The organism is Streptomyces thermocarboxydovorans, from assembly GCF_039524635.1.
GTDB classification, from domain to species: Bacteria; Actinomycetota; Actinomycetes; order Streptomycetales; family Streptomycetaceae; genus Streptomyces; species Streptomyces thermocarboxydovorans.
Genome location: NZ_BAAAGU010000015.1, coordinates 57,672 through 107,035 on the forward strand (window position 1 = coordinate 57,672; position 49,364 = coordinate 107,035).

54 protein-coding genes and 1 pseudogene are annotated in these 49,364 nt (G+C 70.0%); 29 read left to right on the forward strand and 26 right to left on the reverse strand.

The window, feature by feature from the left end; genetic code table 11:
* The first annotated feature begins 115 nt into the window (after positions 1-115).
* The 3 genes from ABD198_RS09375 to ABD198_RS09385 all read left to right on the forward strand — a co-directional run bounded on the left by ABD198_RS09375 (position 116) and on the right by ABD198_RS09385 (position 2,873).
* Positions 116-298, forward strand: coding sequence for a hypothetical protein (locus ABD198_RS09375; RefSeq protein WP_285511753.1), 183 nt, complete (start codon positions 116-118; stop codon positions 296-298).
* A 140-nt stretch (positions 299-438) separates the two neighbouring features.
* Complete coding sequence (locus tag ABD198_RS09380) at positions 439-1,575, forward strand: PLP-dependent cysteine synthase family protein (RefSeq protein WP_343999344.1); 1,137 nt, start codon at positions 439-441, stop codon at positions 1,573-1,575.
* A gap of 5 nt (positions 1,576-1,580) precedes the next feature.
* The gene (locus tag ABD198_RS09385) at positions 1,581-2,873 is read left to right on the forward strand and encodes an MFS transporter (protein ID WP_425580444.1); all 1,293 of its coding nucleotides are present in this window, start codon (positions 1,581-1,583) and stop codon (positions 2,871-2,873) included.
* 86 nt (positions 2,874-2,959) lie between these two features.
* Here ABD198_RS09385 and ABD198_RS09390 read toward each other — a convergent pair whose 3' ends face one another.
* Positions 2,960-3,610, reverse strand: a complete 651-nt coding sequence (locus ABD198_RS09390) for a methyltransferase domain-containing protein (RefSeq protein ID WP_285511756.1) — start codon at positions 3,608-3,610, stop codon at positions 2,960-2,962.
* A 111-nt stretch (positions 3,611-3,721) separates the two neighbouring features.
* Positions 3,722-4,369 (reverse strand): TetR/AcrR family transcriptional regulator, encoded by a 648-nt coding sequence (locus tag ABD198_RS09395; protein WP_285511757.1) that lies wholly within the window; start codon positions 4,367-4,369, stop codon positions 3,722-3,724.
* A 188-nt stretch (positions 4,370-4,557) separates the two neighbouring features.
* Here ABD198_RS09395 and ABD198_RS09400 point away from each other — a divergent pair, with 188 nt between their 5' ends.
* Together ABD198_RS09400 and ABD198_RS09405 are read left to right on the forward strand one after the other, a co-directional pair.
* Positions 4,558-6,051: a DHA2 family efflux MFS transporter permease subunit gene (locus ABD198_RS09400; protein WP_285511758.1), complete on the forward strand. Its 1,494-nt coding sequence runs from the start codon at positions 4,558-4,560 to the stop codon at positions 6,049-6,051.
* A pseudogene (locus ABD198_RS09405) lies at positions 6,048-7,483 on the forward strand (MFS transporter). Before ABD198_RS09400 ends, ABD198_RS09405 begins: the two are co-directional and overlap by 4 nt.
* Positions 7,484-7,584: 101 nt before the next feature.
* On the opposite strand, the gene ABD198_RS09410 reads toward ABD198_RS09405, so the two are convergent.
* Positions 7,585-8,256 carry a hypothetical protein gene (locus tag ABD198_RS09410; RefSeq protein ID WP_285511760.1) on the reverse strand — a complete coding sequence of 224 codons (672 nt, stop codon included), beginning with the start codon at positions 8,254-8,256 and terminating at the stop codon, positions 7,585-7,587.
* Between the two features lie 708 nt (positions 8,257-8,964).
* Between ABD198_RS09410 and ABD198_RS09415 the strand changes: the two genes are divergently transcribed.
* A complete protein-coding gene (locus ABD198_RS09415) occupies positions 8,965-9,216 on the forward strand; it encodes a hypothetical protein (RefSeq protein ID WP_285511761.1) in 252 nt (83 codons plus the stop codon).
* Between the two features lie 267 nt (positions 9,217-9,483).
* Here ABD198_RS09415 and ABD198_RS09420 read toward each other — a convergent pair whose 3' ends face one another.
* On the reverse strand, positions 9,484-9,702 hold the full coding sequence (locus ABD198_RS09420; protein ID WP_285511762.1) for a heavy-metal-associated domain-containing protein: 219 nt from the start codon (positions 9,700-9,702) through the stop codon (positions 9,484-9,486).
* Between the two features lie 228 nt (positions 9,703-9,930).
* On the opposite strand from ABD198_RS09420, the gene ABD198_RS09425 reads away from it, so the two are divergent.
* The 13 genes from ABD198_RS09425 (at position 9,931) to ABD198_RS09485 (ending at position 22,205) form a co-directional block, all read left to right on the forward strand.
* Positions 9,931-10,281, forward strand: a complete 351-nt coding sequence (locus tag ABD198_RS09425; protein ID WP_285511763.1) for an NADH-quinone oxidoreductase subunit A — start codon at positions 9,931-9,933, stop codon at positions 10,279-10,281.
* A complete protein-coding gene (locus tag ABD198_RS09430; RefSeq protein WP_285511764.1) occupies positions 10,272-11,687 on the forward strand; it encodes a hypothetical protein in 1,416 nt (471 codons plus the stop codon). The genes ABD198_RS09425 and ABD198_RS09430 overlap by 10 nt, the downstream gene beginning before the upstream one ends.
* Positions 11,680-12,624, forward strand: a complete 945-nt coding sequence (locus ABD198_RS09435; RefSeq protein ID WP_285511765.1) for an NADH-quinone oxidoreductase subunit H — start codon at positions 11,680-11,682, stop codon at positions 12,622-12,624. Before ABD198_RS09430 ends, ABD198_RS09435 begins: the two co-directional genes overlap by 8 nt.
* 13 nt (positions 12,625-12,637) lie before the next feature.
* Entirely contained in the window at positions 12,638-13,201 is a 564-nt protein-coding gene (locus ABD198_RS09440; protein ID WP_285511766.1) for an NADH-quinone oxidoreductase subunit J, read from the forward strand.
* Positions 13,198-13,503: an NADH-quinone oxidoreductase subunit NuoK gene (gene nuoK / locus ABD198_RS09445; protein WP_285511767.1), complete on the forward strand. Its 306-nt coding sequence runs from the start codon at positions 13,198-13,200 to the stop codon at positions 13,501-13,503. Before ABD198_RS09440 ends, nuoK begins: the two co-directional genes overlap by 4 nt.
* Positions 13,500-15,350, forward strand: a complete 1,851-nt coding sequence (locus ABD198_RS09450; protein WP_343999352.1) for an NADH-quinone oxidoreductase subunit 5 family protein — start codon at positions 13,500-13,502, stop codon at positions 15,348-15,350. Before nuoK ends, ABD198_RS09450 begins: the two co-directional genes overlap by 4 nt.
* A gap of 5 nt (positions 15,351-15,355) precedes the next feature.
* Positions 15,356-16,864 (forward strand): complex I subunit 4 family protein, encoded by a 1,509-nt coding sequence (locus ABD198_RS09455; RefSeq protein ID WP_285511769.1) that lies wholly within the window; start codon positions 15,356-15,358, stop codon positions 16,862-16,864.
* Between the two features lie 5 nt (positions 16,865-16,869).
* Positions 16,870-18,291: an NADH-quinone oxidoreductase subunit N gene (locus ABD198_RS09460; RefSeq protein ID WP_285512083.1), complete on the forward strand. Its 1,422-nt coding sequence runs from the start codon at positions 16,870-16,872 to the stop codon at positions 18,289-18,291.
* Positions 18,292-18,361: 70 nt separating this feature from the next.
* A complete protein-coding gene (locus ABD198_RS09465) occupies positions 18,362-18,625 on the forward strand; it encodes a hypothetical protein (protein ID WP_285511770.1) in 264 nt (87 codons plus the stop codon).
* 105 nt (positions 18,626-18,730) lie between these two features.
* Positions 18,731-19,195, forward strand: coding sequence for a hypothetical protein (locus ABD198_RS09470; RefSeq protein WP_285511771.1), 465 nt, complete (start codon positions 18,731-18,733; stop codon positions 19,193-19,195).
* A gap of 91 nt (positions 19,196-19,286) precedes the next feature.
* On the forward strand, positions 19,287-19,964 hold the full coding sequence (locus ABD198_RS09475) for a DUF305 domain-containing protein (protein WP_285511772.1): 678 nt from the start codon (positions 19,287-19,289) through the stop codon (positions 19,962-19,964).
* A 130-nt stretch (positions 19,965-20,094) separates the two neighbouring features.
* On the forward strand, positions 20,095-20,961 hold the full coding sequence (locus ABD198_RS09480) for a F510_1955 family glycosylhydrolase (RefSeq protein WP_285511773.1): 867 nt from the start codon (positions 20,095-20,097) through the stop codon (positions 20,959-20,961).
* 116 nt (positions 20,962-21,077) lie between these two features.
* Positions 21,078-22,205 (forward strand): HoxN/HupN/NixA family nickel/cobalt transporter, encoded by a 1,128-nt coding sequence (locus ABD198_RS09485; RefSeq protein WP_285511774.1) that lies wholly within the window; start codon positions 21,078-21,080, stop codon positions 22,203-22,205.
* A gap of 51 nt (positions 22,206-22,256) precedes the next feature.
* Here the strand turns inward: ABD198_RS09485 and ABD198_RS09490 are convergent, their stop codons facing one another.
* From ABD198_RS09490 to ABD198_RS09500, 3 genes are all read right to left on the reverse strand, one after another.
* Complete coding sequence (locus ABD198_RS09490; RefSeq protein ID WP_285511775.1) at positions 22,257-22,565, reverse strand: DF family (seleno)protein; 309 nt, start codon at positions 22,563-22,565, stop codon at positions 22,257-22,259.
* Positions 22,566-22,603: 38 nt separating this feature from the next.
* Positions 22,604-23,512: a DUF5134 domain-containing protein gene (locus tag ABD198_RS09495; RefSeq protein ID WP_285511776.1), complete on the reverse strand. Its 909-nt coding sequence runs from the start codon at positions 23,510-23,512 to the stop codon at positions 22,604-22,606.
* A gap of 149 nt (positions 23,513-23,661) precedes the next feature.
* A complete protein-coding gene (locus ABD198_RS09500; protein WP_285511777.1) occupies positions 23,662-24,240 on the reverse strand; it encodes a TetR/AcrR family transcriptional regulator in 579 nt (192 codons plus the stop codon).
* Positions 24,241-24,354: 114 nt separating this feature from the next.
* On the opposite strand from ABD198_RS09500, the gene ABD198_RS09505 reads away from it, so the two are divergent.
* From ABD198_RS09505 to ABD198_RS09525, 5 genes are all read left to right on the forward strand, one after another.
* Positions 24,355-24,522, forward strand: a complete 168-nt coding sequence (locus tag ABD198_RS09505; RefSeq protein WP_285511778.1) for a hypothetical protein — start codon at positions 24,355-24,357, stop codon at positions 24,520-24,522.
* A complete protein-coding gene (locus ABD198_RS09510) occupies positions 24,522-25,070 on the forward strand; it encodes a hypothetical protein (protein ID WP_285511779.1) in 549 nt (182 codons plus the stop codon). The genes ABD198_RS09505 and ABD198_RS09510 overlap by 1 nt, the downstream gene beginning before the upstream one ends.
* A 399-nt stretch (positions 25,071-25,469) precedes the next feature.
* Positions 25,470-25,643: a hypothetical protein gene (locus ABD198_RS09515; RefSeq protein ID WP_285511780.1), complete on the forward strand. Its 174-nt coding sequence runs from the start codon at positions 25,470-25,472 to the stop codon at positions 25,641-25,643.
* A gap of 95 nt (positions 25,644-25,738) precedes the next feature.
* Positions 25,739-27,349, forward strand: coding sequence for a multicopper oxidase family protein (locus ABD198_RS09520; RefSeq protein WP_285511781.1), 1,611 nt, complete (start codon positions 25,739-25,741; stop codon positions 27,347-27,349).
* Positions 27,350-27,467: 118 nt separating this feature from the next.
* Positions 27,468-28,799, forward strand: coding sequence for an AlbA family DNA-binding domain-containing protein (locus ABD198_RS09525; protein ID WP_343999358.1), 1,332 nt, complete (start codon positions 27,468-27,470; stop codon positions 28,797-28,799).
* Between the two features lie 41 nt (positions 28,800-28,840).
* Here the strand turns inward: ABD198_RS09525 and ABD198_RS09530 are convergent, their stop codons facing one another.
* Positions 28,841-29,269, reverse strand: coding sequence for a heavy metal-responsive transcriptional regulator (locus ABD198_RS09530; RefSeq protein WP_343999360.1), 429 nt, complete (start codon positions 29,267-29,269; stop codon positions 28,841-28,843).
* A 69-nt stretch (positions 29,270-29,338) separates the two neighbouring features.
* On the opposite strand from ABD198_RS09530, the gene ABD198_RS09535 reads away from it, so the two are divergent.
* A complete protein-coding gene (locus ABD198_RS09535; RefSeq protein WP_285511784.1) occupies positions 29,339-30,031 on the forward strand; it encodes a tRNA-dependent cyclodipeptide synthase in 693 nt (230 codons plus the stop codon).
* A 19-nt stretch (positions 30,032-30,050) separates the two neighbouring features.
* On the opposite strand, the gene ABD198_RS09540 is transcribed toward ABD198_RS09535, so the two are convergent.
* Together ABD198_RS09540 and ABD198_RS09545 are read right to left on the reverse strand one after the other, a co-directional pair.
* Entirely contained in the window at positions 30,051-30,914 is an 864-nt protein-coding gene (locus tag ABD198_RS09540; protein WP_285511785.1) for a F510_1955 family glycosylhydrolase, read from the reverse strand.
* A 32-nt stretch (positions 30,915-30,946) separates the two neighbouring features.
* Positions 30,947-31,711, reverse strand: coding sequence for a cytochrome c biogenesis CcdA family protein (locus tag ABD198_RS09545; protein ID WP_285511786.1), 765 nt, complete (start codon positions 31,709-31,711; stop codon positions 30,947-30,949).
* Positions 31,712-31,897: 186 nt separating this feature from the next.
* Here ABD198_RS09545 and ABD198_RS09550 point away from each other — a divergent pair, with 186 nt between their 5' ends.
* The 3 genes from ABD198_RS09550 to ABD198_RS09560 all read left to right on the forward strand — a co-directional run bounded on the left by ABD198_RS09550 (position 31,898) and on the right by ABD198_RS09560 (position 33,154).
* On the forward strand, positions 31,898-32,140 hold the full coding sequence (locus ABD198_RS09550) for a hypothetical protein (protein WP_285511787.1): 243 nt from the start codon (positions 31,898-31,900) through the stop codon (positions 32,138-32,140).
* Positions 32,137-32,364, forward strand: coding sequence for a hypothetical protein (locus ABD198_RS09555; RefSeq protein WP_285511788.1), 228 nt, complete (start codon positions 32,137-32,139; stop codon positions 32,362-32,364). The genes ABD198_RS09550 and ABD198_RS09555 overlap by 4 nt, the downstream gene beginning before the upstream one ends.
* Positions 32,365-32,509: 145 nt before the next feature.
* Positions 32,510-33,154 (forward strand): class I SAM-dependent methyltransferase, encoded by a 645-nt coding sequence (locus ABD198_RS09560; RefSeq protein WP_285511789.1) that lies wholly within the window; start codon positions 32,510-32,512, stop codon positions 33,152-33,154.
* A 7-nt stretch (positions 33,155-33,161) separates the two neighbouring features.
* Here ABD198_RS09560 and ABD198_RS09565 read toward each other — a convergent pair whose 3' ends face one another.
* The 5 genes from ABD198_RS09565 to ABD198_RS09585 all read right to left on the reverse strand — a co-directional run bounded on the left by ABD198_RS09565 (position 33,162) and on the right by ABD198_RS09585 (position 37,759).
* Complete coding sequence (locus tag ABD198_RS09565; RefSeq protein WP_285511790.1) at positions 33,162-33,833, reverse strand: thioredoxin-like domain-containing protein; 672 nt, start codon at positions 33,831-33,833, stop codon at positions 33,162-33,164.
* Between the two features lie 64 nt (positions 33,834-33,897).
* Positions 33,898-34,170 (reverse strand): hypothetical protein, encoded by a 273-nt coding sequence (locus tag ABD198_RS09570; RefSeq protein WP_285511791.1) that lies wholly within the window; start codon positions 34,168-34,170, stop codon positions 33,898-33,900.
* 95 nt (positions 34,171-34,265) lie between these two features.
* Positions 34,266-36,236 carry a copper resistance CopC/CopD family protein gene (locus tag ABD198_RS09575; RefSeq protein ID WP_285511792.1) on the reverse strand — a complete coding sequence of 657 codons (1,971 nt, stop codon included), beginning with the start codon at positions 36,234-36,236 and terminating at the stop codon, positions 34,266-34,268.
* A gap of 42 nt (positions 36,237-36,278) precedes the next feature.
* Positions 36,279-37,256, reverse strand: coding sequence for a M56 family metallopeptidase (locus ABD198_RS09580; protein WP_285511793.1), 978 nt, complete (start codon positions 37,254-37,256; stop codon positions 36,279-36,281).
* Positions 37,253-37,759: a BlaI/MecI/CopY family transcriptional regulator gene (locus tag ABD198_RS09585; protein ID WP_343999366.1), complete on the reverse strand. Its 507-nt coding sequence runs from the start codon at positions 37,757-37,759 to the stop codon at positions 37,253-37,255. The genes ABD198_RS09580 and ABD198_RS09585 overlap by 4 nt, the downstream gene beginning before the upstream one ends.
* A 198-nt stretch (positions 37,760-37,957) precedes the next feature.
* Between ABD198_RS09585 and ABD198_RS09590 the strand changes: the two genes are divergently transcribed.
* A complete protein-coding gene (locus ABD198_RS09590) occupies positions 37,958-38,848 on the forward strand; it encodes a DUF5655 domain-containing protein (RefSeq protein WP_343999373.1) in 891 nt (296 codons plus the stop codon).
* Positions 38,849-39,017: 169 nt separating this feature from the next.
* Here ABD198_RS09590 and ABD198_RS09595 read toward each other — a convergent pair whose 3' ends face one another.
* The 11 genes from ABD198_RS09595 to ABD198_RS09645 all read right to left on the reverse strand — a co-directional run bounded on the left by ABD198_RS09595 (position 39,018) and on the right by ABD198_RS09645 (position 49,020).
* The gene (locus tag ABD198_RS09595; RefSeq protein WP_343999368.1) at positions 39,018-40,193 is read right to left on the reverse strand and encodes a DnaB-like helicase N-terminal domain-containing protein; all 1,176 of its coding nucleotides are present in this window, start codon (positions 40,191-40,193) and stop codon (positions 39,018-39,020) included.
* Positions 40,193-41,437 carry a DNA cytosine methyltransferase gene (locus ABD198_RS09600; protein WP_285512085.1) on the reverse strand — a complete coding sequence of 415 codons (1,245 nt, stop codon included), beginning with the start codon at positions 41,435-41,437 and terminating at the stop codon, positions 40,193-40,195. The genes ABD198_RS09595 and ABD198_RS09600 overlap by 1 nt, the downstream gene beginning before the upstream one ends.
* A 5-nt stretch (positions 41,438-41,442) precedes the next feature.
* On the reverse strand, positions 41,443-42,315 hold the full coding sequence (locus ABD198_RS09605; RefSeq protein ID WP_285511796.1) for an adenine nucleotide alpha hydrolase family protein: 873 nt from the start codon (positions 42,313-42,315) through the stop codon (positions 41,443-41,445).
* A 126-nt stretch (positions 42,316-42,441) separates the two neighbouring features.
* Positions 42,442-43,239, reverse strand: a complete 798-nt coding sequence (locus tag ABD198_RS09610; RefSeq protein WP_285511797.1) for a hypothetical protein — start codon at positions 43,237-43,239, stop codon at positions 42,442-42,444.
* Positions 43,240-43,280: 41 nt separating this feature from the next.
* Positions 43,281-43,457: a hypothetical protein gene (locus ABD198_RS09615; protein ID WP_285511798.1), complete on the reverse strand. Its 177-nt coding sequence runs from the start codon at positions 43,455-43,457 to the stop codon at positions 43,281-43,283.
* Positions 43,454-45,244: a type IV secretory system conjugative DNA transfer family protein gene (locus ABD198_RS09620; protein ID WP_285511799.1), complete on the reverse strand. Its 1,791-nt coding sequence runs from the start codon at positions 45,242-45,244 to the stop codon at positions 43,454-43,456. The genes ABD198_RS09615 and ABD198_RS09620 overlap by 4 nt, the downstream gene beginning before the upstream one ends.
* A gap of 33 nt (positions 45,245-45,277) precedes the next feature.
* On the reverse strand, positions 45,278-46,054 hold the full coding sequence (locus ABD198_RS09625) for an SPDY domain-containing protein (RefSeq protein ID WP_425580443.1): 777 nt from the start codon (positions 46,052-46,054) through the stop codon (positions 45,278-45,280).
* Positions 46,055-46,646: 592 nt separating this feature from the next.
* Positions 46,647-47,450 (reverse strand): SPDY domain-containing protein, encoded by an 804-nt coding sequence (locus ABD198_RS09630; RefSeq protein ID WP_343999369.1) that lies wholly within the window; start codon positions 47,448-47,450, stop codon positions 46,647-46,649.
* Positions 47,447-47,809: a hypothetical protein gene (locus ABD198_RS09635; RefSeq protein WP_285511802.1), complete on the reverse strand. Its 363-nt coding sequence runs from the start codon at positions 47,807-47,809 to the stop codon at positions 47,447-47,449. The genes ABD198_RS09630 and ABD198_RS09635 overlap by 4 nt, the downstream gene beginning before the upstream one ends.
* A 21-nt stretch (positions 47,810-47,830) precedes the next feature.
* Complete coding sequence (locus ABD198_RS09640; RefSeq protein ID WP_285511803.1) at positions 47,831-48,640, reverse strand: SPDY domain-containing protein; 810 nt, start codon at positions 48,638-48,640, stop codon at positions 47,831-47,833.
* Complete coding sequence (locus ABD198_RS09645; RefSeq protein ID WP_285511804.1) at positions 48,637-49,020, reverse strand: hypothetical protein; 384 nt, start codon at positions 49,018-49,020, stop codon at positions 48,637-48,639. Before ABD198_RS09645 ends, ABD198_RS09640 begins: the two co-directional genes overlap by 4 nt.
* Positions 49,021-49,364: the final 344 nt, after the last annotated feature.

Here is a 49,364-nt window from a genome sequence, read left to right on the forward strand (position 1 = left end):
GACACACCGATCGGTGTCCCTCCCTGCCGCTGCCTCGGTGCTCCCGGCGGACGGAGATCCTCACGGGCCTCACGGCCCTCACGGCCCTCACGGAGGTGAGGACTGTGCGTCGGACATGATCGTCCGCACGACGGCCCAGTCGGCGGAGGAGCTTCCTCTCGTCGCGATGGCCGTCGTCGTCCTCGTCGCCGTGACACTGGTGGTGGGCAGCCCCCTCGCACGGCGTGAAGTCCGCAGACGTCACGGCACCCGAACCGGCCGAATGGCGCTCGTCCATACCTCGCGGTGGCGGATCTAGACCACTCGCTCGCAGCCGACCGACCTCGCCGGCTGCCGCGCGCCCATGGCCTGACCGTGGACCCACGGTCCGCCCTGTCGCCATGGGGCGCGAGATGAATCCGCACCCTGCACTCATCGAGCGAGAGCGACAACACAGACATGCAGTCATTGACCAAGACCGCGGTCGGCCCCGGCCAGTCCGCCCTGTCCGGACTGGTCGGCAACACCCCGCTGCTGCGGGTGTCGGAACCCCTGGCTCCGGCCGGGCGCGGCTTCTGGGCGAAGCTTGAGGGATTCAACCCTGGGGGTATCAAGGACCGGCCGGCGCTGCACATGGTGGAGCGGGCCAGGGCCCGCGGCGACCTCCGGCCCGGTGGACGGATCATCGAGTCCACCAGCGGCACCCTGGGCCTCGGGCTGGCCCTGGCCGGGATGGTCTACGGCCACCCGGTCACCCTGGTCACCGATCCAGGGCTGGAGCTGTCCATGACCCGGCTGCTGACCGCGTACGGCGCCCAGGTCAACGTCGTCTCCGAGCCACACCCCACGGGCGGCTGGCAGCAGGCCCGCCGAGAACGCGTTCAGCGGCTACTGGAGCAGCACCCCGACTCCTGGTGCCCGGACCAGTACAACAACCCGGACAACGTCGCCGCCTACACCCCGCTGGCCCTCGAACTCGCGTCCGAGATCGGCCACATCGACGTGCTGGTGTGCAGCGTCGGCACCGGCGGCCACTCGGCGGGTGTCTCGCGAGTCCTGCGGCAGCTCTACCCGGAGCTGACCGTCGTCGGTGTGGACACCACCGGTTCGACGATCTTCGGACAGCCCGCCCGACCCCGTCTGATGCGCGGACTCGGTTCCAGCATCTACCCCCGCAACGTCGCCTACGAGCAGTTCTCCGAGGTGCACTGGGTCGCCCCGCACGAGGCCGTGTGGACGTGCCGCCAGCTGGCCGCCTCGCACTACGCCACCGGGGGATGGAGCGTGGGCGCGGTCGCGCTGGTGGCCGGCTGGCTGGCCCGGACGATGCCGGCGGACGCACGGATCGTCGCAGTTTTTCCCGACGGCCCGCAGCGTTACCTGGGGACTGTCTACGACGACGGCTACTGCGCCGCCCACGGCCTGCTGGACACTCCGCCCGCGCCCGAACCGGAAGTGATCGGCCGCTTGGACGAGAAGGAGGTCACCCGCTGGACCCGGTGCACCAGCGTGGTCGATCCCCTCACCCTGCAAGGCGCACACCACGACGTCACCGAGGTCGTACCGGGTGCCGACTGCGCGGAGGAGGGCCGGTGAAGGGGATGCTCACCCAGGTACGGTCGTACGAGCGCAGTGTCCAGCTGTTGATGGTGAACCAGTTCACCATCAACCTCGGCTTCTACATGCTGATGCCGTATCTGGCCGCCCACCTGTCCGGGACGCTCGGGCTGGCCGGCTGGCTCGTCGGGCTCGTCCTGGGCGTACGGAACTTCAGCCAGCAGGGCATGTTCCTGGTCGGGGGCACGCTCGCCGACCGGATCGGCTACAAGCCGATGATCATCGCCGGGTGCGTGCTGCGCACCCTCGGCTTCGCGACGCTCGGTCTGGTGGACTCGCTGCCCGCGCTGCTCGCCGCCTCGGCAGCCACGGGCCTGGCGGGGGCGTTGTTCAACCCGGCCGTACGGGCGTACCTCGCGGCCGACGCCGGCGAGCGCAGGGTCGAGGCGTTCGCACTGTTCAACGTCTTCTATCAGGCCGGAATTCTGCTGGGCCCCCTGGTCGGCATGGTGCTGACCGGGGTGGACTTCCGCATCACCTGCCTGGTCGCCGCAGGGATCTTCGCCCTGCTGAGCGTCGTACAGATCCGCGCACTGCCCGCCCGGCGAGCCGACGACACCAAGAAACAGGACAGCGACGACGCTCAGGGTGTGCTCGCCCAGTGGCGCGGCATCCTCGCGAACCGGCCCTTTCTGCTCTTCTCCGTCGCCATGATCGGTTCGTACGTCCTGTCCTTCCAGGTCTATCTGGCCCTGCCTCTGGAGGTGCGCCGACTTGGCGGCGACGGGGAGTTCGGCACGGCCGCGGTGGCGGTCCTCTTCGCGGTCTCCGGTCTGAGCACGATCGTCGGGCAGACGCGGGTGACAGCGTGGTGCAAGGCGCGATACGAGCCCGGGCAGGCGCTCGTGCGCGGGCTGGCGGCGATGGGCCTGGCCTTCGTGCCCCTGCTGCTGGCCACCGCCGTGCCCGTGCCGGAGTCCGGGATCCGACTGTGGCTCCTCGCGGCGGTTCCGCCGACGCTCGCCGCACTGCTGCTGGCCATCGGCACGATGATCGCCTACCCGTTCGAGATGGACACCATCGTCCGTCTCTCCGGTGATCGCCTCGTCGCCACCCACTACGGGCTGTACAACACGATCTGCGGTATCGGCATCACTGTCGGGAACCTCGGCACGGGCGCCGCGCTCGACGCCGCCCGCGCGGCCGGGATGCCGGCGCTGCCGTGGGTCACGCTGTTCGCCCTCGGCCTGGCGTGCGCGGTCGCCCTGTACGGCCTGCACCGCTCAGGCCGACTGGCGGCGCCGTCCGCTGCCGAGCGGTTGCCCGCGACCGTCTGACCCACCGGCTCTCCGGCCAAGGGCGGGGCACCGCCAGGTGTCCCGCCCCCACCGAGCGGCAGCTGAACGAAGCCCGCTGAGCTGGTTCAACAGGCGCGGCGCAGTACGGCCCAGCTGCCCCAGCCGGCTTCGGCCTCGATGGCCTGCCACTGCCCTGGCAGAGCCGCGGCGACTTCATCGGCGGGCAGGTACAGCGGCCCGTCCTCACCGAGCTGGTTGATCCACAGCAGCACACCGTCCGGGGCTAGGACGCGGGCGGTCTCGGCGGGGAAGAGGAGCATGTCGATGGCTGCGATGGCCGCGACCCGGGCATCGGCCACCGGAAGAATGCTGGCGTCGCCACGCACACGCAGCGGTGAGCGCCCCGCGGCCTGGCGCAGCATCTGCTCCGACAGATCCACGCTGATCACCTGCGGAAAGAAACGGCCGAGCAATGGGGTGAATAGGCCGGTGCCGGAACCTACCTCCAGACAGGGGCCGTTGGGGAGCGGCCCGCCACGCTCCAGGGCATCGCGCAGCGGATCGTCACGACCGGTGGCTTGGGAGGTGTCCCACTCGGCTGCCAGTCGGTCGAACAGCTCGGCGATGAAGCGCGCGGTCTCGGCATCCCAATGTCGACGGCCTGCGGCCAGATCACGGGCGAAGGTACGGAAGACCTCGGCCGCCTCGGCGGGCGGAAGTGGTTTGCCGTCAGGGCTGGGCCATACGCGGGGCAGCGCGGTAGTTACAGCGGTCACACCGTCTATCTCACCAAAGTGGTCGCGAGGATGGATCGGCCCTGGGGTGGATACATCTTGCCCACCCCTGGGTGGAGTTCCGGCGCAAGCGCCGACGCCGATGGCGGATCGCTACCGACTGCGTGGGCCGTAGTGATCGAGGAACATGTCGACGCCGCTGGTGACGAGGCGGTCCGTCAGGTCCTCGTCGATGTGCGTGCCGTAGGAGCTGAAGACCATGTGGGGGAAGACCAGAAGCCCGTAGAACTGGATGATCGCCACCTGCAGGTCGGAAATCTCCAGCCGGCCTTGCTCGGCGAGGGCGCGCAGAGCGTTCGCGACGGCGGGGTGGTGGCTCTCCGTGCCGCGGTGTCTCCAGGCTTCGCCCAGCTCGGGGAAGCGGTGTAGTTCGGCGGCGACGAGGTTGCGCAGAGCGGTCACCTCGTGGTTGGTGCGCACGGCGTGGACCCAGGTTCGGGCCGCCTCGACGAGGGCGGCCCGCAGGTCCTCGGCCTCAGTCAGACCCTCAAGCGCGGCCGACGACTCCCCGGCCAGCGGTTCGTCGAGTGCGTCCGTGATGACCGCTGTGAAGAGGGCTTCCTTGCTGCCGAAGTGGTTGTAGACGGTCACCTTCGACACACCTGCCTCGGCGGCGATGGTGTCCATTCCCACCCCGAAGCCGTCGCGCAGGAACAGCTCGCGGGCGGCCCGCACGATGGCCTGCCGCTTCAGCTCCGCGCGGGGTCCGCTCGGAGGCCGCCTGACGCTGTCCACGCTCATGGCACCGACCATAGCACCACCTGAACTGTACGGTTGAGTACATGTGAACTGAACAGTATGGTTCAGTTGCGTGGTCGAGCGAGACCGTGCAGGAGAGAGGGGACCTCGTGCCTTCCGTGACTCATCCGATAACCGCCGCACGGCCTATCGCGGCCCCGCCGGCCCGGCGGTGGCTCACCCTCGCCGTCGTGAGCGTGAGCCTGCTGGTCGTCGGGCTGGACACCACCGTGCTGAACGTCGCCCTGCCGACTCTCGTCGGTGAACTCGGCGCATCCACACGCCAGTTGCAATGGATTGTCGACAGTTACGCCTTGATGTCGGGCAGCTTGGTGCTGTTCTGCGGCAGTCTCGCGGACCGGCTCGGCCGCAAGTGGGTCTTCATGGCGGGCCTGGCGCTGTTCACGGGTGCCTCGGTGGCTGCCGCGTACGCCGGTTCCGTGACCGCCCTCGTCCTGGCGCGCGGGGTCATGGGCGTGGGTGAGGCGTTGATCATGCCGGCCACGCTCGCGGTCATCGGGAACATCTTCCCGTGCGGTGCCGAACGCACGAAGGCGATAGGCATCTGGTCGGCGGCCGTCGGCGTCGGGACGGTGATCGGGCCGATGGTCGGCGGCTGGCTGCTCAGCCACTACTGGTGGGGATCGGTGTTCCTGATCAACCTCCCCATAGGTGTCGCGGGGCTCGTCGCCGCCGCCCTGTTCGTGCCCGACTCCCGGGCCCCCGAGACCGGGCGGCCGGACCCGGCCGGAGCCCTGCTCTCCGTCCTGGCCGTGGCGAGCGTGCTGTGGGCGGTCATCGAAGGACCCGACCGCGGTTGGACCAGTGCCGCCGTGCTGGTCGCCTTCGCGGCGGGTGTCCTGCTGCTCGCCGCCTTCGTCGGTTGGCAGCGCCGGGCCGCGTCCCCGATGCTGCCGCTGCGGATCTTCCGGCACCGCGCTCTCGCGGCCGGTGACCTGCTGGTTCTGCTGGGTGCCTTCGCGCTGATCGGCACGCTCTTCGTGGTCGTGCAGTACTTCCAGTTCGTTCTCGGCTACAGCGCCGGGCAGACCGGACTTCGGCTCGGCCCCGCCGCCCTGGCCCTGCTGGTCGCGGGACCGCTGGCGGGCGTCCTCGTGCCCCGTCTCGGCATGCGCGCGGTATCAGCCGCCGGGCTCGCGCTGCTGGGCGCATCCTCGGCGGTGCTCGCCACCACCGAGACCGCGGACGGCTACGGCCGGGCTTTGGTGGCGATGCTGCTGCTGGGCGCGGGCGCCGGGTTCGTCATCACCGCGACCAGCGACGCCATCGTCGGTTCGCTGCCCGAAACGGACCTCGGCGTCGGCTCGGCCACCAACAGCGCCGCCATCCAGCTCGGCGCGGCGACCGGAGTCGCCGTCATGGGCAGCCTGCTCTCCGACCGTTACCGCAGCGGCCTCGACGCCATCCCCGCTCCTGTTCCCGGGAGTCTTCTCGACTCCGCCAAGGAATCCCTGGGTACGGCGCTCGCCCTCGCCGAGCGACTGCCCGGTGAGGCCGGAACCACCTTCGCCAAGGCCGCCCGCCACGCGTTCGTCGACGGCATGGGCCCGGCGATGTTCGCTGGGGCCGGTGTGACCGTGACGGGCGTGGTCCTCGCTCTCCTCCTCGCGCCCACCCGCGGCGCGGATCCGACCGGAACGACGCACCCGAAGGACCCGTCATGACCCACTCAGCGGCCGATGCACCCCACACCGCCGAACACGCCCACCACCCGCCCGCAGACCCGCGCCGCTGGGCAGCACTGGCACTGATCTGTCTCGCCCAGTTCATGCTGATCCTCGACGTCACTGTCGTGAACGTCGCCCTGCCCGACATGGCGGCCGACCTCGACCTCGACCGGGAGACGTTGACCTGGGTGGTCACCGCTTACACCCTCTGCTTCGGCGGGCTGATGCTGCTCGGCGGCCGACTCGCAGACGCACTCGGCGCACGCCGCACCCTGCTCGCCGGACTCGTCCTCTTCACCACCGCGTCACTGGTCACCGGGCTGGCCGAGAACGCCCGACGCTGCTCGGCGGGCGCATCGGCCAGGGCGTAGGCGCCGCTCTGATGTCCCCCGCCGCGCTCTCCATCGTCACCACCACCTTCCACGGAACCGAACGCAACAAGGCGCTCGGCGTCTGGGCGGCGATCGGCGGCACCGGCTCGGCAGCGGGTGTACTGCTCGGTGGAGCCCTGACCGGTGGACCCGGCTGGCAGTGGGTGTTCTACATCAACGTCCCCGTCGGGCTGCTCCTGCTGATCGCCCTGCCCGCCGTCGTGCCGAGCCGCGCTCCACAACCCGCGCGCCTCGACGCCCCTGGCGCGCTGCTCGTAACGGCAGGCACCGCCGCTCTCATCTACGGTCTGGTCAAGGCCGGGGACGCCGGCTGGGCGGACGCCTCGACCCTGCTGCCGCTGGCCGGTGGGGTGCTCGCCTACGCGGCCTTCGCGGCGGTCGAACGAGCCAGCCGGGCCCCGCTGATGGACTTGCGGATGTTCACCCGGCGGCCGGTGCTCGCCGGGGCCTTCCTGATGCTGATCGCCACGGCATTGCTGATCGCGTTCTTTTTTCTGGGGTCCGTGTATCTGCAGCATGTCCGGGGGTTCAGCCCGCTGCGGACCGGACTGGTGTTCCTGCCCGTCGCCGTTGCCACCGGTGCCGGTGCCCATCTCGGATCCCGGCTCGTCGGCCGGATCGGCAGCCGGCCGACGGCTGTCGCCGGCATGATCGTCGCGGCCGCCGGAACCATCCCGCTGACCCAGCTCTCGGAGAACGGCAGCGTGTACGGACGTCTCCTGCCGGGCTTCGTGATCGCCTCCCTCGGCATCGGCGCCGTGTTCGTCACCGCTACGACGACCGCGCTGGCCATGGTGGAGCACCAGGAGGCAGGACTCGCCTCCGGGGTCGTCAACACCTTCCACGAGGTGGGCGGCTCGATAGGCGTCGCCGTCGTCTCGACCGTCGCCGCGTCCGGCTTCGAGCGAGGTTCTGCGAGTGGCTTCGCCGATGCGTTCAGGGTGTGTGCGGTGGCGGCGGCGGCCACCGCGCTGGTGGCCTTGGCGCTCGTGCCGCGTGGCAAACCGCAGTCGAGCGGGGGCCCGCACGTGCACTGACCGAGGATGACCGCCGAACCCAGGAGCAACGAGCCCGAACGCACAGCTGGGTGCCGGGAGCCGCAGCAACTCCAGCGCGCCGCGGCTCCCGGTGCCGCGACTCAGTGGGTGTGCCCGTCCTCTGCGTGGCCGGCTTCTTCCTTGCCCGCACCCGTCTCGGTGCTTTCGGCGCTCGGCGAGGCATCAGGTGCCTTCGTTCCGGCGTCCTCGGAGTGGCCCTCGTGCGTCTCCGCTTCGCCGGTGCTCTCCCCGGTGTTGTCCTCGTGAGTCTCAGCCTCGCCGGTGCTCTCCTCGCCGTGGCTGTGGCCGCCTCCGCCGGACTCCGCAGCCATGTCGGCGGCGATACCGCGCAGCCCGACGAACGCGACCGCCGCGGTGACCAGCACCAGCAGCCCGGTCGGACCGATGATGCTGCGCCAGCGCGCGGCGTCGTAACGCAGCACATAGGCCACGAAGGACAGAGCCAGACCGAACGGAATCAGCATCGCCGCTCGCTCGGGGAAGTCCTCGAAGTGCTGGAGTCCGCCGCTCAGCATGCCGATGCCGAACGACAACGCCAGCGAGGCCAGCACGATCGCGACCACCTTGGAGGCACTGGGCCGCTGCCGCTTGAGGATGAACTCGTTCAGCACGGTCGCACAGAGGAAGACGCCCGCTCCGACCAGCGCGATCACCGTGTACCGGTCCGGGTCCAGCGGATGGTGCACTACCGCGCCGCTGATCAGGCCCGCACCGACGAACGTCGTGGCGTATCCCAGGTAGTCGCCGATCACCGGCGTCCGCTTCTGCGCCCGTCGGCGGGCCCGGCGCCCACCGGTCCGGGGAGGAGCGTCCGGATCAGGAGTCTGGCGGGGAGCTTGCCCCAATTCCGGAACCCCGGCGGCCGGGTCCTGGGCCGGCCGGACATCCGGGTCGGCGTGGAGAGGCGGCTGCTGCTGACGTGGCGGGCGGGGCGGCTGTGCGGGATGACGCTGGTACTGCTGCGGGAACGGGGCGTGTGCCTGCGGCTGGGTGGGCACACCGGCACGGGGGGCGAGGTAGGGCTGAGTCACGAATATGACCTTTCGCGGGTGGGCCGGCACGCGGGAAAGGCGTGTCCGGTCCGCCGGGGCGTACGTGGCAGGGATGCGTCGGATCGGCGACAGCGGTGCAGGCGTTTTCCGCCCCGGTCGGGCCGCGATGGTCCCGCACTCTGGGGCTGCCAAATCTCGTCGTACGAGGTCGCACGGCGAGGACTACTGCCTGCGCGCCGTGGCGACGACCTAAATCCGCAGAACTGCCAGCTGCGCGATATCTACGCCCTGCAAACGAGTCGGACCCGATGGTCGGCACAGGCCGGGCCACGCTGGCCGCTTGTGCCTCCTGAGCAGGAGGAGCAAGGCGGCGCGGCGCCCGCGAAGTCGCCAACTGCCGGCCGCCAGGAGAGCGCAGCAGCCGATGACGGCGGCACACACACCGAACTCCGTCGCACCCTCGGTGCCATGATGATCGTGCTGGTCGGATGCCGTTGCGACAGCCTTGGCTGCCTCACCCGGTGTCGGCTCATGCTGAACGGCGTGGGCATGAGCGGCGGTCTCGGGTGCGCGGCTCCTGCCGGCGTCACCCGTGTGGGCGAGGAGATGCATCAGGCCGAGGGCGAGGAGCAGCAGGAGCATCAGACGCCCCACCGCGCCTCGCCCTGTCCCGGCCCTGTAGCTCATTCGCTCCGTCATCTCGCCGTGGCGTCGACATGACGCCCCTGCAACCCATCGCGGCGCATCAGCGTACCGGTCGTGGATGACCGGGCGGCAAGCGGCGTGTGTCTCACGGTGGAGGACGGTCCGCAAAGTGCGACGCGGCTCAGCCCTGTGGGGAGCGAGTGGGGCCGCACGCGCAGGACTTCCGCGCCGGTGCCGCGGCGGGATCCGTCAGCCGGGAGGCCGCGGCTTGGAGCAGCGCCGCCGCAGTCAGCCTGACGACAGGGTGACCGGCAGCCCGGCGCAGCAGTTCCACCCGCCGGTTCACTGTCCCTCGCCGCCCACGAGCTCGTAGCCGGCCTCGTCGACCGCGGCCGCGACGGCGGCCGTGTCCAGCGGCTCCTCGCTGATCACCGTGACCTTGCCCGAAGGCAGATCCACCTGGACATCCTTCACGCCGGGGAGACCGCTGATTTCGGAGCTGACGGCCTGCACGCAGTGCGCGCAGGTCATGCCCTTGACGTCGTACACCTTCTGAGCCATGTGCTTGCTCCTTCCCAAGAGAGGTACCCCAGCATACCCCCTGGGGGTAATGTTCGCTGAGGGTGGGCTCTGTGCCTCAGGCCGCGCCTGCTGGGTCCGAAGGGGCTGACGGCGCACCATGGTTTTTCGCGATGGAGCAGGCGCTGCGTCATCGAATCCACGCCCTCGGGTACGAGGAGTGGGCTGTGACCCTGGGCAGGCGGGTGGGCAGAACGGAGGCCGGGCGCGATGGACGCATGGAAGCCGATGCTGGTCCTTCTCGGTGTGGTCGGGGCCGGTCTGGCTGGCCTTTACGGACTGGGCCTGTGGCTGGCGGCAGCGCGGACTCCCCTGGAAGCGGGCCCGTTCGCCGGGGGCCTCAAGCCGGGCGAGCATGCCGTGTCCAGATTCCATGTGCGGTGGTACGCGGTCACCATGATCTTTCTGGCCTTCGACATGGAGATGCTGTTCATGTACCCGTGGGTGAAGGTCGTCTCAAAGGTGGGCGCCACGGCCGTCGTGGAGATGTTCCTCTTCCTGGGCATTCTGTTCGCGGCCGTGGCGTACGCCTGGCGTGAGGGGGCCCTGCGATGGACCTGAGGGGCTTTCTGCGCCGTACGGCGATGCAGCGCCCGGCGGTGCTGACGGTCGCGTTGCCGGGCGCCACGCAGCTCCGGCTGGCGGTGGAGGCGGAAGTGCGTGGGCGGGAGTGGCCCACCGCGAGCGCACCGGCGGCGGCCGACCTGCTGGTTGTCTGCGGTGCCCCCGAGCCGGAGGACCGAGAGTGGCTCGACTGCATCAAGCGGTCGATGCCCGAGCCGGCCGTACGGATCATGGTGGAGGAGACCGGCCACGTCGCGCACGCGCTCGACCGGGCGCGGAGGGAGCTGACCGGCAGGGCTGCGACTCCGCGCGAGCATGAGGCAGACCGTCAGTGGGACCCCACAGCGGGCGGCTCTGGCGCTCATGCGCACGGCGACGATCACGACCACCGCGCACACCACGGCAGCTCGCCGTCCCAAGCGCCCGACGACCACGGCCGTCGCCACCAGTCCGCGGACCAAGGCCACGACGGTCATGCGACTCACCTTGGACAGGAGGGCCATGAGCGCCATGACCCTGACGACCATGACGGGCACATGGACCACATGGATCAGGAAGGCCATGCCGGCCATATGGATCACATGGGCCACGACATGCACGCCATGGGAGAGGTCGCGGGGCTGGCGATGGCGGAACGGGGCGACGACCGGGACGAGCTGAGGCTGGATCAGCTGCATGTGCCGATCGGGCCCGGTCTGCCCGACTGGCCGACGGGGCTCATCCTCCGCCTCACCCTGCAAGGAGACGTCGTGCAGGGCGTGGAGGTGGACCATCTCCCGGCGCCGCCCGGACATCGGATGCCCTTCTGGGACGAGCCGTGGCTGCGGGCCGCGCAGGGCGAGGAGGTCAGCAGCGGCAGCGCGGCACGCCAGCGCTGCGCCGCCCATCTGGACAGTGTGGGGCGACTTCTTGCCGTCGTGGGCTGGCACGACGTCGCCGCGCGATGCCGTCGCTTGCGGGACGAGGTGCTGTCGGGGGCGTCACGCCTGGGGATCAGCCGCGAACTGGGCGGTGTACTGCGCGGGGTGGAACGGTCGCGCGTCCTGCGGTGGTCGATCGCCGGGCTGGGGGAGTTGCCGTCCTCCAGAGCGGGCGAGTCCGGAGTGACCGGGCCGGCCCTCGCCGCGAACGGGGACTCCTACGACCGACTGCGAATGTGGGTTGACGAGATCGAGCGCGCCCTGGAAGTGCTCGACGACGAACGACCGTTGACGCCGGGCGAGCTCACCGGCCCGCGCGGACGCCTGGACGGAGAGCAGCCGCCGTCGCGGGCGCTCCTCGACATCCTTCCGGAGTTGCTGACCGGCGCGGAGTTCGCCTGCGCGCGGATCATCGTGGCCAGCCTGGACCCCGACATCGACGAACTCGCGCTCACGCCCGTGTCAGGAGCGGCCCATGCCTGATGCCGCGCCACTGTGGGCGACCGTCATCCTTCCCGTCGCCCTGGCGGTGGCCGCCGTGATCACGGCCGGGCTCGACGCGGTGGTGTCCGGGGTGGCCGAGCGGGGTCACGCCGGGAGCGTCGGGGAGGCCGGGCGTCGCGCGATGGCTCCGTTACGCGAAGCCCTACGGCTGCTCGTCCAGCAGCCGCGCCGTACGACAGCCGCCGACAGGCTGCTCGAAAGGCTGGGCGTGGTGCTGGTCCCGGTGGCCGCGGTGCTCGCGGGTGCCGTACTGCCGTGGGGCTTCCGCTCCGTGAGCGATCCGTCCGTCGGCGTCGTGTGGTTCAACACGATGGAGGCGCTGGCCTGGGCGGCGGTGTGGCTGGCGGGCTGGGGGCCGAACTCGGCGCTGTCGTTGATCGGCGGATACCGGTTCCTGGCGCAGGGCCTGGCGTACGAACTGCCGCACATGTTCGCGATCACCACGGCCGCGCTGGGGGCCGAGTCCCTGCGGGTCGGGGACGTGGTCGCGGCCCAGGACGGTCTGTGGTTCGTGGTGTGGATGCCGGTCGCGTTCGTGGTCTATCTGCTGAGTGCGCTCGCGATGGCGTTCTGGGGGCCCTTCGAGTACCCGCTCGCACGGGATGCGGCTGGGGGCGCCGCCGTCGAACTGACCGGCGTGGACCGGCTGGTGTTGCTGGGCGGCCGGTGGATGCTGCTCGTGGTGACCGCCGGCTTCAGCGTGCCGCTGTTCCTCGGCGGCGGGCACGGCCCACTGCTGCCGGGCTGGGCGTGGACGCTGCTCAAGACGGCAGCGGTGCTGGCGCTGCTGGTGGCCGGGCGCCGGCTGCTGCCCACGCTGCGGATGGAGCGCTACACGGAGCTGGCGTGGATGGTGCTCGTGCCGCTGACGCTGCTTCAGGCCCTGGTCGTGGCCATAGTCGTCCTGAACCGATGAGGAGAGGGTGGCCGTGCTCGATGACGTGATCTTCTGGGTGCTGGCCCTGCTGGCTGTGGCCAGTGGGGTCATGGTGTTCCGGTTCGACTCCATGGCCCGGGCCACATACGCGCTGCTGACCTCGCTGCTGTGCGTGGGCGGCGAGGTGCTGCTCCTCGGGCTGGACTACCTCGGGGTCGTGATCGTGCTGATGATGACCATCGAGATGGCCATCATGGCCGTGTTCATGGTGATGTACATGATGAACCCGGCCGGGCTCATGCCCATGACCATGGTCCACAACAAGAAGGGCGCGGCCGTGATCTGCGCGGCGGTCTTCGCCGCACTCGCCGCCGGGATCCTGCTCGCCCCGTGGCTGTCCCGGCGCGGCAGGCCGTCGGCCGATCCGACCATGGACCTGGGCCTGTCGCTGATGGGTCCTCAGATGCTCACCATGATGACCTTGGGCCTCGCCCTCTTCGCCACCATCGTCGCAACCGTGGTCCTGGCCACGCGGAGGGGCCGCTACGACCGCTTCGGCGACGACCTCAAGGCGCGTACCGCCGACGACCCGGTACGGGGAGGGATGGGCCGATGAGCCTGGAGCTCTTTCTGCTGCTCGCAGCGGCCCTGTTCAGCATCGGCCTGTTCGGCACGCTCACTCAGCAGTCGATCGTGATGCTGATGATGGGGCTGGAACTGATGCTGGGCGGCATCATCGCCGGCGCGGCGGCCGTCTGGCACTACATCGCCCCGGAGGCGGCCGACGGACAGGTACTGGTCGTCCTGGCGGTCACGGTCATGGCGGTGGAGATGGCCATCGGATTCGCCGTCGTCACCGCACTGTTCCGATCCCGCGAGGTCGACATGACCGACATGGCAGCGGAGCTGAAAGAGTGAGCGCCCTGCTGTGGACGCTCGTTGCGCTGCCGCTGACCGTGGGGACGCTGCTCGCGGTCGTCGGTCGCCCGGCGGATCGGTACGCCCCCACGGTCGCGGTCGGGACAGCCGTCGCCGCTCTCGGCCTCGCCGTCGCGGTGGCCTTCGAGCACCCTCGGGTCGAGGCGCCGCTGCTCGAAGGGCTTCCCGCCGGGCTCGCGGTCGACGGGCTCTCCCGCCTCATGGTCGTGACCGTTACGGCGGTGACCGCGGCCGTCCTCCTCTTCAGCGTCGCGGACATCGGACCGGACGAGGCACGTGCCCGCTTCTTCGGGCTGATGCTGCTGTTCGGCGGCGCGATGCTGACGACGGTCACCGCGACCACGTTGCAGGTCCTGCTGATGGCCTGGGAGGCGATGGGCGCCACCTCGTGGGCGTTGATCGGCTACTGGTGGCGGGATCCCGAGCGCGGTCATGCCGCCAACACGGCCTTCCTCACCACCCGGGCCGCCGACCTCGGCCTCTACCTCGCCGCCGGGGCGGCACTGGCGAGCGGGCAGGTCGGCTCCCTTGCCCTCGACGAGCTCGCGGACGCGACCGGCGCGTGGTCGGCGGTCATCACCGCCGGCGTCATCGTGGCCGCGTTCGGCAAGTCGGCCCAGCTGCCGTTCAGCTTCTGGCTGTCCCGGGCCATGCAGGGCCCGAGTCCGGTCTCCGCTTTGCTGCATTCGGCGACCATGGTGGTGGCGGGGGCGTATCTGCTGCTGCGACTGGAGCCGCTGCTCGCGCAGTCCGGCTGGGGCGGGCCCGTCGTGGCGTGGACGGGTGCGGTGACGGCGGTGGTGCTCGGCCTGGTCGCCGTGGCGCAGACCGACCTCAAGCAGCTGCTCGCTGCTTCGACCTGCGCACAGATCGGTTTCATGGTGCTCGCCGCCGGGGCCGGTGCGGTGACTGGCGGAACTCTGCAGCTCATGGCCCATGCCGCCGCGAAGAGCCTGGCCTTTCTGGTCGCGGGGGCCTGGCTGACCACCCTGGGCACCAAGTCGCTGCCCGCCTTGCGCGGTGCGGCCCGGAGGCACCGTACGGCTGGGATCACCTTCAGCGTCGCAGCCCTGGCTCTGGCTGGGGTCCCGCCCCTGGCGCTGTGGGCGGCCAAGGACGTCCTTCTCGTCGGCGCCTTGGAGGACAACACGGCGTTGTACCTCGTCGGGCTGGCCGGCACGGTGATCTCCGCGGTCTACAGCGCCAAGGCCCTCTGGTTCGTCTGGCAACCCGCTCCCGTACCGGAGGAGCGTGAGGAGCCGCTGCCGTACGCGACGCGGCTGCCGTTGGTGACCCTGGCCGTCGCCTGCGCCGCCCTGACTGTCATGTCATTCCCACCCGTACGGGACGCGGTCGAGCGGGTGCTCGGCGGCGGAGGACAACCGGAACCCCATGCCTGGGAACTGTATTTATCCGGTGCGCTCGCCATAGCCGTCGTTGCTTTCGTCTGGATGCGCGGACCCCAACTCCTCGCTCCTCCGGGTCGGATCACTGCCTGGGCGTCCGACTGGTTGCGCCTGGAGAGCGCCGCGCGAGCCCTCCTCGTAGACCCGGTCATGCGCCTCGCCGGCGCCCTCGCCGCCTTCGACGACCGGGTGCTGGACCGGGCTGTCGAGGGCACGGCCCGCAGCTCGGTCCGACTGGCGCGGTGGGCCGATGCCCGAGCGGAGCAGCTGGTCGACGGCGCGGTGGAGGGCGTGGCGGGCGGTGCGCGGGCGCTCGGGCGCTGGGCGCGCAGGCCGCAGACCGGGCAGCTGCACCAGTACCTCGCTCAGGCGGTCGCCGCCTTCACCGTCCTCGCCGTCGTCCTCGTCCTCGTGAGGTGACCGCCGTGCTCACGGCCATCGTCCTGCTTCCAACCGCCGTGGCGGCCCTACTGCTGTGTGTGCCGCGCAGCGCAGCCCGTGTCCTCTTCTTGTCGGCCTGGGTGGCGACCACCGCCGCCGAACTGCTCCTGACATTGATCGTCTGGGCGGGATACCGGGCCGACGGCGGCATTCAGTACGAGACCCGAGCCCGGTGGATCCCCAGCGCCGGCATCAGTTACCACGTCGGAGTCGACGGCCTTTCGCTTCCGCTGGTCGCCGTGACCTGCGTGCTGTTCCTCGCCTGCGCGCTGTACGCCTGGCGCCAGTCCCGGCGGGTCCGGGAGTTCGCGGCTCTGTTCCTCTTCCTGCAGACCACATGCCTCGGCCTGTTCGCCGCCCTCGATTTGATCCTTTTCTTCGTCTTCTTCGACCTGTCCATCGTGGCGATATACTTCATCATCGCGGGATGGGGACACGGGGGCGCCGCCCGCGCCGCGCTGAAGTTCTTCCTCTACACCTTCATCGGCTCACTCGCCCTGCTCCTCGGCTTCATCGGCCTGTACCTTGCGGCCGACCCACACACCTTCGACATCGTCGAGCTGACGCGCGCGGACCCGCTGGCGGGGCGTGCGGCGTACGGTGCTCTCGTCCTCCTCGCCATCGGCATCGGCCTGGCGGTCAAGACTCCGACCGTGCCCTTCCACACGTGGCTGCCGCCCGCCCACACCGACGCCCCGGCCGCAGGATCGGCGATCCTCGCCGGCGTGCTGCTGAAGATGGGCACCTACGGCTTCCTGCGCATCGCCATGCCCGTCCTGCCCGACGCCTGGCGGGACTACGCCCTCGTCTTCGTCATCGTCGGCGTGATCTCGGTGCTGTACGGCGCGCTGGTCGCGCTCGCCCAGACCAACTTCAAACGGATGGTCGCCTACACCTCCGTCAACCACATGGGCTACATCATCCTGGCGGTCGGCGCGGCCGGGGCTGTCGGCACCGGCCAGGAAGAGGCCCGCCGACTCGCCGTCACCGGGGCCGTCTTCCAGATGGTCAGCCACGGGCTCCTGACCGGGGCGCTGTTCCTGCTGTCCGGTGTGCTGTACGAGCGCGGGCGCACCTACGAGATGTCCGCGTACTCCGGCGTCGCCGGGCGGGCGCCGGTCTTCGCCGCGCTGACCGGCGTCGCTGCCTTCGCCTCCCTCGGGCTGCCTGGCTTCTCCGGCTTCATCGCCGAGTTCCAGATCCTCACCGGGAGTCTGGGCCCGGAGCCGGTGGCCACCGGACTGGCCGTGCTCGGGATCCTGCTCACCGCGGGCTTGTTTCTGCGCGCTCTGCAGCAGGTGTTCCTCGGTCCGCTGCGGCTGCCCGTCGCCGCGCCGGGCACCGACCGGCCGTTCCCCGACATCCGCCTCCACGAAGGACTCGCGATCGTCCCGCTGCTGGCCCTGGGCGTCGTCCTCGGCCTCGCTCCCCGGTTCGTCCTCGACGTCATCGAACCCGCCTCGCGCACCGTGCTGGAGCTGCTCGCGCGATGAACGAGATGACCGGGATGAACGAGAACCCCCTCGACCTCCTGCCCGAGGTCCTGCTCGCCGCCTCCGCCGTGCTCGGTCTGCTGCTTGGAGCGTGGCTGCCGCGTCGCCGCCAGTGGCTGATCGGCGCCATGGCGGGAGCGGCCTGCACCGGAGGAATCGCCGCCGCAGCGATCGCCGCGGCCGACCCCGCCAAGACGGCCTTCGGCGAGTCCTTCGCCATCGACCCGGTCACGGCCACCAGCAGGATCGTCATCCTCGGCGCCACCCTGCTCGTCCTCGCACTCGCCATGCCCCGCCGGTACGCCGACCCGCGCGAGACCGAGTTCTACGTCCTGCTCCAGCTCGCCTCCGCGGGAGCGCTGATGCTGGCCGGCGCCCACGACCTCCTGCTCCTTGCCGCTGGCTACCTGCTGGCCAGCGTGCCCGCCTACGCGCTCGCCGGATTCCGCAAGGACGGCCCCGGCACCGAAGCGGCACTGAAGTTCTACGTCGTCGGCGCGCTCCTCGGCGTCCTGATGCTCACCGGCATCACGGTCCTGCTCGCCGCCAGCCGCACGACCGCGTACCCCATGCTGCGCACCGAGCTCGCCGAGGCACCGCCCGGACTGGTGGCGGTCGGCACGCTCGCCCTCCTCGCCGGCGTCCTGTTCAAGGCCGGAGGAGTGCCCGGCCACTTCTGGGTTCCCGACGCGATCCAGGGCAGCTCCCCTCCCGTGGCCGCCTTCCTCACCACCATCCCCAAGATGGGCGCCCTGGCGGCCTTCTACCGGCTCGCCGCCGTCCCGCTCGCGGACGCCGACCTGCCCTGGGCCGACCTGGTGGCCGTGCTCTCGGTCGCCTCGATGACGTTGGGAAACCTTGCGGCCTTCTTCCAGCAGGACGTCAAACGGCTGCTTGCCTACTCCACCATCAGCCAGGTCGGCTACCTCCTGCTCCCGGTGGCCGTCGCCGGACGCAGCGACCTCGACCAGCAGGCGCTGCTGTACTACCTGGCCGGATACGCACTGACCAATCTCGGGGCCTTCGCCGTCGTCTGCGCCCTCCCCGAAGCCCACACCATCGACGACTACCGGGGGCTGGCACGGACGCACCCGGCCCTGCTGGCCTCTCTCGTCGTCTGCCTGCTGGGCCTGGTCGGCACGCCCCCGACCGCCGTCTTCCTCGGCAAGCTGGAAGCCTTCAGCGCGGCCTTCGACGGCGGCTACGCGTGGCTCGCGGTCGTGGCGGCCGTCAACACGGTGGCCTCCCTCTTCTACTACCTGCGCTGGATCGCCCCGGCGTTCCTGGCACGCCGAGCCACGCGTGAGCCGGGCGAGGCGTCAAGATCAGCCGCCGTGGTCGCCTACGGAGCAGCCGCCGGGTCCGTCGCACTCGGGCTGCTCGGCGGCACGGTCCTCGACGTGCTCGACGGTCCGCTCGTGCGGTGACTCACCGGTCCGCGTCATCGCTTCTGGGCACGGGTACTCGAGCGTTGTCCATCTTGGCCGGTGATGCGACATGGCTGCGGTGGTGGCGACTCTGATCGGCGTGCTTCTCCTCTTGGCTGTGCTCTACGACGCGGCCCGGCTGGTGACGCCCCGGGAGCCGCGGTGTCCGCCGTTGGCGCGGCTGCGGGGGCGGAAGGCCGCGCTGGATGCCGCGGAGGAGTGGCTTGTCGGCCTGCGGATGCACGGCCGCGTCGACGCTGCGGAGTACGAGCGGAGGATGGAAGCACTGGCTCATGGCGAGCGCGTCCCGGGCAAGGAAGGCCGATGGGCATGACGACTCCAGAGGCACACCTCCTGTCTCTCGCAGCCCGGTAGGCGTGTGTGCCGAACCTCAGTCGGCCGGCCGCCGTTCTGTGAATCGGCTCAGTACCATGTCGGCATGTCGATCGTGAGCAGGCGATTGCGTGTGGGCGGGGCCTTCGGGCGCCTCCTGCTGATCGTCGTGCTTGCGTTCGGCGTGCTTGCCATGCACACGATGGGCCATCCGGAGCACACCTCCGGCCGGGGGACAGACGCCTTGATGCATGCCGTGGTCGGCACGCACCAAGGCGGCATGACCGTGGGAGCAGCCGACACCAGGACATCCGCCGAGCCTGCGGCGATCACGGACCATGTGACCGTGGCGTCGGCCGCTCCATCGGTGGACGAGCCCATGATCAGCATGGATGTGCTGTCCGTGTGCGTGGCCGTGCTCACGGGATGGCTGCTCTGGTTGTTCCTGTGCGCGGCGGCTCGCCGGAAAGAACAGCTGACGGCGCTGCTCGCCCGAGCGATGGCCGTCCTCCGCCCCAGCCCGCCGCCCCCCATAACTCTCCTCGCTCAGCTGTCGGTGCTGCGGATATAGGCCGGACCACAGCGCGGGCTCCGTCATGCCCGCGACGCCGTGCCTATCCCCGGACTCACTGACAGAACTGATCAAGCGAGGTACATCGCACATGACTGCCTACAAGCACGCCCCGAACCGCAGTCTCCGCCGCCGTCTCGCGGTGGTGGGCGTCGTCGCGGCGGGTGGACTGCTGCTCGCCGCCTGCGGCGGGAACGACATGGGGGGCATGGACCACGGCAGCGGCAGCTCCGCGTCCGCCACGGCCACCCAGAATGCCGGCGACAACCCGGCACCGGGCGCGTTCAACGACGCGGACGTCAGCTTCGCGCAGATGATGATCCCGCACCACGAGCAGGCCGTGGACATGGCCAAGCTCGCGGAGGGCCGGGCCTCCGACGCGGAGATCAAGACCCTGGCCGCGGACATCGAGAAGGCCCAGGACCCCGAGATCCAGACCATGAAGTCCTGGCTGAAGGCTTGGGGCAAGCCGGAGTCCGCCGACGAGAGCATGCCTGGCATGGACCACGGATCCAGTGGCATGGATCACTCCGGTATGTCCGGAATGATGTCCGACGAGGACATGAAGAAGCTCGAAGCCGCCAAGGGCACCGAGTTCGACCGGATGTTCGCGGAAATGATGATCGAGCACCACAAGGGCGCGATCGCCATGGCGAAGGACGAGCAGAAGAACGGTCGCAACGCCACGGCCAAGAAGCTCGCCGCCGACGTGGTGAAGAGCCAGTCCGCCGAGGTCGAGAAGTTCGAGAAGATCCTCGACCGGATCTGATCCGCATCAGTCACTGACCGTTCCCGGCTCCGAGGCGTGCGTCCGAGGAGCCGGGGCGGTCATCTCCCCATGCCGGCATGACCAGAACCGGCGGTCGCCGCGCAGGTCCCCCTATGCCTCCCGAGGAATCATGAACAAGCGCCCTGCCGCCGTGGCGGCAACTGCCCTGGGCCTCGCCCTCACCCTGGCCGCCTGCTCCGACAACGGGGACAGGGCGGACTCCACCGGCTCGTCCGCCGCTTCCGGGACAACCGTGAGCCACATCCATGGTCTCGGCCTGGACCCCGCCGATCAGCGCCTCTACGTCGCCACGCACGAAGGCGTCTACACCACCGGTGCCAAGGGAGAGCCCGAGCTGGTGGGTGACAGCAAGGACGACTTCATGGGCTTCACCGTGGCAGACGGCAACACGTTCTACGCCAGCGGCCACCCGACCTCAGGTGGGAACAAGGGGCTCATCAAGAGCACCGATGCCGGGAAGACCTGGAAGTCCCTGTCGTTGTCCGGGGAGTCCGACTTCCACGCTCTGGACTACGCCCACGGCACGATCTACGGATACGACGCCACCAACGGCCTGCTGCGCACCACCAAGGACGGCACCGCCTGGAAGGACGGGGCCCGGTTGGATGCCCTGGACATCGCGGTCAGCCCGCAGGACCCCAGCCTCGTCCTCGCCACCACCGCCGAGGGAGTCGCCCGCAGCACGAACGCCGGCAAGACCTTCGCGAAGGGACAGGAGCCGGTGATGGCCTTCCTCTCCTGGGCGGCGAAGGACGTCCTGTACGGCATCGACACCTCCGGCGGCTTGAACCGCAGCACGGACGGCGGTGCCACATGGCAGAAGCTCTCCAGCGTCCCCGGCGGCCAGCCGCAGGCCCTCACCGCGGTTGACGCCGAGCATGTCCTGGCTGCCACCCAGACGGGGGTCTACGAGTCCAAGGACGGCGGCAGAACGTTCACGAAGCGCCTCACCGTCGCATCCACCGGCGGCCACTGATTAGCGGCCCGATGGTGCCCCGGTAGTCAGACGAGGGGGCTACTTGCGTACTCTTTGCATGTAGCTGAGCAGCGCATCAAGAGGGTGCGCGAGATCGTTCCCAGGGAAAGCCGCCTATGAGCTCCACCATCGCGTCCGCCCGGCGCACCCGCAGGTTCGATCGGAGCGAGATACGCCGCTTGGCCGCGATGTACGGCTTCGTCGCGGCCCTGCACATCGCGGGCTTCGGACTCTTCGCCTACTACAACGCGCGCTACAACGGCCTCACCGACAGCCACGGCAAGCTGCTGTACGCGGGAGCGGCCGGGCTGGCGTACACCCTCGGCATGCGGCACGCGTTCGACGCCGATCACATCTCGGCCATCGACGACACCACCCGCTATCTGCTGCAAAAGGGCAAGCGCCCGCTGGGCCTCGGCCTCGCCTTCTCGCTGGGGCACTCGACGATCGTGTTCGGGCTCTCCCTCGGCATCGCCTTCGCCGCGCAGGCCGCCAACCGCTTCCAGGCGGGCTTCGCCGACATCGGCGGAGTGATCGGCACGCTGGTCTCCGGCATCTTCCTGTACGCGATCGCCGCGCTGAACTTCGCCGTCCTGCGCGGCATCGTCCGGACCTGGCGCGAGGCGAAGGCGGGCCGGCACGAACCGGAGGAACTGGAGCAGCTACTTGCCGCTCGCGGCCTGATGAACCGGGTCTTCAAGGGCCGCTACAACAAGTTCATCGAGCACTCCTGGCAGCTCTATTTCGTGGGTCTGCTCTTCGGGCTCGGCTTCGACACCGCCACCCAGGTCGGTGCGCTGGGCCTGGCCGCCGGCTCGGCCGCGGACGGCACACTGCCGCCGCTCGCCATCATCGCGCTGCCGCTGATCTTCGCGGCCGGCATGAGCCTGATGGACACCACCGACGGCGTCTTCATGGCGAAGGCGTACGAGTGGTCGTTCACCAACCCGGTCCGCAAGATCTACTACAACCTCACCATGACCGGTCTGTCGATCTTCGTGGCCTTCGTCGTCGGCACGGTGGAGCTGATCTCCCTGCTGGCGGAGCAGCTGGGCGCGGACGGTCAGCGACCTTGGTCATGGTTCGCGGCCGTCGACCTCAACGCCATCGGTATCGGCATCGTGATCACGTTCCTGGTGACCTGGATTGGGGCCGTCGCGCTGTGGAAGCTTCGCCGCCTCGACGAGCGGTATCCCGCCCGCCCCACGGCTCCTGAACCGGCGCCCGACTCGGCGCCCGCTTGATCCCTGCGTGCCTGGAGGCTCCGCGTCTCCGGAATGCGGCGGCCGATGATCCTATGTGGCTGCGGCGAGTGCCTGGACGAGCTGGTCAACGGTCGGGCTGCCCGCGAGACCATCGGGGGTCGAGTACACGCGGCAGGTCAGGCCATAGGTCTGGGCTGCGGCGGGAAACGGGTCACGGCCGTCGATCCGGATCGTGGGTGATCCGGGGAACCAGAGGGCTTGGGCCTCCTCGTCCGTCTTGACGGTGCGGAGGGTGACGTCGATGTCGTGCTGTCCGGTGGCAGTGAGCGCTTCACCGAGGCGGTGGTGAGCAACGTGCCAGTTCGGGCAGCCGTCGAAGTAGAGCAGTTCGATGTGCACGTCTTCATCGTGCCCTGATGCCGGGTGGGAGCGGACGATCAGGCAGCCATCATGACGAGCATGGTGCACATCGTGCCGCCCATGCCGATGTGGGCCGTCAGGGCTGCGCCCGGTGACGTACCCGGCGGACGACGGCGACGCCCGTTGCCGGCTGCCGCGTCTGACCGGCGCCTGTCGCCTCCCAGGCGGGCCTTGTCCCAGATGGAGATGGCCAGGGAGGCGACGAACACGACGATTGCGTCGGGCAGGGCGAGCAGTCTGCGTGACCAGCGGCCCCTGTCTGCGCCGCGGCCCCCAGCCGCCCTCCGGTCGGTGCCACGCAGCCGCGCCCACACGGATGCGACGATGGAAAGCAGGAAGTATGCGGCGAGCGCGACCAGAACGACTCGCCACACGGAAGCCGACCCCGTAGTCGCGGCGCTATGGGCAGCGCCGGTCGTCACTCCGTGACCGGTCATCCCCGAGGCATGGCCCATGCCATCCATCCCGGACATGCCCGCCATCTCCATGGCGTCGCCCGATTCGGCGGAGCCGTGCCCATGTCCGTGACTCGTGCCGGACATCGAGTGTCCGCCCAGAGCCAGGACCGGTTGAGAGTCGGTACCGGGCATGGCGAGCGTCATGATCACCATGGCGGCGCTGCCGATGATGTGGTGTGCCCAATGGCGGCCATGGCGCCAGCCGTTCCGCCGGGTGTGGTGCACGGACAGGGCGACGCCGGCCAGGCCGACGGCGGCGAACGCAGTCACCCAGGACAAGCTGTGGTCCCCGAAGCTGGCCGCGGTAGCGGGTAGGAACATCGCGGTCATCCCGCCGGCCATGATGAGGTCGCCTGCGGCAGCGAACCTGGTCTCATTGCTCTCCGCCGCAGCCAGTCGGGCAGCGCTCACGACACTCACGAGGGCGGCGACCGCCGCCAGCGTCCAGTTCAGAGCCGGACTCCCCATCGCTGCCCTCCGCGTGGTCTTCCGTCGTCCCCAGGCTGTTGTCTACGGACGCTCTTAGTACGGAGTCGCGTCGAAGAACGCTCAATGGAGGGGGAGGGCCGTGGCGATGGACTCCGCACAACCGGTGCGGTTCGGCATTGGGGCAGGGGTCAGTGCGGCGACCGCAGTCCGGCCAGCGTGACCGTGACGAGTCGGCGGACTGCGGGTTCCGACGGCAGGTTGCCCGCAGCTGACAGGGCATGGAGGCAGTAACTCGCCAGTTCCTCGGGGGCCACGTCGTCCCGGAGCGCGCCAGCCGCAGCGGCCTCCGCCAGCAGCTCCCTGAAGAGGTCGACGAGTTGTTGCTCGGCGTGAGCGACGTGTTCGGGGCGATGCAGAAGAGCCGCGAGTTCCTCGGAGCCGTGGCGTCCGCGGTGATAGCAGATGTACGCGTAGCGTTCGAGCACTGCTTCCAGCCGCTGGACGGCGTCGCCCGTCCCGTTACGGAGCTCGGTGAGGTGCTCCAGATGGCTCGTGACGTGTCGTTCATGGTGAGCGACCAGGATCGCCTCGACGTCCGGGAAGTACTTGTACAGGGTCGCTCGGCCGATGCCGGCCTTCTCGGCGATCTGGGACATCGTCACCGACAGCGCTCCGTGCTCGGTCACCAGCTCCCACGCGGTGTCCAGGATCGCCTCGCGCACCGTACGGCGGTGCTCCTCGATCGTCTCGCTCCACAGCTTCGGCACCACCTCACTATACGCCGCGACGGGTCCGCGTCAGTCCGTCTTGACATAGACAGTCTGTCTCGAAAAGTATGGGCGGCGAAAAACCTGCACCACTGCGCAGTAGAGGAGACGACGATGGCTGACTCCCGCCCTTCCGAGGGGTCCATGGGTGGGCGAGCCGACCGCGAGGCGCCCCCCGGCGCACCGCGCTGGGCGAAGGTGTTCGGGATTGTCGCCGTCGCCGCCCTGGTTCTGGCGTTCGTCCTGATGCACGCCGTCGGCGGCGGGATGCGTGGCCACTGATGGCGATGCCGCCGCCCCTGCGCAAGGTCGCGCTGACCGCCCATGTCGCGTTCTCGGTCGGCTGGCTCGGTGCGGTCGCCGGTTTTCTAGCCCTGGCCATTGCGGGGCTGACCAGCAGTGATGCCCAGGTCGTCCGTGGCGCCTATGTCGCCATGGAGGTCATCGGCTGGTTCGTCCTGGTGCCCTTCAGCCTCGCCTCGCTGCTCACCGGGCTCATTCAGGCGCTGGGAACCACCTGGGGCCTGGTCCGGCACTACTGGGTTCTCTTCAAGTTCCTGATCTCCGTCGTTGCCACGGTCCTGCTGCTGGTGCACATGCAGGTGGCCGGTCACGTGGCAGACGCTGCGGCCGCCTCAAGCCTGTCCGGCGGGGACCTCAAGGGGATGCGGATCCAGCTCCTGGCTGATGCCGGCGCCGCCCTGCTGGTACTCCTCGTCGCCGTGGCTCTGTCGGTGTACAAGCCGCGGGGCCTGACCCGGTACGGGTGGCATCGACAGCGGGAGCAAGCCCAGCAGCGGGGCGGTACCCAGCCGACGCCTGTGTCGTAGTGGTGCGGCCGCTCCGCGGGCGACGGTTACCCCGCCCGGGTATATTGAGGCAGTCGTTCCACCGGAACTCAGAGGGAAGCGATGACAGCACGGGCAGTCTGGGCCCTGCGGACCCGCGCATCGCGCGGCGCCGTCCGCTGGGCGGGTGCTGCCGTCATCGCTCTGCTCGCTGCCCTCGCCGTACTGATTCACCACGAGACGGCAGTTGCGGCGACCAGCTCAACACCTTCTTCTGCCACCCACGTGATGCCACCCGGCATGGCGATGGCGGACAGCCGATCCGCACCTGAGCCGATGCCCGGGCACGCACACGAAAGTGGCCCCGAGCAGACCGCAGAGCCGATCGTCACCGCACCTCCGATGAGCGGTGCTCACGGGCAAGCGTGTTCCGGTATGGCCATGCAGCACTGTGCGACCGCGAGCTTCGAGGTCGTGAAGCTCGTGCCACCGACACAGTCCCGGGAATCCTCCGGTCTCGCCTCGTACGGCGCGGTCACAGCAGCACCCAAGATCGCCGGGGCGGCGGACCGGGCGCCGCCGGACCTGTCTGTCCTCTCCCAGCTGCGCATTTAGGCCGTGTCCAACGGCTCCGGCATGCCTTTGTCATGTCGAGGAGCCGTCCCCGCACGCCAGCTCACGTATGCGCACACTGAGATCGAGGACAACCCATGAACAGCATCAACCGTCGCTCCGTCCTGCTCGCCGGGCTCGGCGTAGCGGGCGCCGGCGCGCTCGCCGCCTGCAGCAGCGGCTCCAGCACGACACCCGCCCTGGTCAACCCGTCCGGCTCGACTGTCGCCGCAGCCGAGAAGAAGCGGAAGGGTACCGGCAGGACGCAGCAGGTGACCCTGACCGCCGCGCCCGCCATGCTCGACCTCGGCGGGGGAGTCATGGCCAGGAGTTGGGCCTTCAGTGGCCAGGCACCGGGCAAGGAGATCCGCCTGTCCGCCGGCGACACCCTGGCCGCCGAACTCTCCAATCAGCTGCCGAACAAGACGTCGACGTCCGTCCACTGGCACGGCATCGCCATGCGCAACGACATGGACGGCGTTCCCCCGGTCACCCAGCAGGCCGTACGGGCGGGCACCAACTTCACCTACCGCTTCGTCGCCGACGCGCCCGGCACGTACTTCTTCCACCCCCACGTCGGTGTCCAGCTCGACCGGGCCCTGTACGCGCCGCTGATCGTCGAGGATCCCAAGGAGCCGCTGTCGTACGACGACGAGTGGGTCGTCGTCCTGGACGACTGGGTCGACGGTGTCACCGGCACCCCCGACGAGGTCCTCGCCGAGCTGCGGCAGGGCATGGGCGGCATGGACATGGGCGGCCACTCCAGTTCCAGCGGCCATGAGGGCCACGACATGGGTGACATGGGCGGGATGGACATGGGGGAGGACTCCTCCTCCCCTTCGGCCTCGACCTCGTCCGGCGGGATGTCGATGCGGTTCATGCTGATGGGCGCCGAGAGCGAACTGCTCGGAGGCGACGCCGGCGACGTGAAGTACCCCTACCACCTCGTCAACGGCCGTGTTCCGGCCGCCCCCGACATCTACGAGGACAAGCCCGGTAAGCGCATCCGGCTTCGCATCATCAACGCGGGCGGTGACACGGCGTACCGGGTGGCGCTCGCCGGCCACAAGCTGACCATCACGCACACCGACGGGTTCCCCGTCGAGCACCAGCAGGTCGACGCCCTGCTGATCGGCATGGGGGAGCGGTACGACGTTCTGGTCACCCTGGGCGATGGCGTCTTCCCGCTCGTCGCCCTGGCCGAGGGCAAGAACGCCACCGGCATGGCCCTGGTGCGTACGGCATCCGGCAGCGCGCCGAAGCCGACCGTCCGCCCGAAGGAACTGAACGGCAGGATCCTGACGGCGTCCGAACTTCGCGCCGCTGCCGACGTCCGCCTGTCGCCCAAGAAGGTGGACCGCGTGCACCGTGTCGAGCTGACCGGCGGCATGGACAAGTACAACTGGGCCATCAACGGCAAGGCGTTCGACATGCACGACCCGGCAGCGAGTCCCCTCACGATCGAGGAAGGGCAGCGGGTCCGCCTGGACTTCGTCAACACCACGGAGATGTGGCACCCGATGCACCTGCACGGCCACACCTACCAGCTCGGGGACAGCGGCCCGCGCAAGGACACCTCCATCGTGCTGCCGAAGAAGAAGCTGTCCGTCATCTTCGACGCCGACAACCCTGGCCAGTGGATGCTGCACTGCCACAACGCGTACCACGGAGAGGTCGGCATGATGGCAGTGGTCGCGTACCAGAGCTGATCGCTCCCGCTGCATCCGGTACCGGGGCCGGCTTCGTCCGTCGGCCTCGGCACCCGGGTGGCTGGGGGACACTCTCGGCGCCCCAACTCGTGGGCTCGCGCTCGTAGACTCTGGACGCATGGCCGCCGACAGCCCTGCCCACCTCATCTCCCAGCTCACCAGGCAGCAGCCCCAGGAGATCCTCGGCACACCGGAGAGTGAGTGGGTCGACTTCAAGAGCATCGGACCCAAAGGGCCGTACGACCTTTCCACAGAGAAGGGCAAGTTCGAGCTGGCGAAGGACGTCGCCGCGTTCGCCAACGCCGGCGGCGGCCTCATCGTGTGTGGCCTGAAGGCGAAGCAGCGGCCCACCGAGCTCTACGAGGTCGCGGAGAAGCTGACGCCCTTCGCCAAGTCGTTGGTCAACAGCACTTCGTACAAGGACGTCATCAAGGAATACGTGCGCCCGTTGCTCAAGGTGAACTACCTGTGGTTCGACCACCCCGCTGACGATCCTGACGCATCCGGGCACTACCTCGTGATCGAGGTGGCGGCGCTTCCCGAGTCCGACCGGTGGGCGCTCGTCACCCGGGGACTGACCGAGGACGGAAGATTTGTCAAAGGCAGCTGGACCGTCCCCATCCGCAACGGCGACACCACGGCCAATCTCTCGCCGGACGAGGCTTACCGGCTTCTGAACGACGGCCTGCGCGTGCGAAGGGAACCCGGCGCCAACGCCCCGGCACCGGCACCGCCCGCGGACCGGGCGAAGACGCGGGCCGCCTTGCGAGCCCGCCTGGACATGGACGACGTACCGGTCCTGTTCTTCCAGAGCACCCCTGACCACCCCAAGGGACTCCTCGCAGGCATGTACGCCACCGGCGGCCTGCGTGATCTCCTGCGTAACCAGGACACACTGCGCGACGCCCACGCTTTCAACTTCGCTTCCGTCTACCACCGGCCCGAAGCCCACGAGGGTGGCCTACTCCTCATGAATCCGCCGCGGCAAGGGCTGAGCGTCGAGTCCGACGGAGCGGTCACGGCGGCCCTGGCCGCGACAGCGGACATGCTCGGCTGGGCGATGGACCGCTACCAGGGCGGCGCGGACAGCAGGATCAGCGTCTTCGTCCTCACCGAGATCACGCTCGAGTACTTCCGGCTCGTCGACGAGCACGTTCTGCCGCTGGTCGACGGTTCGTGGACACACCGGATCGTTGCTTCCGACTTCGCGCGCCCGCCGGCCCGCACCCTCGCGGCCGGGGACGACCCCACCTTCCCGCTCCGCGGCGCCCCGCAGACGGCGACCAGCAATGCGTGGAACCACAGTTGGCACGCCCTGGGGGACCCCGAACGAGACGCCTATGAGGCCCTGCGGCACCTCTACGCCCTCTTCGGCCTCGACGTCACGGACAATCCCTTCACCGACGGCGACCGGGTGAGCACAACACTGCTGATGACCAAGCAACCCTGACGGTCTTCTCTCCGGAAGCTGCTTCTCGGCTCGGCGACGTCTCAACAAGGCAGGCCGAGGTCGCGGCTGACCGCCTCGATGGCGGGGCGGATCGCCTCGCCCGTGCCGGACACAGCGCGAGCGGAGCTGTCGGCCAGCGTACGGGCCGTGCGCAGTACGCCACTGAGCTCCTGGAGTTCGGCGATTCGGCGCTGTGCCTCCGCGAGGTGTTTGTCGAGTAATTGGGCGACCAGGGCGCAGGGTGATCCGCCGTCGCGTTGCACATCGAGGATGGTCTTGATCTCCTTGAGTGTCAGCCCGAGTGCCTGGGCCCGGCGGATGAAGCGGAGGACGCGCAGATCCTCCGGTCGGTATGTGCGGTAGCCGGCGGCGGTGCGGGCGGGAGGGGCAATCAGTCCGTGGGCTTCGTACAGGCGCAGGGCCTTGGGGGTGAGTCCAGTCTGCTGGGCGACGCGGCCGATGGTGAGCATGCGGGTGCTTCCTTCGCGAGGCGTGCTGGTTTGACCTTGTCCCAGGGGCAGGGTTCTAACGTCCGGATCATGAGTGAGCGGATCGGCGAGCAGATCGTGGCGAGCCCGTTGAGCAGTGCGTGTGCCGATGTGCTGGTGCGAGCTGAGCACGCGTGTCTGGGGATCAGTCCCTTCAACAGCTATTTCTCGGTCGGGCGGATTCGTGCGCTGGCTGCTTGGGCGTACGAGCGTTTCGCGCGGGTGGACTTCTTCGTGCCGGACGCGCCGAGTGCGTACACCTTCGAGGCTCTCGGCTATCCGGCGGAGAAGGCGGCGTGGAAGGCGCGGCGGCAGGGGCAGTACACGCGGAACAAGATCCGTACCGCACTCGACGCCCTCGGAGTCGACCACGCCGCAGGGCGGGTGTGGGGCTGGGCCGAGCTGGAGGGCAGCCCTGCCTTCGCGCGCCTGCATGCGGAAGGGCGCCGGCTGTACGAGCAGGAGGCGGAGTTCCGTGATGCCTGCCAGGACGCGAGCGAGTGGGTACTGGCCGGGAAGCTCCCGGCCGGCGCTGTGCCGGACGAGCGACAGGTCGAGTGCGCCGTGCGGTACTTCCTTGCGGAACTGCCCCTGTTCGTCGACACTCCCGCGGTCGTGGGCACCGAGGCGTCCGTCTTCTGCTATCACCGGCCGCCGGAGGTCCTGCGCCGCTTGTACAGGCGGGAGTTGGCCTGGCAACCCGCGCCGGGCCAGGGCTTCGCGGTGGTCTCCTCGCTGAACTGAGCCTGCTGATGGGGATGGTTCAGTGTCCCTGCCCTGCGGACATCGGCAGTCGTTCGGTGAAGGTCTTTCCGCCGTCGCGGGATTCGTACACGCCGTCCTGGGTGGCGGCCAGGATGCGGTTCGCATCGAGGGCGGTCAACGCCTGGGGTTGTCCGCCGGGGACAGTGCCGGTCTTCTTCCAGGTGGTGCCGTTGTCGGTGCTGCGATGCAGACCGCCCGCGAGGTCGATGCCGTACAGGGCGTCGGCGGTGGGCCAGGAGAGGAAGGCCAGGACCTGGCCGGAGCCCTTGCCGAACTTCCGCCCGCCGTCTGTGCTCTTGGCCACGCCCGACTCGGTGGTGGCAAGCAGCAGGCCCGGGTCATTCGGGCTGACGGCGATGTCCAGGGCGGCCAGTTCGGCGCGGCTGTCCCAGGTGGTGCGGTTGGTGCTGACACGCAGCACGCCGTTCGTGCTGTCGTACCCGTAGACGGTGCCGTGCGCGTACTTCAGTGCGTGGAAGTCGGTGGTGCCACCGAGGGACAGAGTCTTCCAGGTCTTGCCGGAGTCCGTGGACTGGATCAGGCCGCGGTTGGCGTGATCGCTGCTGCCTTCGGCAGGGTGGCCGCTGCCGAGGAAGGTCTTCGGGCCGATGACGGTGAAGCCCATGTAGTCGGCCGTGTCGCCAACTCGCTCGGATGAGCCGTTCGCGGATACGGCGATGACGCCCTGGTGAGTGGCGACGTACAGGCGTCCGTCGGCCGGGTCGACGCCCAGGCCGTGGACGTGGCTGACAGCGAGGTCATCACCCGTCTTGCCGGTGCCGGAGTCGGCGGAGCAGGCGGTCAGGACGGCCGCGAGGAGCACCGCGGTGAGAGCGGCGATCGGGCGGATGCGGGTCTTCATACGGGCTTCTCTCGGTAGGCAGGTGGTGGGGGTTACAGGGGGAGCTGGTACGCGCCGACCCAGTAGCGGAGTTCGCCGATCATCCAGTTCCAGGCGCCTGAGACCTGGAGCACGCCGACCAGAACCAGCAGGCCGCCGCCGATGACCGTCACCGTGCGGGCCTGTCGGCGGGTGAAGGACAGCACCCGCAGGGACCTGCCGAGCGCGAGGGTCAGCAGCAGGAAGGGGATACCGATGCCCATCGCGTACAGGAAGGACAGGAGGGCGCCCCTGGCAGCCGAGCCGGTGCCCATGGACAGCGAGACCACGGCGCCCAGGGTGGGACCGATACAGGGGGTCCAGCCCAGGCCGAACATCACACCCAAGAGAGGGGCGCTGGCCAGGCCGGCGGGCGGGGTGAACTGCGGCTTGAAAGTGCGGGACAGCAGTGGCACCCGGTTCAGGACACCCATGAACATCAGCCCGAGCACGATCGTCAGCAGGCCCAGGACCCGCGTGATGGTCTCCTGGTGGGCCAGCAGCACGTTGCCGAGCGAGCCGAAGAGCGCCCCGTACGCGGTGAACAGGGCCGCGAAGCCGGACACGAACAGTGCGGTGCCGACCAGGGCGTGGCGCCGTATCCGCCCGTCGGCCTGGCTCGCCTGGACGTCGGCGCCGGTCATGCCCGTGGCGTACGAGAGGTAGCCGGGCACCAGCGGCAGGCAGCACGGGGAGGCGACGGTGATGGCTCCTGCAGTCAGCGCGATCGGGGCAGCCAGCAGCAGGGAGCCGGAGCTGACGGTGTCGGCGATGGACAAGGCGGCGCCTTCCTCGGCGTACGGCCTCCCGAGGGAGGGCAGTGACGGGGCGGGTCGACAGGGCTCTATCTCCTATGTAGCTTAGGTCCTAAGTTGCATAGGTGATCGGCGGGGCACGCCTCCGGACCCGTGGTCCAGAGCCGTCACATCCTCCGTCACCTCGCCTCGTATCCGAGGAGTCCTGCCATGCGAGACCTGCTCTACCTCCTTCCCGCCCTCGCCTGCCCGGTCGGCATGGGCGTCATGATGTGGCTGATGATGCGGCCGAACCGCAGCAAGACGGTCGAGCCGTCGCCGGATGCAGCAGGCGCCGCGAACCAGGTCACGCCGGACCCGGAGGTTGCCTCCCTGCGCAAGGAGATAGCCGGTCTGCGGGCCGAGCTGGAGGGGCGCTCGGTGCCGTCGCGGACCCCGGAGCGCACTCCGTGACCGCTTTCGTCCTGCCGCTGCTGGCCACCGGGGCGGTCTTCGGGCTGACCTACGTCTTCTGCATCCGCCCCATACGCGCCGGCCGGGGCTGCCACGCCCCGGTCACCGGTGAGCCGAAGGCTGCCAGCCTGGAGATCAGCGCCCTGCGCAAGGAGGTGCGCCGCCTGCGCCGTCAGGTCGAGATGCGGTGCGACGGGCCCGCTCTTGACCGCGAGGCGCGCTGAGCATTCCCCTCGACAGCCGCGACGGTCCCCGTCAATCCCCCGTAACGCGGGGCCGTCGCGGCACCGCATGGGACAGCGGGGGCGCCGCCGGCGTGCCGGAGCGGCACCATGAAACCGACTGCCGAGCTGCCGTGAAGGAGGGCACATGACCACCACCGGCCGCAAGGAACTGCAACACCCGCGCTTCGCCCGCCAGTATCTGAAGATCGCTGACCAGTCCGACCGGCGTGGCGGTACCGCTCACCGTCAGAGGCTGCTCGCCGGGCTGGCCGGGCGCGTGCTGGAGGTGGGCGCGGGGCAGGGCCGCAACTTCCCGCACTACCCCGACACCGTGAGCGAGGTGGTCGCGCTCGAACCAGACGACACCTTGCGGGCCGCCGCCGAGAGGGCTGCCGCCACGTCGTCGGTGCCGGTCAGGGTCATATCCGGTGAGGCTGCTGAACTACCTGGCGGGGATGCGGTGTTCGATGCGGTGGTCGCCTCGCTGGTGCTGTGCTCGGTCGACGACGTGCCCGGCGCACTCGCGGAGATGAGCCGCGTCCTCAAGCCGGGAGGCGAACTGCGCTTCTACGAGCACGTTCGCTCGCCCCACCGCTGGATGGGCTGGCTGGAGGACGCGATCACCCCGCTGTGGAGCCGGGCCGGAGGCGGCTGCCATCCCAACCGGGACACCGAGGCCGCCATCCGCGCCGCAGGATTCACCATCACCGCCATCAACCGGTTCGGATTCTCTTTCTCCCCTTACGTCCCGAAGACGCTGCACATCGTGGGCAGCGCCGTACGGCCCTGAGGGCCGATCACGCGGACTTACCGCCGGTGCAGGCGGCACCGGGTTCGGGGGTCTGCGCGCCCTGGACGTACTTGTCGAGGAACTGGGCCACGCGTGGGTCGGACTGCTTCGTCACGTTGAGCTGGTGGCCCCAGGCGGTCAGGGTGATGGGGGAGACCTGGCCAAGATCCGGGCTCATCAGCGTGTATGGCGTCTTGGCGACCTTCGCGGCGAGTGCCTTGACGTCTGCATCTGCGGCTTTGTCGTTGTAGGTGACCCACACCGCGCCGTGCTCCATGGAGTGCACCGCGTTCTCGTTCTGGATCGGCCGTGTGTAGACGTTGCCGTTGCAGTTCTGCCAGACGGGGGAGTGGTTGCCGCCCGCAGGCGGGGTCATGGGGTAGTCGACCTTCTTGTCGACGTGGTTGCGGCTCAGCTTCGACCACGTCTTCTCGCCGGCGACCGGAGCGGCCTTGGCCTGTTCCTTGTCGTTGGCGGCGTCGATCAGGTACCAGCCGCCGCCCACCAGACCGGCGAGGATCGCGGTGGACGCGACGATGGTCATGATCCGGTTGCGACGCTCGCGGGCCCGCTCGGCGCGCCGCTGTTCTGCTATTCGGGCGCGGCGAGCCTCGGCCTTGAACCCGCTGGTGTTCTTGCCCTTGTTCTTGCCCGCATTCCTGGAATTGGCGGAAGCCATGGTGAAGTCCTCTGTGTGCAGGGTGAGTCGACGGATGCCGTGTGATCGGGGGGGAGCATCCGGTCTAGATCCGCAGCACCTGCAGGAGGTGAAGATCCGGGGCCCGGGGGCCCGCGGTGTACGGGGTGGTCGCCGGGGAGGCGACGGCCGGCCGCGTGTCCGGCCGGGCCGGCAGGACCAGCGGTTGCGGGTGCGGTCCGGGACCGGTCGTCGGCGTGTCGACGGCGGACTCCGAGCCGCACTGGTCGTGTGCACGAGACGGGCACGCGTGCTCGCGCACCTGGTCGTCCGCGCGGTCATGGGCGACCGAGGCGATGCCGGCGGGCTCGGGTGGCATCGCCGCCCCTTGGGCGCACAGGCATGACACACCGAAGAGCGTGGCCAGGGCTACGAGCAGGCCCAACACCACGGCTCTGGTCCGCCGCCGCATGGTCATGGTCGGTCGCCCGCCTCCGCTATTCCAGCGTAGGTGAAGGAGCGCCGGATGAGGTGGTTGGGAGCGACGAGGGTTTCCCGCACGACGCGGTAGTGGTCGTCCAGCGTCAGCTCCAGGGCGAGCCGCTCGCCGGGGTAGCCGAGGGCGAGCACGGTGTGGCCCTCGGCGTCCGTGAACCGTGAGGTCTGGGCGGCCTGGCCGGTCGCGTACGGCTCAGAGTCCACGAAGCGGTTTCCGGTCAGCTCCAGTCGGGTCGGGGCGACGGCCGCGCCCGCGGTGTCGCTGGCGACCTGCTCGTGCAGGGTGAACGTCTTCACCGCTCGCATGGCCCTCACCGTGCGCGCCAGCAGATCGGCGTCCGGGCGGACAGGCCACATCACACGAAGCGTCTCCTTGCCGCCGCCCCAGCCTTTCGCGGCGGCCCGCACGGTGAGCAGGTTGGGACCGTCCTTCCAGGCCACCGGGGCGTAGAAGCAGCCGTCACCGCACCCCCGCAAGGGAACGGTCCGGGAGCGGCCGGCCGCGTCGGCCAGCCGCAGTGACGCCTCGTACGCCCGCGAGTCGCCGCGTTCCAGGTCCGTGGTGGGGGCGGTCAGCCGCAGCACGACCTGCCCGGCCGAGGCGGTGGCCGCGATCCCGATCTGGTCCGCACGGCCACCGACGGTGATCGCGGCGCCGGTGGCCGGGGGAGCGAAGGGCAGCGCGCCGCTCGCGTCCCGCGGCGGCTGCGTCACCGACAGCCAGGCTGTCACCGCCAGCACCACGACCAGCGCCGACGCCTCGACTCGTACGAGTGAGCGCGGCGCCGTACGCGCCATCCGCCACCGGGCTGCCAGTGCCAGCGCGCACACCACCAGGACGAAGACCAGCTTGACGGCGAGGACCTTGCCGAACGAAGTGCCAAAGAGGTCGGCGGGGGAGACGAGCAGCAGCCCGGACAGCGTCCCGGTCAGCAGTACGACGATCACGAGGGCCAGGGCGAGCCGGGCGTACCGGCCCAGCGTGGCCCGGAACGGAGCGTCCCAGCGGTGGGCGACGCCGACACGAACGAGGTGGATGAGCGCGCCGATCCATACCGCGGCGGCGGCCAGATGCACGGTGGTCAGCACCGGGCCCCACGCGGCAGAGGCACCGGCCGGATGGGCGCGTAGCCCTTCCGCCACCAGAGCAGCCGCGAGTCCGGCCAACGCCACTACCGGCTGCCGTGCGCGACCCAAGGCCACCGCGGCCACCACCCACCCCGCCGTTTCGACCACCGCCAGCACCCCGGCCCGACCGCCGAACAGCGCTGAACCGGACGGGGAGGAGAGCCCCTCGGCCAGGCTCCCGCCGCCCGCGATCAGTACAGCGAGCCCGAGCGAGGCCACCAGCCCGCAGACCGCACCTGTCCGCGCCCACGAGCCAGGCGTGCGGATCCCGTGCCGAGCGGCCAGCCGCTCCCCGACCAGCCCGCCCAGGGCCAAGGCGAAGGCGGCGAACAACACCCAGCGCAGTACTGCGGTCACACCGGCGCCGCTCACCTGCTGCTGGCCTCCGGCTTCCCCGGCGGAGAGCCCGGCGGCGGCGGAGCCCACGGCGAAGCGGTAGCTGCCGCCCATCACGTCACCGTCGGCAGCGGTGGCCTGCCAGGCGACTGTGTACACGCCCGCTGTCAGCGTGTCTCGCAGGGGAACCGTGAGCTGGCGGCCGCCCTGACTGCGCTCGGCGGGGCCGACGGCCACAGTCTTCCCGGCGGAGGTCGTCAGGCGCACGGTGCGCGATCCGGCGGGTTGCACCGGCTCGTCGAACACCAGCGAGACAGCTTTCGGCGCGGTGGGCACCGCGCCCTCGATCGCTGGGGACGCGAACAGCAGCACCGCATGAGCCTGCGAGGCCGGGGCGGCGACGAGCAGTCCCGCCATGGCCAGCATCAGTGCGACGATCAGCCGCACGCTCCGGCGGACACGGCCGCCACACACCTTGAACACCTAGGCATCATAGGAGTAGGGGTGCGGGGGTCAGTTGCCGGGTCAGGCGGCTTTGGCATTCACTGCCGCGGGGGCGTCCATGAGCGGGCAGGCCGTCATGTCGATCGACGCCACGGCCGGCTCGACGGCCAGCACCACTGGCAGTGTCAGGACGGCGGAGGCTGCCAGTGCCCCGGCCCAGACCACCGCGCGGCGCAGCGGGCGATGCGGTGCCATCAGTCGCCGTACCCGCCGGGCTACGTCCCCTCCAGCCGCCAATGCAGCAGCCGGAGCACCCGCTCCGGCCAGTTCCACCAAGGCGCCGGCCAGCGTCAGCCTGCCGGCCTCCGTGGTGGCCTCGTCGTCGGCGGCCATCTCCACCAGCCGTCGGGTTTCGGCTGCCGCCGCGCGGAACAGTGCCACCCGGGGGAAGGCACGCGCCAGCGCCTCGGCGTACGCCAGCACCAGGTGGTGCCGCCCCCGGATGTGGGCCCTCTCGTGTGCGATCACGGCGTCCAAGGCACGCGGTTCCAGCGCGGCCAGTGCCGCCGACGTCAGCACGATGCGATGCCCGTAGCCGGGCAGGCAGTAGGCGGCCGGGCGCTCGTCATCCAGGACGGTAACGCCGAGGTCGGCGCGATGGGTCCCGACCAGTGCCAGCACCTCGACGTGGCGGGATCGCTCCCGCCGCGCACGCACCAGTCCGACGGTCAGGCACCAGCCGGCCCGGGCCAGGACGGCGACGGCCAATACCGTACCGCTGGCTGCGACCGCCGCCCCGCCCGGCGTCGCGTACTGCACGCGCAGCGCCAGTACACACGCCTCCAGCATGTCGGCAAGGCTCCCGCTGAACGCCCGCGTCGGCACGGCGACCGCCAAGCCTGCCAGTGCGACGGAGACCACCACGGTCGCGCTCAGCGCCTGCCACGCCCAGATACCCAGGCGCGGAGATCGAGAGGTCCACCCGGTCCGGCTGAGCCATAGAGGGGCGAGTGCCCCGAGGGTGAGGGCGTAGCCGAGCAGCAAGAGGGCGATCTTCATCCCTGCTCTCCCACTGTCCGCTCGGCGAGCGCGGCCCGAAGTTCGGCGAGCTCCCCCGGGTCCAGCTCGTCGAAGAGCCTCACGAGCGTCGCCGTACGGTCCGCACCCGTCGCCCACACCTGGTCGATCAGGGAGGCGGCGTACTCCTCCCGGCTCTTGGTCGCCTTGTAGCGGAAGGCCCGCCCGTCCTTGGCGCGGGTCAGCCAGTCCTTGCGGTGTAGGACTTCCATCACCGTCTGCACGGTGTTGTAGGCCAGCGGTTGCGGCCGGGTGGCGTTCAGCCGCCCGAGCACATCGCGCACGCTCAGCGGCGCGTCGGCGGCCCAGACGACATCCATGATCGCCTGCTCCAGCTCACCGAAACCCCGCACCCCACGCCCTCTCCGCCGACCAATCGCCTGAAAACCTAAACGCCATAGTAGGTCGTTCGCGCCGAGTGCACCCTCGTCGGTCGTTTCGTGGAGCCGCAGGCTGATCTCGGTGGTGATGCGTTCCGCGGTCACGGCTGAGGGGGGCCTTCTCGGCCTTGCAAGGCTCCTTTGATTCGGGCCAGGAACAAGGCGTGGGGCGTGTTCGTGAGTGGGACGCTGCGCCCCGGCCCGGACGTGGCGTCTCACACCATCTTCACCGGGTCGAAGCCCCTCACGGAAACAATCCTGGGATCGTCTGGCGTTGACGATCTTCGAGTAGAGGAGGGGGAGGTGTCGGGCCTTAAGCTGTTCCACACGACGACGAGCGGCGCGACCGAGGTCGCGCCGCGTCTCGCTGAGAGCGAGGCAGATGTGCAGGGCATGGTCGAGACGCACATGGAGACGCTGCTGGGTGTCCGCTTCCTGGCGAGCGAGTACAGCACGGGACCTGTCCACGGGGGCAGGATCGATTCGCTCGGCCTGGACGAGAACGGATCACCCGTCGTCGTGGAGTACAAGCGCGGCGTCGACGCCGGCGTCATTCACCAGGGGCTGTTCTACCTGAGCTGGCTCGTGGACCACCGGGCGGAGTTCGAGCATCTGGTCCGCGACCGGCTCGGGCCGACGGCCGCGGCCCAGGTGATGTGGAGCGGCCCGAGGCTCATCTGCGTGGCCGGTGACTTCACCCGCTACGACGTGCATGCCGTGCGCGAGCACCGGCGCAGCATCGACCTGGTCCGCTACCGGCTCTTCGGCAGTGACCTGCTCGGCCTTGAGACCGTGGCCTCCGTCAGCGGCAGGCCGCCGGCTGTACGAGGGTCCCGCAGGCAGTCGACCGTACTGGCGGTGAAGGGCGGCCAGAGTGCAGCGCTGGCCGAGCTGGCGCAGGCGCTGGACGAGACACTGCTCGGCCTCGGGGACGGAGTGAACCGCATTCAGCGCAAGACGTACTGGGCGTATCAGCGTCTGCGGAACTTCGCCTGTGTTTGCCCTCCGCAGAAGACCAAGCTCCTCGTCTACCTCAAGGTCGATCCGAAGGAGGTCGACCTCGTACCCGGCTTCACCCGGGACGTGACGGGGCTCGGCCATCACGGGACGGGTGACCTGGAGGTGCAACTGCGCACGCTTCAGGACCTGGATCGAGCGCAAAACCTGTTCCGTGCCAGCTACGCGGCTGCCTGACACGCTCACGGGTAGCGCCGGCATCAGCGACCGGCGCTCGGATTGTGGTGCCTTCCGGCGTAACGGGCATGTAGTGGTGGTGGATCATCAATGACGCGCGGGATCGCCGGTTTGGTTAACCGGCGATCCCGCGCTAAGTTGCCCCGCTCTGCCCAGCCTGCCGCGCGGGTTAGCGTGCGATGCGGCTGGTGGGTGGGGCTGTGGTGGGCGGCGGGCGGGGCGCCGTCCTGGCCGTGCGGCGCCGGGACCCTGTTGTGGGCGTGGGCGTGGTGGCGTGATGCCAACGGGCGCGAATGGCGGTCAGTTCGGCGAGGGCTCGGCGGCTGCCGACGACGAGTTGGTAGGGCGTGTTGGCCGGGTCGTCGGTGAACGCCATGATGCGGCGGCCCACGTGGTGGGCCGTGATGAGGGCAGCCCGGTGCAGTATGCGCTCGCCCAGGTAGGGCGCGGACACGTCCGGTTCGGCAAGGAAAATGAGCAGGTCCCGAGGGTCGTCGGCGGCGCTCAGGGCACCACGCTGCTGCGCCTCCCATATGACGGTCACGGGATCGACTGGGACGTCACGGCGTACAAGCGCGGTCAGCGACTGCCAGAGTCCGGCGTGCAGGGGATGGGTGAAGTCCTCGGGGGTCAGCCAGCGCATCTGCTCGACTTCGGCGGGGCGCGCCGTGCACGTGGCGAGCAACAGCCGCTCCTCCTGGGCGGCCTCGTCGCCGTCGTGCAGGGGTGCCGGCGGTGGTGCGGGAGTGCGGGGCAGGGGCCCGGGTCGCGCTGGGAAGGCGGCGGCGATCTTGTCCACGAGGGATGCGAGTGTGTCGGCCTCGGCCAGTGCGGCCGGCACGGGGTGTGGGAGCGAGGCGTCCCGTGCCGTGTGCACCAGGCGTGCGGCGGCCTTGCGCAGACGGCGGCGGGCGGATTCGGCCGCGATGATCCGGGCGTACGCGGGCGTGTGCCGGGGGTTGGGACATGCGCTGATGAGTCCGTGCAGGTGTGCGGCGGTCACTCCGCGTGCCTGCTTGCGGGCAGTGGTGAGCACCTTGCCGAGCCAGACGATGTGCTCGGTGTGCTCGGCCGGGCCAGAGGGTGATTGCGCACGCAGTGCGGCGAACGCGGCGGCGTAGTCAGTGGTTTTGGCCAGGGCGGGGGCGGGCACGGCGCAGATCGCTGCGAACACCGCGGCGTGCGCCGCGGTGGAGAACGCTTCTGGGCTGATCCCAGTTACGTCAGCGAGGTGCTGCGGGTCGGACAGGAGGGCGCCAAGTAGAGCCTGCTCGGCGTAGTACACCGGCGGCCACGACGTGATGGTGGCGAGATCGTCCTCGTCGGGTTGCGGGGTGCGGGGCATCAGGCGGCCAGAGTGAAGTCGTCGGTGTTGAGCGGGACGTTCAGGTGCGGAGCGAGAAGGTGGGCGGCCAGCCGGGGCGGGACGGCGTTGCCGATCTGGGAGAACTGCTGGCCCTTGTTGCCCTGCCAGGGGTAGTCCGCCGGGAAGGACTGGAGCACGCCCGCCTCCCGGGCGGTGATCCGGATCGGCTCCGGCACCGCCACGGTCTGTCCTTCAGGGACGTTCAGGGGTACGGGCGCGGCGGGTTCGGCGACCCAGGTGCATTCGTTCGCGCGGTGTCCGAAGAAGAGTGTCCCGGCCGGCTCGTCTGCCCGTCGTACGGTGGCGTTGGCCTGGTTGTTGCTCCGCAAGGACCACGCCCAGCGGTGCACTTCAGTGGTGTTCGTCTGCGTTGAGCGGTCGACCGGCTGGTCGGTTCGGCTGCTGTGTGGGGCGGCCCCGCCCGGGTGTGGGGTCCAGGAGCCGCGAGCGCGGGCGTCGGTGAGGGTCTTGCGGGCCCCGGAGGGGAAGGGTTCGGGGCCGCCTCCTGGTCCGCCCCCGGCGCACACGGTGGGCACCGGGCCGTCGGTCCGGCCCCAGCCCAGGGCTTCGGCCATCGACACCCACCGTGCGCGGCCGGGACCGAACAGCGATTCGGGCTCGGCAATCTGGGCGTGTGTGGGCGGCGGGGGCTCGGCGGTACGGACGCGGGAAGCGAGGAGGATCGCACGGCGGCGGGTCTGGGGGACGCCGTAGTCGGCCGCGTTCAGGATCCCGGTCCACACGGAGAAACCCCAGGTACGCAGCACCGCGGCGTACTGCTTCCACAGCGGCAGGACGTCGGGGACCTCCTCCATGGCCACCCACTCCGGCTCGCCCACCGCATTCAGCGCGTGCAGGTAGCGCATGGGCTCGGCCGCGAGCAGGGAGCGGGGGTCGGCGCACGCGGAGAGCAGCTGCTCGCGGGTGTCGCGGCCGGCGGCGAGGTCGGTGACGGCCTGGTGGACGAGGGGCTGGTCGACCAGGCCGAGGCGTTTGCCGGCCATCGACCACGCTTGGCACGGCGGGGAGGCGATCAGCCCGAGAACGCGACCGGAGAAGATCCATACCGGATAGCGGGCGACATCGGTCTGGATGGTCAACTGCCCAGCTCGGGCGCGCGTTTTGCAGGCCCAGGTGTCCCATTCCAGGCCGATGTCGCGGGCCCCGAGGACGGAGAGGGCGTGGCTCCACCCGCCGGGGCCGGCGAACAAGTCGAGGATGATCCGTCTCACGAGGCCAGGCCGAAGTCGTCCCGCACCAGGTCGGCCTCTGCGCGGCAGGCCCAGGGAGAGCAGCCGTCGACCACCCCGTTCTCCAGCTCCTCCTCCATGGGGGCGCGGTCGTCGAGTTCTTGCTGGCGGGCGGCCCACTCGGCCGCCGTGACGTGGTCGATCGGCGCCTGGTCCAGCGGCACCCGGGAGCGGTGGAGGAACGCCTGCCCGAGCAGCCGGTTGCCGCCCGCGTTCGCGCGGGCGTTGCCCTGGCGGATGGCGGCGTCGAATTCCACGACGTCCTGCCACTCGTCGGGGCTCGTGTCCCGGATGTGCCGCCACTGCGCGTTGCCGTGGAACGGACAGCCCAGGCAGCTGGACTTCGGGGTGTCGGCGAGACCGAGTGAGGAGAGGTAGCGGACGCAGTCGGTGCGCGACCAGCCCAGGTCGATCAGCGGGTGGCGGTTGCGCATGTAGCGCACGTCGGCGTCCTTGGCGCGGTGGAACTCGTCGGTCGAGATGCCGACCCACTGCTCGACGAAGATGTCCTTCGGGATGCGCTGCGGGTAGGGGTAGCCGAGGAGTTCCCGGACTTGTCGTTTGATCGGCTTGATCTTGTATTCGCCGGTGCACTGGCGCCGGGTCATGCCCTGCTTGCCGTCCTGGTTGAGGATGTACAGGGGCATGGAGGCGAAGCGGTGCCCCGGGTCGAGGGCGTCGCGTCGGATGTTGCCAGAGGAGACGCGCAGGATCGGTATCCCGGCGGGAGCTGCGATCTCCTTCTCCAGCCGGTCGAGGTGCCGGTAGACCGCGCGTGGCTCCCAGCCGGTGTCGGCGAAGATCGCGTAATCGGCCTTGGGGAGACGGCCGTTGGCGGAGAGGGCGAGCATGGCGCTGGACTGGACGCCGGCGCCGAGCGATATACAGACGAGCGTGGGCGAGGCGGGAATCGGGACTTCCTTGCGTGAACGAGCTGCGGCAGGCAGGCAGGCAGGCGCTGCGCGCGTGTGGCGCTGTCAGCGGCGTGCGCGGGCGGTGGTGGCCGTAGCCGGAGCGGAGACGGGGCGGGCCGCGGACAGGCGGATGTGCAGAGGGGAATCGATGACCGTGCTGAGGACGGAAAGACCGAGAGATGTCAGGCGGACGCGGTCGCGTAGCGGCCCGCCGGGGAAGAAGGGGGGTGCGGAGGCGGGCTCGCGGGTCACCAGTTCCTGGGTTTCCAGGTGGCGCAGCACGTCGACGTCCACCGGCACGGTGTGGCCGTAGCCGCGTTGCCCGTACTGCCCGGTGACCATGACGTGGCCACGGGCGACTTCAAGCAAGGCGTCGCGATGGCCGGCGTCCATGCCGGGAACAGTGGTGCTGCTGCGCGCCCGGTCGGGAAGTCTGGCGGCAATATGCGTGGCGGACTCGACGATGGCGGCGGGAGCGAGGGCGGTGAGTTCGCGGGCCAGTCGCAAGTACTGACCGAGCCCCCGACGGGAATCGGGAGGTGCGTGCGCCGCATCGCCCTCGGGCAGAGCTTGCTGGGCGGCGGTGAGGTAGCGGGTGGCCCCGCTGGTCAGGTAAGCGATCTGCTTGAGCCGTACGACGGCGCTGGACACCGGTTCGATGGCAGGCAGGCGCTGCTGCCGGACCGCTGTGATGGAGGCAAGGGCCTCGCGTTCCAGGCGCCGGGCGGATGACACGGAAGCACCCGGATCATGAGGGGAGCGGCTGGCGAACAGCAGGTCGATCCGGTCGTTGTGCTCGGTGTACAGGTCGGCGAGCGCCAGCAGCCGCTCCACGGGCATCAGCGACACGGGCGCGTCCACGTCAAACAGGGGCGTGTGGTTGTGGTCGGGTGGTGTCGTCATCACATGTTGCGGAGGTAGACGGGGTCAGCGCAGACGGGCGGCATGCTGGTCGGGGAGTCGTCTCCGACGGCGAAGATCTGTCCTGGCGGGGGCGCGTGGTCCCGGTGCCAGGTCCGGACGAAGTCCTTGGCCTCGCGGGAGCGGACCGGCACCAGGTGCAGCCGGCACTCGCTCATGCGGCCTGCCGGTAATCCGACTGGAGCGGGGCGTGCTTAGCGACGGCACGCTCGGTGATCGCCTTCGAGGCGCTGGCGGAGGCGGCGGCCAGTTCGTCTGCACCGGGCTCTGCGTACCAGGGACGCAGGTCGAGCATCGCGGCGCGCATGCCGGTGGCGAAGACCAGGGCGGTGCCCTTGGGCAGGGCGCGGATCGCATCGGCCGGCAGGATCCGCTCCTGCCGCATCGACACGGACGTCGACTTCCCGGACTCGGAGGTGGAGGTGGAGGTGGTCTCGACGTCGTGGTCACCGATCAGCCGGGACAGCTTGTCCGCGAAGTCCGGGTCATCGATACCGGATCCGATGACCTTGACGGTCGCGGCCGACCACATCGCGTCCATGCCCGCGTCACCCCAGACCTTCTGGCCCTGGCGGTAGGACTGCAGGATCGTGATCGGGATGATCCCGCGCGAGCCGAGGTGGGAGTACAGGTCCGGCAGGTCACTGATCTTGCAGACGTTGGCGGCCTCGTCCAGGATCGCCAGCATCGGCGGGTCGAGCCGGCCGCCGGCGCGCTCGGCCTGGGCGGTCGCGGCACGCATCACGGAGTCCGCGCACGCCGCGATCAGCGCCGACGCGCCTCCGCCGCCGTCCTTCGACAGCAGGTACAGGGTGTCGGTAGAGGTGACGAACTCCGACGGGCGGAACTCGGGGACGTCCTTCTGCGGGGTGACCCAGGCGGCGATCTCGCTGTTGAGGAGGGCGGCGGCGTACTGGCGGGCGGTCTCGTAGATGCCGTCGCGGGTCTCGGGCGGGCCTTCCACGGTGCCCTTGAGCTGGGCGGCGACCGCGGTGAAGTCGTGGTCGCGCAAGATGTCGAGTGGGGTGCGGTCGGCGGGGAAGGCCAGCCACTGCATCACGTCGGTGATCGGCCGGTCATCGAGCGCGGCGGCGAGGAAGAGCTGGGAGAGGATGTTGGATCCGGCCTTGGACCAGAAGTCGCCCTGCTGGGAGGCGTCCACGGAGGCGGCGAGGAAGTGACCGGCCAGGCGGCCGGCGCCATCCAACGTTTTGGCGTCCGCCAAGGGGTTCCACCACATATCGCGGGCGGCGTGCGCGATCTGCTGCGGGTCCATCGACCACACCCGGCCCACCGCTGCGCGGGCGTCGAGGGTGGCGGTGTAGGCGTCACCGGCCGCCTTGTTCGAGGTCAGCAGGACCGGGCCCGGCGCGTTGAGGATCGACGGGATCGCCAGCGAGGTGGTCTTGCCCGACCGCGGCGCCATGATGGCGACGGCCACGTCCTCGTACCCCATGCGGACCTCGTGCCTGGTGCCCTGGAGATTGCCGAGGAGGATGCCGGTATCGCGGGCGTCGATGTGCTTAGCGGTCTTCAGGCTCGGACGCAGCGAGCGCGCCTTGTCGGTGATCGCCTTGGCCATCAGAGGCTCGATGTCCTTCGGCTTGGCCATTCCGGTGATCTTTTTCTTCCGACCACCACCGTTGCTCTTGTGCCGAGCCCACAGCAGACCGGCTGTTGCACCGAGGGCGAGAAGGACGGTGACGGGGACGATGCGGGCACCGATCAGCAGGGACGTTTCTCCGACCGTCGGCCAGAGCTGGTCGGGGTGGAGCAAGGCGGTGGTCGGCTGATACGACGCCCAGGGGTGTCCGGTGAGGCAGGCGGTGATGTTGCCGGACAGCCAGGCGAGGTGGGACAGGGGGACGACGACGGCGAGGACGCCCATCAGGAGACGGAAGGCGATGTCGTAACCGTCGGAGTTGTTGGCGGAGGTAGGAGGCAAAGGGCTACGTGCTTCGGTGCGGGGACAAGGGCATCAGCGGGTGCGGCCGGGACCGGCGGACGGGCGTCGGGGGATGGCGGTTGGTGCTGCCGGGGCCGCGTGTCGGGCTGCGAGTTGGCGGACGCGGTCCTCCAGCGCGGAGGCGACCTGCTGGGCCGGTACTTCCTGGCGGGTGTGGGTGACCAGATCCGGGTTGCGGGTCGGGAGGCTGAGCACCGTGCCTGTGCGTGCTACCGGGTGCGGGTCGGTGAGCGCGGTGGTGAATGCGGCGATCAGGTGCTTGGGTGTGTGCTCACCGAAGCGGGCCTGCCACACCGGGGGCCGTGCGTCGTCCAGGACGGCGCCGATCCACCAGGTCCCTGTCGTCTCGTGGACGTCGACCCGCACGGTGCCGTCGGGTGAGACGAACCGGTGGAGGTTGTAGGACGGCGACCACCCGGCGCCCAGGAGCGGCGCCAGGGGGTCGTGGAGCTTGTCCCGGTCGGTGGTGGGATCGGTGAGCGCGTCGGTGAATCCCGCGATGATCTCGACGGGGGTGCGGGCGCCAAAGCTCGCGTACCAGGCAGGCCCGTCCTCGGTGGGCGCGTGCTGGAGCGTCCACCACTGGCCGTCGGGGTCCGGTTCCAGCCGCAGGAGAGCCTTTTGATCGGGGCTGGAGAGGATGACGCGCGGCATCAGGGGGTCGTGGCCGTGGCTCCAGCCGCAGGCGCGGTGCAGGGGGACGGTGATCCATGCGGGATCACCGCCGCCGGCCAGGTGACGTGGAGCAATGAAGTCGACCTCGACCGTCTGGGAAGGGCCGTCGTGCACCGTCACCTCCGTGCCGCCGCGGTTCGGCCAGTTGCCCGGGCTGGTCGCGTGGTGGGCGGGGGAGCCAGGGGCGACGGCGCGTGCCGGGCAGCGGTGTTGATCTCACTGATCACGTGACCGTGGGTAGCCCAGTCGTCGAGGTAGCTCCAGCACTCGGCGTGGTGCTCGGCAAGGGCGGCGTCGAAGACGTTCGTCCCGGGCTTGCCGTCGGCCGGGAGACTTTCGCGGGTGCGGAGCCACTCCTCGTGCAGCGTGTTGAGGCGGTCCAGCGCGTCGCGCAGGACGCCGAGCTGGTAGATCCAGCGGGTCTGCGCGGTGCCGGCCGGAACCAGAGACAGTTGTGCGTCGGCGGTGTCCAGCAGCTGCTGGGCGCCTGCGCGCAGGTCCTCGAACGCTGCGGCGGTGTCGGCATCGCGCTGTTGCTGGCGCAGCCCGTAGGCGTGGTCGTCGTACGGCCAGCCGTCGAGGTCGGTGTGCTCGTCGGAGTAGACGTTCCAGGCGTCGAGGATCTTCTTGGCCTCGCGGATGTAGCTGTCGAGGCGGTTCAGGAACTCACGGTGCGGGTGGGAGATAGGGGTGTCCTTTCGCGGGGTCAGAGGCGGGCGACCGGCCGTGCGGCGGCGGGCGCCGCCGGGGAGGTGCTGGGTTTGCTGTTCTGCCGGCGGGCGGCACGGACCTTGGCACGGATGCTGTTGAGACGGTCCGTGTGTGCCTCGACGATCTGCTCCGGCCTGAGCGGGCTGGGCGTCTGAACGGCGCTGTGGTGGGCGGTGCGGTCGCCCATCCCGCGCTGGAGCGGGGCGGGGGCGACGAGCGCGGTGAGGAAGGCGTTGACCAGGTGGCCGGGCGTGCGGTCGTCGAAGGAGGCGTGCCACAGCCGGGGGCCGTGGCGCCCGCGGTCGGGATCGTGGACCTCCACCTGCCAGGACGGGAGGGAGTCGGAGCGCCGTTCGAGGCGGCAGGCAGCGTCCGGTGAGCTGGCCGCGCCGCGTGCGTCCAGGAGCCATCCCGCAGCGTCCACCACATCCAGCGGGCTGCTGTGTTCGGTGGGTGCGGGGGCGACGAGGGCGTCGGTGAAGCCGGCGAGGACCTCGGCGGGCACGAGTTCGCCGAAGGTGGCGGTCCAGCCCGGCTCGGTGTCGGTGGATCCGGCCCACAGCCGCCACCAGGCGAACGTGCCGGACTCCGGGACGAAGTCGAGGCGGTAGCGGTGATCCGGGCTGCTCAGGACGATCTCGGGGCTGAGCGGGTCGGAGGTGCGTTTCCATCCGGCGGCGGCCAGGCCGTGGGTGACATGGCGGGCGTCGCCGGGGCCGGCGAGGTGACGGGGACTGGTGTCGAACGGGATGCGCCAGGCGTGCCTCCTGGCGAATTCTTCGAGCTGCTGTCCGCTCACCGGCACGTGCCGCACCCCAGCGTGCGCGTCGGCTCGGAGGAGGCGTACAAGGCGCGGAGGTCGTCGATGACGTAGTGGAGAGTGTGCTGGTCGGTCTGTTCCCAGGCGGCACTGCGCAGTTCCTGGACCAGAAGGTCGACCTTATGGTCCAGCGGGGTGTCCGGGCGGTGGGTCTGCACGGTGCGGGCGAGGGCACGCAGGGCGTCGGCGAGCTGGACGGGAAGGCCGGTGTACTCGTCCAGCAACGGCTCGACCAGGGCGAGGGCTTCGGCGGGGTCCGGGTCCTGGCGCAGGTATTCGGTGAGGCGGGAGAGGGTCTCGGTGGCGGCGTGGACGCTGTCCGGGGTGAGGTCGGGCACAGAATTCCTTGGTGGTGCGGGTCAGCGGCGGGCGCGGAAGGCGCCGGCACCGGCGTGGTGTCGGGGAGTGGTGCGGGGGCGTGGGCTGCGGACGGAGTTGCGGGCCCAGGTGGCGGCGCGGGCGGCGGTGATGCGGGCCTGTTGCCAGGCGCTGAGCTGGGAGGGCAGGACGGACACGGAGGTGGTCCGGATCTTCGTGCTGTGCGGGACGCGTCCGCGGGGGCGCATCACCGGCTCGGGAGAGGCCAGCGCGGTGGAGAAGGCTTGGACGAGGTGCATGGGGGTGCTGGGTGCGAACTGGGCGATCCAGCCGTTGCCGCGCTCGTCCCGGGCGCCTGACCACCACAGGGCGTTGCCGTCACCGTCCTGGCGGAAGTGCATCCACGCCGTACCGTCGGGGCTGGACGCCGTGTAGTTCCGGCCTTCGAACTGCGTGTGCCAGTGCTGCTCTTGCAGGGGCGCCCACACGTTGGGGGCGTGCGCGGAGCGGGAGCGGGAGCGGGTGAGAGCGTCGGTCAGTCCAGCGACGATCTCCACCGGCGCCTGCCGGCCGATCACCGCCCACCACTCGGCCTGGTTGCCTTGTGCCGCGCTGCGGATGGTCCAGCCGCCGGGGTGGGTGTAGGGGTCGTAGGAGAGGAGGACCGCACGGTCGGGGCTCTCCATGACCAGAGGGCCGCCCTTCTTGGACTTGTCCTGCCAGCCGGACGCGCGCAGGAACTCCGAGACGTGACGGATGTCGCCTCCGCCGGCCAGCGTCCGCGGTTCGACGAGGTAGTGATGCTCGGCCTGCTCGCCCGGCCCCCAGCCCTGCCACTGGGTTTTCCTCACCGGCGCCGCCGGGCGACCAGCGGGGCCGGGGCGGGAGGCTTGCTCGCTGCCAGGCCCGTCCGTGTGCCGAACTGGACGAGGGTGTCCTTGTGGTCGTCCAGGTCCAGGCCGATGCTGTACAGCTCGTTCGCGGCCCGGCCCAGGGACAGCCACACTTCTGCCGGCAGCGCACCGCGTTCGGCCTGGTGCCGGGCAAGGCGGGACCCGGCTTCTACGAGTTGGGTGAAAGCGCCGAGGATGCCGTCATCCGGGTTGACGATGCGCGCGATGACCTGGACGGCTTCGTCGGCAGGCAGCTGGTGCAGATCGTGGGAAAGGTATGCGAGCCGCTGGGTGATCTCGGCGGTCAGTCGGGCGGTGTTCTGTGTCGGGTGCGGCATGCTCCTCCAGGCGGTAGATCGGGATTACGGGCGGGTGGTCCGGTGGGCTTCACTGAGGGCGGCCTCGGGGCGCGCACCGGCCAGGAGACAGGTGCGGTCGGGCCCTGCCGGTATGCAGGCGCGCAGGTAGCGGAGGAACACTGCGGTCGCCAAGCGGGGGCTGAGGCGCCGGCTCATCGGCGGGGGTGTGCGGGGAGTTACGGGCTTCTCCGAGTGGTTGTTTCGGGTGGGGGTGAGGGCGGGCCCCGGCTGGGGCCCGCCGCGTTTAGAAGCTGTTGTCTTTCCGGACGTGAGGACTGCGTTTTCGCTGGTGGGGCATAGGGTCGGCGGTCTGGTGGGAGTGA

Excerpts from the sequence above, each read along its gene's own strand:
- ABD198_RS09565 (WP_285511790.1), bottom strand. The coding sequence starts at position 33,833 with ATGGCTTCCGCCAATTCCAGGAATGCGGGCAAGAACAAGGGCAAGAAC.
- nuoK (WP_285511767.1), top strand. The coding sequence starts at position 13,198 with ATGAGCCTGGAGCTCTTTCTGCTGCTCGCAGCGGCCCTGTTCAGCATC.
- ABD198_RS09465 (WP_285511770.1), top strand. The coding sequence starts at position 18,362 with ATGGCTGCGGTGGTGGCGACTCTGATCGGCGTGCTTCTCCTCTTGGCT.
- ABD198_RS09515 (WP_285511780.1), top strand. The coding sequence starts at position 25,470 with ATGCAGCACTGTGCGACCGCGAGCTTCGAGGTCGTGAAGCTCGTGCCA.
- ABD198_RS09645 (WP_285511804.1), bottom strand. The coding sequence starts at position 49,020 with ATGCCGCACCCGACACAGAACACCGCCCGACTGACCGCCGAGATCACC.
- ABD198_RS09510 (WP_285511779.1), top strand. The coding sequence starts at position 24,522 with ATGGCGATGCCGCCGCCCCTGCGCAAGGTCGCGCTGACCGCCCATGTC.
- ABD198_RS09425 (WP_285511763.1), top strand. The coding sequence starts at position 9,931 with ATGGACGCATGGAAGCCGATGCTGGTCCTTCTCGGTGTGGTCGGGGCC.
- ABD198_RS09385 (WP_425580444.1), top strand. The coding sequence starts at position 1,581 with ATGCTCACCCAGGTACGGTCGTACGAGCGCAGTGTCCAGCTGTTGATG.
- ABD198_RS09505 (WP_285511778.1), top strand. The coding sequence starts at position 24,355 with ATGGCTGACTCCCGCCCTTCCGAGGGGTCCATGGGTGGGCGAGCCGAC.
- ABD198_RS09460 (WP_285512083.1), top strand. The coding sequence starts at position 16,870 with ATGACCGGGATGAACGAGAACCCCCTCGACCTCCTGCCCGAGGTCCTG.
- ABD198_RS09495 (WP_285511776.1), bottom strand. The coding sequence starts at position 23,512 with ATGGGGAGTCCGGCTCTGAACTGGACGCTGGCGGCGGTCGCCGCCCTC.
- ABD198_RS09435 (WP_285511765.1), top strand. The coding sequence starts at position 11,680 with ATGCCTGATGCCGCGCCACTGTGGGCGACCGTCATCCTTCCCGTCGCC.
- ABD198_RS09550 (WP_285511787.1), top strand. The coding sequence starts at position 31,898 with ATGCGAGACCTGCTCTACCTCCTTCCCGCCCTCGCCTGCCCGGTCGGC.
- ABD198_RS09535 (WP_285511784.1), top strand. The coding sequence starts at position 29,339 with ATGAGTGAGCGGATCGGCGAGCAGATCGTGGCGAGCCCGTTGAGCAGT.
- ABD198_RS09580 (WP_285511793.1), bottom strand. The coding sequence starts at position 37,256 with ATGAAGATCGCCCTCTTGCTGCTCGGCTACGCCCTCACCCTCGGGGCA.
- ABD198_RS09475 (WP_285511772.1), top strand. The coding sequence starts at position 19,287 with ATGACTGCCTACAAGCACGCCCCGAACCGCAGTCTCCGCCGCCGTCTC.
- ABD198_RS09430 (WP_285511764.1), top strand. The coding sequence starts at position 10,272 with ATGGACCTGAGGGGCTTTCTGCGCCGTACGGCGATGCAGCGCCCGGCG.
- ABD198_RS09595 (WP_343999368.1), bottom strand. The coding sequence starts at position 40,193 with ATGCCCCGCACCCCGCAACCCGACGAGGACGATCTCGCCACCATCACG.
- ABD198_RS09415 (WP_285511761.1), top strand. The coding sequence starts at position 8,965 with ATGATGATCGTGCTGGTCGGATGCCGTTGCGACAGCCTTGGCTGCCTC.
- ABD198_RS09375 (WP_285511753.1), top strand. The coding sequence starts at position 116 with ATGATCGTCCGCACGACGGCCCAGTCGGCGGAGGAGCTTCCTCTCGTC.
- ABD198_RS09380 (WP_343999344.1), top strand. The coding sequence starts at position 439 with ATGCAGTCATTGACCAAGACCGCGGTCGGCCCCGGCCAGTCCGCCCTG.
- ABD198_RS09420 (WP_285511762.1), bottom strand. The coding sequence starts at position 9,702 with ATGGCTCAGAAGGTGTACGACGTCAAGGGCATGACCTGCGCGCACTGC.
- ABD198_RS09530 (WP_343999360.1), bottom strand. The coding sequence starts at position 29,269 with ATGCTCACCATCGGCCGCGTCGCCCAGCAGACTGGACTCACCCCCAAG.
- ABD198_RS09470 (WP_285511771.1), top strand. The coding sequence starts at position 18,731 with ATGTCGATCGTGAGCAGGCGATTGCGTGTGGGCGGGGCCTTCGGGCGC.
- ABD198_RS09485 (WP_285511774.1), top strand. The coding sequence starts at position 21,078 with ATGAGCTCCACCATCGCGTCCGCCCGGCGCACCCGCAGGTTCGATCGG.
- ABD198_RS09540 (WP_285511785.1), bottom strand. The coding sequence starts at position 30,914 with ATGAAGACCCGCATCCGCCCGATCGCCGCTCTCACCGCGGTGCTCCTC.
- ABD198_RS09520 (WP_285511781.1), top strand. The coding sequence starts at position 25,739 with ATGAACAGCATCAACCGTCGCTCCGTCCTGCTCGCCGGGCTCGGCGTA.
- ABD198_RS09615 (WP_285511798.1), bottom strand. The coding sequence starts at position 43,457 with ATGAGCGAGTGCCGGCTGCACCTGGTGCCGGTCCGCTCCCGCGAGGCC.
- ABD198_RS09560 (WP_285511789.1), top strand. The coding sequence starts at position 32,510 with ATGACCACCACCGGCCGCAAGGAACTGCAACACCCGCGCTTCGCCCGC.
- ABD198_RS09605 (WP_285511796.1), bottom strand. The coding sequence starts at position 42,315 with ATGCTCGCCCTCTCCGCCAACGGCCGTCTCCCCAAGGCCGATTACGCG.
- ABD198_RS09525 (WP_343999358.1), top strand. The coding sequence starts at position 27,468 with ATGGCCGCCGACAGCCCTGCCCACCTCATCTCCCAGCTCACCAGGCAG.
- ABD198_RS09570 (WP_285511791.1), bottom strand. The coding sequence starts at position 34,170 with ATGCCACCCGAGCCCGCCGGCATCGCCTCGGTCGCCCATGACCGCGCG.
- ABD198_RS09395 (WP_285511757.1), bottom strand. The coding sequence starts at position 4,369 with ATGAGCGTGGACAGCGTCAGGCGGCCTCCGAGCGGACCCCGCGCGGAG.
- ABD198_RS09480 (WP_285511773.1), top strand. The coding sequence starts at position 20,095 with ATGAACAAGCGCCCTGCCGCCGTGGCGGCAACTGCCCTGGGCCTCGCC.